This is a genomic window from Bacillus sp. AF62, from assembly GCF_050312695.1.
Classification (GTDB): domain Bacteria; phylum Bacillota; class Bacilli; order Bacillales; family Bacillaceae_G; genus Bacillus_A; species Bacillus_A cereus.
In genome coordinates this window covers 1-49,502 of sequence record NZ_JBNPJZ010000091.1, presented here as the reverse complement: position 1 = coordinate 49,502, position 49,502 = coordinate 1, and the positions used below count along the sequence as shown (strand labels likewise).

The following is a 49,502-nucleotide window of genomic DNA, read 5'->3' as shown; positions in this document are numbered from 1 at the left end:
TTGGTCGCTCATTTGCGACTTCCTTATGTTAACATCTTCGTTTTTCGATGTCAACTAAGTTTTTCAATTTCTTTTTTTTGTCGTTTTCTGCGTTTCCGCATCAGCGACGGTTATTAATATATCATGGTGAAAAATGAAATGCAACACCTTTTATAAACTTTTTTTAAAACTGCCCACATTTCTTTTTTAATATCATATACTTAAACGAAATATCTCTTTCATGTATGAGTAATTCCTACATATATTTTATATAAAGTTACTCTATCAAAAAACGTTTCTTTCTATACTAAGCGTTTTATTCATATACCATATCATACAAGGAGGAATATATATGGACTATACCGATTTATTAATCAAACTAGGTCTCTCGGCTATTTTAGGGTTTGCCATTGGTTTAGAACGCGAATTAAAACGGAAACCACTTGGTTTAAAAACGTGTTTAGTTATTTCTATTATTAGTTGCCTCCTAACGATTGTTTCTATTAAAGCAGCTTATAACTTACCACATACCGATCATATGAATATGGATCCACTTCGACTTGCCGCTCAAATTGTATCAGGAATTGGTTTTTTAGGTGCTGGCGTAATTTTAAGAAGAGGCAACGATAGCATTGCAGGACTCACGACTGCCGCTATGATCTGGGGTGCTTCTGGTATTGGTATTGCCGTTGGAGCTGGTTTCTATATCGAGGCGATTTTCGGAATGTGTTTCCTTATGATTAGTGTCGAACTTATACCACTCGCGATGAAATATGTAGGCCCTAGGTCATTTCGTCAACGTGATATCGCTGTGAAACTTGTTGTACGAAATATGGACAATATCCCAATCGTAATTGAAGAAATAAAGGAAATGGATATAAAAGTTAAGAATATGAAGCTTAAAACATTAGAAAACGGTTCTCACTATTTACATCTTAAACTGTCCATTGATCAAAAAAGACCTACTGCTGATGTTTACTATGCTCTTCAACATCTTGAAAGTGTCCAACAAACTGAAGTGGAAAGTATGTAGCATAAAACAAACTCTCTTTAATTAGAGAGTTTTTCTTTTTTCTATAATGGTAACAATGAATGTAGTCCTGCAAAACAAGGAGGAATTTACTATTGAAATCCCGTCCGAATTTAGTAGATACATTTCGTGATTCCATTATTTTTCGTTTAATTTGTTTTATTATTGTATTCACTGCTTTTTCTGGTTTTCTTATACATAGATTAGAACCCTCTCATTTCACTACATGGTTTGACGGAATTTGGTGGTCAATCGTTACCATTTTTACAGTTGGATATGGCGACTTTGCTCCCCATACAACGATAGGAAAACTAATAGGTATAAGTATTATTTTATTAGGAACTGGCTTTTGTTCTTATTATATGGTTCTATTCGCTACTGAGATGATCAGTAAACAATATATGAAAATTAAAGGTGAAGAAGCCGCTACCTCTAACGGTCATATGATTATCGTTGGCTGGAATGAGCGTGCAAAACATGTTGTAAAGCAAATGCATGTATTACAACCAAACCTTGATATCGTTTTAATTGATGAAACACTTTCTTTACTCCCAAAACCATTTCATCATTTAGAATTTATAAAAGGTTGTCCGCACCACGATCAAACTTTATTAAAAGCTAATATTAAAACGGCACACACCATATTAATAACAGCGGATAAAGAAAAGAACGAAAGCTTAGCAGATACACAATCCATTTTAAATATTTTAACTGCAAAAGGACTCAATCCAAACATTCACTGCATCGCAGAACTACTTACTACTGAACAAATTCAAAATGCAACGAGAGCTGGCGCGTCAGAAATTATAGAAGGAAATAAATTAACGAGTTATGTATTTACCGCTTCTCTTTTATTCCCTTCTATTTCAGGTGTACTATTCTCACTTTACGATGAAATCTCTGATAATAAATTACAACTGATGGAGCTTTCTCCGTCCTGCACCGGACAAACCTTTGCAAATTGTAGCTATACCCTTTTAAAACAAAACATTCTCTTACTAGGTATAAAGCGCGACGATCAATATATGATTAACCCAGTCCATACTTTCATTCTTATCGAAAGCGACGTACTCATTGTTATTCACCATTAAGAAAATGTTTTTCTAGTTCCCGCATGAGCACTTTTCCAATATTGATATATTTTCTTTTCACTTCTGCATCTGGATCTTTCGGTTCAGCAAATTGATCCATCCCACTCGTTCCCGCGGTTAAAGTATTCACATTATCATCTAGTTCGTCTTGATATACGTGCGAAAGAATATACGGCGTTTCAAGACGGACTACTACACCAGGTACATCTAGTTCACCATCTACTGCTGTAAACGGCACTCGTAAAAATTGATACCCATCTTCTTCATCGATTTTGTAATCGAAGCATCCTTTATCATAATCCCAATTACCACCAATACTATATCCAAGTGGTTTCATAACCTCTTCTAATTTATATAACGCATATGTACGTCCTTCTAAATTTGATTGAATCGGAATCAAGTCCATCCCTCCAAGACTTTTCCTTTAGCATACCCACTCTAGTTTGAATATACTGATGGACTTTTCGATAAAATAATAAAAAGCGACCGGAATCCGGTCGCTTTTTATTATTTTAAACGCTCTTCTAATTCTGCTTTTAATTCTTCAAATCCTGGTTTACCAAGTAAAGCAAACATGTTTTTCTTGTATGCTTCTACGCCAGGTTGGTCAAATGGATTTACGCCTAATAAGTAGCCGCTCATCGCACATGCTTTTTCGAAGAAGTATACAAGGTAACCGAATGTGTACTCATTTAATTCAGGAATATTTACGATTAAATTTGGTACTCCCCCGTCGCTATGTGCAAGTAATGTACCTTCGTATGCTTTTGTGTTTACGAAGTCTACAGTTTCACCAGCAAGGTAGTTTAATCCGTCTAAATCGTTGTCTTCTAATTCGATTGTTAGTTCATGTGTAGATTTACCTACTTTAAGAACTGTTTCAAATAAGTCACGACGACCTTCTTGAACGTATTGACCTAATGAGTGTAAGTCAGTTGAGAAGTTTGCTGAAGATGGGAAAATACCTTTTTGATCTTTTCCTTCACTTTCACCAAATAACTGTTTCCACCACTCAGCGAAGTATTGAAGTGCTGGCTCATAGTTAACAAGCATTTCAATTGTTTTTCCTTTATTGTATAAAGCGTTACGAACTACTGCGTATTGGTAAGCTGGGTTTTCTGCTAGTTCTGATGTTCCGAAGTCATCATGACCAGCAGCTGCACCTTTCATCATCTCTTCAATATTTAAGCCACTTACTGCGATTGGTAATAAACCAACTGGCGTTAATACAGAGAAACGTCCTCCAACATCATCTGGAATAACGAATGTTTCGTAACCTTCGTTATCAGCTAATGTTTTTAATGCACCACGTGCTTTATCTGTAGTTGCATAAATACGTTTGCGAGCTTCTTCTTTTCCATACTTCTCTTCTAATAACTTACGGAAAATACGGAATGCTAGTGCTGGCTCTGTTGTTGTACCTGATTTGGAAATAACGTTAATAGAGAAGTCTTTACCTTCTAATACGTCCATTAAATCTTTCATGTAAGTGGAGCTAATGTTTTGTCCAACAAATAGCACTTGTGGAGTTTTACGTTGTTCTTTAGATAGCGTGTTGTAGAAAGAATGGCTTAACATTTCGATTGCTGCGCGTGCTCCTAGGTAAGAACCACCAATACCTACAACAAGTAAAATGTCAGAGTCGTTTTTAATTTTTTCTGCGCATTTTTGAATGCGAGCGAATTCTTCTTTGTCATATTGAAGCGGAAGGTCTACCCACCCAAGGAAATCGTTCCCAGCTCCAGTTTTTTCGTGGATTGCATGATGTGTTACTTTCACTGCATCACGTAAATAAGTGATTTCATGTTCACCGATGAAGGATAACGCTTTAGAATAGTCGAACGTTACATGTGTACTCATCTTTTTCCCTCCAATTATGGATATGTATTTCTGTATTCACTTTAGCGAAACTGAAGTTGTAAATCAAGCGATTCAACCATTGTAAACGTAACCAATATATATTTTTTAGAAAAAGTTCATTTTTTGCATAAAAATTCTCATTTTTCGGTATAGATGTATATACATCCTCTTTCGAACATTTTTTATGTATAAAAACAATATAACTACCCCATTCTATAAAAGAGTTAATTAACTCATCGCTTGCTCATGCTTCACAATTAAGGGGGGCTTTTTCATGAGTACTTTGCAACGTATCGCATTAGTCTTTACTGTAATTGGCGCTGTGAACTGGGGACTAATCGGATTTTTCCAGTTTGACTTAGTAGCAGCCATTTTTGGTGGACAAAATTCAGCTCTTGCACGTATTATTTACGGCATCGTTGGTATATCTGGGCTTATCAATCTTGGTTTACTGTTTAAACCATCTGAAAATCTTGGTACGCACCCAGAAACAAACGAAATTCGATAATCAGTATGTCCTTTCACCTCCGACATACGAATATGATTGCATGCAATCATATTTGCAAATATATATCATAAGATAAAGTAAAAGAGGAACGCTCATATGCGTTCCTCTTTTACTTTGTTAACTCGGACTCTTCAATCCATTCTGCCAACTTTTCTCGCAGCGTATTAAATCCGTTTTCAGATGGGTTCGGTATAAGAATCCTTCCTTGTTTTCTTTTCGCCGCTTTTAACGATAAACTCATTTTTCTGTGCTCTTCATCAATTGAAAGTACCTTTACTTCTACTGTATCGCCGACTTTTAAAAAGTCATGAATATCCTTTACATATCCATTTGTAATTTCAGATATATGCACAAGTCCTTGTGTTTCTGCATCTAACGCTACAAATGCACCGTAATCTTGAATTCCAGTCACTTTCCCTGTTACAACCACTCCTGTTGTATATTGTTCTGACATATGAAACACTCCCATACGTTTACCATTCTCTCTACAATTATAGAGAGCAAAGCAGATATATTTATTTTAAATATCCGATTGGTTAGTACGCATTCTAGATAATGATATCTAGAATGCGTATACCTTATATTAGTAAATTATACCACTATGACAGAACTCATTCAAAATTCATGAAAAATTTCCCTTAAAGAAGTATAATTCTCCAATATTGGGATAGACTACTAACACATGGCTTTCTAGTATTCCCCCCCTTTTATGGACAAAACGTATTACGTTTTGTCCTTTTTTTATTTTCTACAAATCGTTCCATTCTCTTCATCGCTTCCATAAGTTGTTCAAGCGACGTCGCATATGAACAACGAATAAATCCTTCACCACTTTCGCCAAATACGCTACCAGGGACAACGGCCACTTTTTCTTCCAACAATAACTGTTCTGCAAATTCCGATGAAGATAATCCGGTTGAAGATATAGCAGGAAAAACATAAAATGCTCCGCCCGGCACATGACACGTTAAGCCCATTTCATTGAAAGATGTCGTCATGAAGTTACGACGCTTCTTATAGCTATCTCTCATTCGAATTACTTCATCGTTCCCTGCGCGTAACGCCTCAAGTGCTGCAAACTGAGACATCGTCGGTGCACACATCATTGAATACTGATGGATTTTGAGCATTAATTCTGAAAATTGAACAGGAGCTGCAATCATACCGAGGCGCCATCCTGTCATCGCAAATCCTTTTGAAAATCCTGAAATTAAAATCGTATGCTCACGCATATTTTTAATACTCGCGAAACTTGTATATACTTCGTCGTATACAAGTTCTGCATAAATTTCATCAGATAATACGATTAAATTGTACTTCTCAACAATCACTGCTATTTCTTCAAGCTCGGATTTATTTAGCATTGCACCTGTCGGGTTATTTGGTGAACAAAGCAAAATTGCCTTTGTTTTCGCTGTAATAGCTGCTTCAATTTGTTCTGGTTGTACTTTAAACTCGTTTTCTAACGTAGTCGCCACAGGAACCGGAACTCCTCCAGCTAATGTCACAAGTGGTGCATAAGAAACGAAGCTCGGTTCAATAATGAGCACTTCATCATCAGGATTTATAATGGCGCGCATCGCTACATCTAACGCCTGGCTCGCTCCAACTGTAACAATGATTTCATCACTTGGATCATAAGATACTGCAAATTGTTTTTTTAGATACTTTGCTATTTCTTGACGGAGCTCTAATAATCCTGCATTTGCTGTATATGACGTATACCCTTGTTCCAAAGAACGAATACATGCTTGCCTTACATTCCAAGGTGTAACAAAATCCGGCTCTCCTACCCCGAGGGAAATAACGCCTTTCATATTTGCTGCTAAATCAAAAAATTTTCGAATACCAGATGGTTTTAAAGATTCTGCTGATCTAGATAGTTCAAATTGCTTCATGGTGTCACCACAATTCGCTTATCATCATCGTCTTTTTCATAAATAACGCCCTCATGTTTATACTTCTTCAAAATGAAATGAGTAGTTGTAGAAACAACAGATTCAATTGTTGCTAATTTCTCAGAAACAAACATCGCTACTTCCCCCATCGTTTTCCCTTCTAATGTAATAGAAAGATCATATGTCCCTGACATTAAATAAACGGATTTCACTTCTGAATAACGATAAATTTGTTCAGCAACCGCATCAAACCCAACGCCATGCTTTGGCGTAACTTTCACATCGATCATTGCCGTTAAACCTGTATGTTCTTTCACCTTCGTCCAATCAATATGTGTTACATAATCCACAATAATCTTTTCATTTTCTAACCTCGCAACCATCTTCTTTACTTCTTCTACCTCTATATTTAACAGCTTCGCTAATGTATCTACAGATAATCTACTACTCTTTTCAAGACAAGCTAATAATTCTAATTCTTTTTCTGTCACCATATAAATCATCCTTCCTTTTCGTTTGTGTTTAAATTATACAAATACCCTTTCCAGTTTGAAAAGAAGATTTTTCTATTGAATTATGTCAAAATAAAGTGAAACTTTAATCAGCGGAAAAATGCGTGATAAAGCGAAAGGGGATGGAACCGTGAAACCAAAAGTTTATATTGCTGAACCAGTTCCAACATTTGTAGAAAACTATTTATCAGAACACTGTGATTATGAAAAATGGGATCAAAATGAGAAAGTACCTCGTGATGTTCTATTAGAGAAAATACAAGATAAAGATGGGTTATTAAATTTCGGATCTGCTATTAATGAAGAATTACTGACAGTGGCTCCTAACTTAAAAGTAGTGAGCAACATTTCTGTCGGTTACGATAATTTTGATTTACAAGCGATGAAAAACCGAAATGTTATCGGAACGAATACACCATATGTATTAGATGATACAGTAGCTGATCTCGTTTTCGCCCTTATGCTATCAGCTGGGCGCCGCGTTTGCGAACTCGATTCTTACGTGAAAAATGGTGAATGGAACGCTGAAATCGGAAAAGAACACTTCGGACTAGATGTACACCATAGCACAATTGGTATTATCGGTATGGGCCGAATTGGAGAAGCCGTTGCAAAACGAGCAAAATTCGGATTTGATATGAATGTTCTTTACTATAACCGCCGTCGTAAAGAAGAAGCTGAACAAAAATTCGATGCTACATATTGTGATTTACAGACGCTACTGAAGCAGTCTGACTTTATTGTTCTTCTTACTCCATTAACAGATGAAACATATCACCTTATCGGAGAAAAGGAATTTTCATTAATGAAAGAAACAGCAATCTTCATTAATGCTTCTCGCGGGAAAACAGTAGATGAAGAAGCGTTAATCCATGCTTTAACAGAAAAGAAAATCTTTGCAGCAGGTATCGATACATTTACACAAGAGCCGATTCAAAAAGATAATCCACTCTTATCATTACAAAATGTTGTGACTTTACCACACATCGGATCTGCAACATTAAAAACTAGGCAGCAAATGGCTATGACCGCCGCTGAAAATTTAGTTGCAGGATTACAAGGAAAAACACCGCCTAATATTGTTCGCGGGTAATACTGAATAAACGAAAGGCAAGATGACGTCGTCATCTTGCCTTTTTTTGTTAACATATTTTCTTCTTCCTTGGAGATGATATGAACAAAAATCAATGGAGTGACAAAAAATGAATCACGAATATACTTGTCCTTATTTCACTTTTTCCACTCGCGGCACTACTATTCATTACGAATTGTATGAACACGATAACAAAACAGAACGTCCTACTTTCGTACTCGTTCACGGCTTTTTATCTTCCTCATTCAGTTACCGTCGTCTCATTCCCTTACTATCGAAAGCAGGAACAGTGATTGCTCTTGATTTACCACCGTTCGGAAAAAGTGATAAGTCTCATCTGTTTAAGTATTCTTATCACAATTTAGCAACGATTATTATTGATTTAATTGAACATTTATCTCTCTCAAACATTGTATTAGTTGGGCACTCTATGGGTGGGCAAATTTCTCTCTATGTAAACCGTATACGTCCTGAACTCATTTCAAAAACGATTTTACTATGTAGCTCTAGCTATTTAGCACGCGCAACCTTACCTTTACTATACTCTTCTTATTTACCGTTCTTTCATTTATATGTAAAGAACTGGATTATTAGACGCGGTATCGTTCATAACTTAATGAATGTCGTTCATGATCACTCATTAATTGACGATGAAATGAAAAAAGGTTACTCCGCTCCTTTTTATGACGACCGTATATTTCCCGCTTTAACTCGCATGATACGAGACCGTGAAGGTGACTTATCTTCAACTGAATTACAAAAAATCGAAACACCTACACTACTCATTTGGGGTGAAAAAGACCGCGTCGTCCCTGTACATGTAGGTCATCGTCTACACAAAGATTTACCGAATTCAAAATTTATTTCTTACGAAAATACAGGACATTTACTACCTGAAGAAAAGCCTGAACATGTTTATGAAGAAATTATCGCTTTTTCTGCGCAATAAAGTGAAACTTTAATTAGCCCCCACCTAACTTCTTTGCTTCTGCTGAATTTTGAGGTGGGGGTCTTACTCCCCGGCAAATAGTGGGATAATATAAAAAAGGCCGTCGGAAATTCCGACAGCCTATAATGAACAGCTTCCGCCTTCTTTTATTACAAGTAATTCCACAGCTAATTTCTCACATTTTTCAAGCGCAGGTACTTCCTCAAAAGACATAAAGTATATATGTTGAATCTTCTTTGCGATGTATTTTGGATCATCAAACACACTTATGACGTTCACAACATCGCTCGCTTCTGTTTCATAAAACTCCGGTCCCATTTGAAACGGATCCCAATTCTTCACAACCTCTATCATCTTTTCATATGTACCCATTCGCTTCCCGCCTTTTCACTTTTTAATACTTTTCTTTATCCTATCACATCAGCTATTCTATAAGAAGAGAGAGAACTTTCATAACTTATTGGTTTTACAGAAGAAGGGGGCAAACGTATGCAACTATTTCATAAAGCAATCAATCGACGTGGAACGCATAGTATAAAATGGGATACATATAAAAACGAAGAACTTATCCATGCTTGGATTGCTGATATGGATTTTGAAGTACCAACACAAATTCAAACTGCTTTAAAGAAACGTATTGAGCATCCTATTTTCGGCTATACACTTCCTCCCGAAAATATTGGAGATATTATTTGTAACTGGACAAAAAAACAATATAACTGGGACATTCAAAAAGAATGGATTGTTTTTAGCGCGGGAATCGTTCCAGCTCTTAGTACGAGCATACAGGCTTTCACAAAAGAAAACGAATCCGTTCTCGTACAACCACCTATTTATCCTCCATTTTTCGAAATGGTCACAACAAACAACAGGCAGTTATGCGTGAGTCCATTACAGAAACAAAATGATACATATGTGATAGACTTCGAGCATTTAGAAAAGCAGTTTCAGCAAGGTGTCAAACTCATGCTTCTTTGTAGCCCTCATAACCCAATCGGACGCGTTTGGACGAAAGAGGAACTTGTGCAGCTCGGATTGTTATGTACTAAATATGACGTTATCGTTGTCGCGGATGAAATTCATTCCGATATCATTTATGCAGACCATACACATACGCCGTTCGCTTCCTTATCTGAAGAATTAGCAGAGCGCACTATCACTTGTATGGCTCCAAGTAAAACATTTAATATCGCTGGATTACAAGCTTCGATTATTATCATTCCAAACGAAAAACTCCGTCACGCCTTTACAGCTATCCAATATAGACAAGGCTTCCACGGGTTAAATATCTTTGCCTACACAGCGATGCAAAGTGCCTATACAGAATGTAATGATTGGTTAAACGAAATTCGATTATATATAGAAGATAATGCTCAATTTGCTTGTGAATATATTAAAACTCACATACCTGCTCTTTCCGTAACGAAGCCAGAAGGTAGCTTTTTATTATGGATTGATTGTTCTCGTCTAAAGCTTTCTCAAAACGAGCGTACTGCATTACTTGAGGAAAAAGGAAAAATCATCGTTGAACCTGGTGAGAAATACGGGTTAGGTGGCGAAGAACATATTCGAATTAACATCGGCTGTCCACGATCTGTTTTAGAAGAAATTTTGAACAGACTGCGTCATACGTTTTCATAATAATAGAGGAGTCTGTCCCCTAATCATTCTTGGACAGACTCCTTTGTCATATTTTGTCGGTAAGTCGATATATTTCAAGTTACGGTCGATATATTCCAATAATCGCTGATATATTTTCACTTATACTACACAAAAAAAGCTACCAGCACGGTAGCTTTTACTTTTTCTTCATATCCGCTGCTTTTTTTACAATTACACCACAAGCAATTCGATCGCCTGATTTACCTGTCGGTTGTGTCATACCATCATCAGGGTTTTCTGTAATAATAATAGACGCTCCATCTTTTCTATGAATCGTCGTTTTTCCTTCTTCAAGTGTGATGTGAGGTGCATCGATTTCCGCTTTAATCTTCCCAGAACCATCTGCAACTACGTTCGGTAAATCACCGTTTTCTGCACCCTTCGGATTAAGAAGACCATGTTTTTTATCATCAGGATTAAAATGATTCCCGGATGATTCAAAACGAGGTGCCTTACACTCTCCGATTTCATGTACATGTAGTCCGTGTGGTCCTGGCGTGAAACCTTCTCCTTTAATCGTAATTTTCACGCCACTTGTTTGCTGCACTACTTTCGCAGTCCCTACTTCATCTCCTGAAGCATTATGTAATTTCACTTCAATTTCTTTCGGCTTTCCTTGGTCACAACCTGCCATCAGAAATAATAAACAACAACTGAAAAAAAGCCGTTTCTTCATTCCATTCCCTCCAAAATATATTCTGCCCTTAGATTGTCCGAGCATAGAGGGAAACATACAAAAATGCGTTACTGTTTCTTTTCAGCTAATAGTTTTTCTTCAACTTTCTGTAATCGCTCCGCTTCGCGTTTTGATACACGAATGAACATACGCCACGTAGCAACGGCACCAATTATAAATAGCACGCAAACAATCCCTGGAATAATATATTCTGTTTTATCTTCCGGAAAATATAAAGGCATCATATAGAACACTCCTTATTATAGGATTTGTAAAACATCAGAATTTTCTGTTATATAACTTTAAATTATAGTGGAACCTATCCATATTCTCAAGGGGGCGTTCCGAAAGTGAATGATTTCTTTGACTCCTTCTCCTACTTTCCTTACTATAAACTTGAGGTGAAAAATATGAGAGAAACATTTGAAATTGGTGAAATCGTTACTGGTATTTATAAAACTGGCAAATACATCGGCGAAGTTACAAATAGCCGCCCTGGCAGTTACGTCGTAAAAGTATTAGCTGTTTTAAAACATCCGGTGCAAGGTGACTTACATAACGTAAAACAAGCTGACGTACCATTTTTCCATGAAAGACGCGCTTTAGCTTTCCGTGAACAGACGAACATTCCAGAGCAAATGGTGAAAAAATATGAAGGAGAAATTCCGGATTATACCGAGTCACTAAAATTAGCATTAGAAACCCAAATGAATTCATTTTCTGAAGATGATTCACCTTTTGCAGAGCGTAGTCTAGAAACATTAGAACAGTTAAAGAAAGACTACAAACTTTAAAAAACAAAACGACCAAATTACATAATGTGCAATTTGGTCGTTACTGTGTGCTCACTTTCTTTAACACTTTTGAAAAATCAACGAGTTCTCCTAATGTTGGAGGTGCTGGTTTTACTAAATACTCTTTATCTTTTTCTACTAGTTTAAAAATATTGTACGTCGTCATCGCATCATCAAGCGCACAATGATGCTTCCCTGTCCCTACTTTTCCGTACGCCTCAATTGCTTTCCATAATCCTGTTTGATTTCTTTCTCCAAAAAACTTCTTATACTCAAGCGATAAATCACGACACTGTCCGAAGAATGGAAAAGCTATCCCTGCCATTTCACAATTATGCTTCAGCACTTTCATATCCATATTTCCCCACGTTACAATTGTCGGTTTACATTTCGTTTCGTATTCCGCAAGCTTCTTAACGAGTTCAGGAAATGAAATCCCTTTATCCACGACTTCTTGTTTTATTCCTAAAAACTTCTTACATCGATCCGTTAAAGAGGGAAATGTTTTCGGCCTGACATGTGATGAATACGTATCTTCCACCTTACGGCCAGCAACTGAAACGAGTCCTACCTCAATAATTTCCGGAAAAAATCCTTTCGGTTTCTTTCTATGCTGGGGCATCGTAAACTCAAAGTCTAAAAATAAAAATCGTTGTTCATCCATACGATCCCTTCCTTATCATTTTTATCATTCCTTTCTATTTGACACTCCTACACGAACAAGCTCGAATGCTAATTCCATTTTAAATATTCAGATTGGATGTATCTTATATATATGTCAAATGCCCACAAATATTTTAAAAAATAAGAAAAAATGACCTATGCAGAAAATATGACAAAATCCCTCCTTTCATTTACATCCGCAGTTTTTCTACTTTATAATGACGTTATGTGTGTTTCATCTAGTTAATATTTGACACACTAAGAAAAATGAATGAAAGGAGATGAGATTTTTGCACGAAACAACGCAAGAACTCGCTAACTGGCAGTATTATTTTGCTATCGCAGTCTTTTTAATTACATATGCCATTATTATTTCTGAAAAAATTAATCGCGCTGTCATCGCACTTCTTGGTGCAGCATTCATGGTAATTGTGGGGGTCGTCGATTTACATAACGCCTTTACGAAACATATTGAATGGGGAACGATTACGCTACTCATCGGTATGATGATTTTGGTGAACATTACGAGTAAATCAGGTGTTTTCCAATACGTTGCCATTAAAGCAGCAAAAGGGGCACAAGGAAATCCAATTAAAATTTTAATTTCCCTTTCCCTACTTACCGCGCTTGGCTCCGCATTTTTAGATAACGTTACAACTGTACTTCTTGTTGTTCCAGTTACTTTATCTATTACGCGCATACTGCAAGTAAATCCTGTTCCATATTTACTTTCTGAAATTATTTTTTCAAACATTGGGGGAACGGCAACATTAATTGGTGATCCACCTAACATTATGATTGGTTCTGCCAATAAGCATTTAGACTTCAATGCTTTCCTATTGAATCTAGCACCAATCGTAATTATTATTATTGGCGTTACAGCAACCATACTTTACTTCATGTACCGTAAACAATTAATTGCCGATCCTGTACAGGTTAAAAAATTAATGAGCTTAGATGAAAAACAATACATTAAAGATCCAGTATTAATGAAAAAATCTTTAACGGTGCTTGGACTTACGATTGTAGGTTTCATGACTCATTCTATTTTCCATATTGATGCGGCTATCATTGCCTTAACTGGTGCTACTGTACTTATGTTAATTGGTGTGAAAGAGCATGAAATTGAAGAAGTATTTGCAAGCGTAGAGTGGGTAACAATCTTCTTCTTCGCAGGGCTATTCGTACTTGTTGGAGGACTTATCGATATCGGTCTTATTAAAATGTTAGCTCAAAAAGTAATTGGTATAACAGGCGGAGATATTTCTTACGCATCCATCCTTATTTTATGGGTATCTGGTATCGCCTCTGCAACAATTGATAACATCCCATTCGTCGCAACAATGATTCCACTTATTAACGATATGGCTGTCGGGCTAGGCTTATCACCATCTGACGCACAAATCGATGTATTATGGTGGGCATTAGCACTAGGTGCTTGTCTCGGTGGAAACGGAACATTAATCGGAGCTTCTGCTAACGTAATCGTTGCAGGTATTGCGAGCCGCGAAGGACATAAATTTAGTTACATGGAATTCCTAAAAGTCGGTTTCCCAATTATGATCGTTTCATTAATCATTTCTCACATTTATATTTATTTACGCTACCTTATGTAGTAAAAAGAGCGCTCTGATAATCAGGGCGCTTTTTTACTTATATCTAAAATATATCGACTTATCAACAAAAACGAAAAATCTACTCTTTATATCTCACCGGTTCATTTCGAATAATAAATAAATGAATCGGTAAGAACACCGAAAATGTGATTACATGAATAATCGTAAATAATATAGAGTTCGTTCCATATCTGTCTAAAATAGCGTAGATAAGATAAATAGATAATACAATCGATACAGCTGTTGCTAGTAAACTTATAATTGGTACGAAATTAAAAATGAAACATGCAACATATATACCGAATACTTTCCACCCTGCTTCTTCTTTCAAAAAATCTGGTAATTTATCTTTCGCTAAGTCACCCCACGTCTTACTATTCAAAAACGGAATAAACGCAAGCACCCCGTCCGTTGCACCATCATTTTTCGCCATCGAATAAAGTGCAAAAGCCGTTAACAAATATGAAATAATTGCCCAAATCAATATAACAAGAATAAACGCAAAACTAAGAGCAAAGAAACCTGCTAGTACGCCTTGATCCTCCATCTTATCCTCTCCTCTCTACTTTCAACATATTTCATTACATTGCAAGTTATGTTTTAAAATTTATCCAAACTCTTTGTATAATAAGAGAAGAAAGAGAATAAGAGAGGAGAAACACTTATGCATCCATTTGTAAAAGCATTACAAGAGCATTTCACAGCTCATAAAAATCCTGAAAAAGCAGAACCTATGGCTCGTTATATGAAAAATCACTTCCCATTTCTAGGTATTCAAACACCGGAAAGACGCCAATTATTAAAAGACGTCATTCAAATACATACTCTCCCAGATAAAAAAGACTTCCAAATTATCGTACGTGAGCTTTGGGACTTACCAGAACGTGAATTCCAAGCGGCCGCACTTGATATTATGCAAAAATATAAAAAGCATATAAACGAAACTCATATCCCCTTCTTAGAAGAACTTATTGTCACAAAATCTTGGTGGGACTCTGTCGATAGCATCGTCCCTACATTCTTAGGTACTATCTTTTTAAAACACCCAGAATTGATTTCTGCTTATATTCCAAAATGGATTGCATCAGATAACATATGGTTACAACGCGCCGCTATTTTATTCCAACTGAAATATAAACAAAAGATGGATGAGGAACTTCTTTTCTGGATTATTGGACAACTACATTCTTCAAAAGAATTTTTCATTCAAAAAGCGATTGGCTGGGTCCTTCGTGAATATGCAAAAACAAATCCGGATGTAGTTTGGGAATACGTGCAAAACAACGAGCTCGCTCCATTAAGTAAGCGTGAAGCAATTAAGCATATTAAAGAAAATTACGGAATAAATAATGAAAAAATAGGCGAGACTCTATCATAGATAGACGCGTTCCTCTATTGAGATTTAAAAAAGAACGTGTTAGAATATGTTCATTATTACTAATATAAGTAGCGATGACGGACTTATAAGTACTTGCATAAAAAGCGATTCAGGGATAGTGAAAGCCTGAAGCCGCAAGGAAACGGCAGTCCCGAGCAATACATGATAAAGTGGATGCACCTTTTGTGTATCAACTAGGGTGGAACCGCGGGCAAACGCTCGTCCCTAGGCAAATAGCCTTGGGATGAGCGTTTTTTTATGTTCTTTTTAGCTATACTGCTCGTTTCCAAAGTATCAGAGTATGTCATCGCCAATACGTTAACTTTCAAAAGGAGGATTTTCTTATGTATTCAATGGAACAAGTTGTAAACTTAGCGAAACATCGCGGTTTTGTTTTCCCTGGTTCTGAAATTTACGGTGGTCTTGCAAACACTTGGGATTACGGTCCACTTGGAATCGAATTAAAAAATAACGTTAAAAAAGCTTGGTGGAAAAAATTCATTCAAGAATCTCCATACAACGTTGGTTTAGACGCAGCTATTTTAATGAACCCTAAAACTTGGATCGCTTCTGGTCACGTTGGTAACTTCAACGATCCAATGATCGACTGTAAAAAATGTAAAGCTCGTCACCGTGCTGACAAATTAATTGAGGATGCTTTAGATGCAAAAGGCATCGAAATGGTTGTTGATGGTCTTACTTTCGACCAAATGGCTGACTTAATGAAAGAACATGAAGTAAAATGTCCTGATTGCGGTAGTGAAGAATTCACTGAAATCCGTCAGTTCAACTTAATGTTCAAAACATTCCAAGGTGTTACAGAGTCTAGCACAAACGAAATCTTCCTTCGTCCTGAAACAGCACAAGGTATTTTCGTAAACTTCAAAAACGTTCAACGCTCTATGCGTAAAAAGCTTCCATTTGGTATTGGCCAAATCGGTAAGAGTTTCCGTAACGAAATCACGCCTGGTAACTTCACATTCCGTACACGTGAATTCGAACAAATGGAACTTGAATTCTTCTGTAAGCCTGGTGAAGATTTAGAGTGGTTCGCATTCTGGCGTGAAACTTGTAAAAACTGGTTACTTTCACTTGGTATGACTGAAGAGAGCATGCGTCTTCGTGACCACGGTGAAGAAGAGTTATCTCACTATAGTAATGCAACAACTGACATTGAATTCAAATTCCCATTCGGTTGGGGCGAACTTTGGGGCGTTGCATCTCGTACAGACTTCGACTTAAAACGTCACATGGAACACTCAAACGAAGACTTTAACTATATCGATCCACAAACGAATGAGCGTTACGTACCATACTGCATCGAGCCATCTTTAGGCGCAGACCGTGTAACATTAGCATTCTTATGTGATGCATATGAAGAAGAGCAATTAGAAAACGATTCTCGTACAGTTCTTCGTTTCCACCCTGCTTTAGCACCATACAAAGCAGCTATCTTACCATTATCTAAAAAGCTATCTGAAGGTGCTACTGAAGTATTCGCAGAATTAGCTAAAGACTTCATGGTAGACTTTGATGAAACTGGTTCTATCGGTAAACGTTACCGTCGTCAAGACGAAATCGGTACACCATTCTGTATCACATACGACTTCGACTCAGTTGAAGACAAAGCTGTTACAGTACGTGACCGTGATACAATGGAACAAGTTCGTATGCCAATTAGCGAACTAAAAGGTTTCTTAGAGAAGAAAATCCAGTTCTAATTATAAGAAAAAGAGGCTGCTCATAAGAGCGCCTCTTTTTTACTTTTCACGTTTTTCTTTCATTGCTACTGTACATCTTGATATACATAGTAAATCATCATTTTCATCAATAATACGAACATCCCAAACCATTGTCGATTGTCCTCTATGTATCGGTGTTCCGATCGCTGTTACAATTCCATCTTTCTTTGAGCGAATGTGGTTTGCATTAATTTCTAATCCGAAACAAATACATTTTTCTTGATCAATTAAATTGTATGAACCAACACTTGCCACTGTTTCTGCTAATGCAACCGATGCACCGCCGTGTAAAAATCCAAATGGCTGATGCGTACGCTCATCAACAGGCATCGTAGCAACCACCTTATCTTCTGTCATCTCTAACAACTCAATTCCAAGTGAATCCATTAAAGTTTTTGCCATATCGCTTCCTCCTTCTCTTGCTTTAATTAAATGTATAATTTTACCTATTTATTTTCAAACTACTTATAACACTTATATAAGGAGGCTTCACCTAAATGAAACAGAAATTTTGTATATTACTGCTTATGTTCTCCTTGCTGACTATTGTACCAAATTGTGCAATAACAGCCAAAGCATCTAACCTGACAATCGATGTTAAGACTGTAACGCAAAAAGGTAAGAAACCTTATATAGAATATCAAATAAATAGGCCTTCTTTTCACAACTTTTCTGACTCTACATTTCAAAATAAGCTCAATTTATACTACAAAAAATCCACTGACAAATTTAAAAACAAATTAGAAAAAGAAGCAAAAAAATACTATAAAGAGACAGAAGGATCTAGTACACCATTTCATCCGTACGTAGCAAATGTTGATTATAAAGTCTCTTTAAACAAACCACCTTTTCTTAGCCTATATGTGAATTACTATCAATATACTGGCGGAGCACACGGTCTTTATACGTGGAAGGCAAATACATTTGATTTAAAAGAAAAAAAGCTACTGCACTTAGACGATTTATTTCAACAAAAAGATAAATATAAAGATGTAATTCGTGCAGAGATTGTAAGACAAATTAAACAAAATGAAAGTATTTATTTTCCTGATGCAACTGAAAAGGTAATGAGTATGAAAAAGTTTCACTTCTTTTTAGAGCCAGACAATCTCGTCATTTATTTCCCTTTATATGAGATTGCTCCGTATTCAAGTGGAATTCCGCAATTTCGTATTCCATATACGTTGTTAAGAGACTATTTAAAGCCTTCTTATCAAAATATTTTGATTGACAACAAGTAAATATTTTAGCTACGATAATGTTAACCTAAAAACAACAGGAGGTTAACATTATGAGAAGATTACATGTTTTAGATTTAGCATTAGCTGCCATGTTCGTTGCTCTTATGGCCATCGGTGCAAATATTGTATCTTGGGCACCTTTCTTACAAGTAGCAGGCATCCCATTATCTATGCAACCATTTTTCGCAATTTTAGCAGGTCTTCTTCTTGGAAGTAGACTTGCTGCCTTATCCATGACTGTATATATGCTCGTTGGCTTAGCCGGCGCACCAATCTTTGCTAACTTCAAAGCTGGATTTGGAGCACTTTTAGATCCTACTGGTGGTTTTATTATCGCATTTATTATCGTTGCTTACGTATCAGGAAAATTAGTAGAACAAAAAGAAAGACCAACATTCATTACATTTGCGATTGCCTCTTTCACAGGAATTATTTTAACTTATATAATCGGTACTACTTACATGTACGGGGCAGTCAATCTCTTTATGGGCGGTAATATGAGCTATAAAGCTGCTTGGATGATTATGATGTGGTTTGCAGTAAAAGATATTGCATTTACAATTATCGGTGCTATTATCGCCCCTCGCATATACTATGCTGTGCGTCGTTCTGCTTATCAGCATTCTCATTCGACGATTTCATAATAAAAAAGAGTTATTGCAGCTTGCTGCAATAACTCTTTTTTTATATTAAGACTCTTGATTCGCTTGTTCTTCTAAAATTTTCTTCATCATCGCAACCATGTCATCACGTAATTCTGGGTGTTGTAGGGCCATTTCAATTGTCGTTTGAACAAATCCTAGCTTTTCACCTACGTCGTAGCGCTTTCCTTCGAAATCGTAAGCAAATACACGTTGAATTTCATTTAAGCTTTGGATTGCATCTGTTAATTGAATTTCACCACCAGCACCGACATGTTGCTGTTCTAAGAACATAAAGATTTCAGGCGTTAAAATGTAACGTCCCATAATTGCTAAGTTTGAAGGTGCTGTACCTTGTGCTGGTTTCTCAACGAAATTGCGAACTTGGTAACGACGACCTTCTTGTTCTAATGGATCGATAATTCCGTAACGGTGTGTTTCATTTTCTGGAACAGTTTGTACACCAATAACAGAAGAAAGTGTTTTTTCATACTCATCCATTAATTGACGTAAACATGGTTTCTCAGCTTGGACAATATCATCACCTAGTAACACTGCAAACGGCTCATCACCAATGAATTTACGCGCGCACCAAACAGCATGCCCTAGCCCCTTCGGCTCTTTTTGACGGATGTAATGAATATCTACCATTTTTGAAGAAGCTTGTACTTTTTCAAGTAACTCATATTTTTTCTTCTCTAATAAGTTTTGCTCTAGTTCAAATGCGTTATCGAAATGATCTTCGATAGAACGCTTTGTTTTACCAGTAACGATAATAATATCTTCGATGCCCGATTTCACTGCTTCTTCTACAATGTACTGGATCGTTGGTTTATCTACTATCGGTAACATTTCTTTCGGCATTGCTTTCGTTGCTGGTAAAAAACGTGTTCCTAATCCAGCTGCTGGGATTATCGCTTTTCTTACTTTTTTCATCACAAAATACCCTCTCTCCTGTCGGAATTAATAGCAATTATTTCCTACATAAAACAAAAGGGAGATTTCGCTCCCTTTTGTTCCTTACTACTTAAAATTACTTTGTATTATAAACGATTCATAATGTCTTCTTTAATAGTAAGTAACTTTTGTTCACTATTTTGTAAAGAACTATCTTGTACACCGAAGTAGAACTTAATCTTCGGTTCAGTTCCAGATGGACGTAGGCAGAACCATGAACCATCCTCTAATTGATATTTTAACACATTTGATTTCGGTAAGTGAATCTCTTCTTTATTTCCATCTTGTAAAGACGTAACAATGCTTGCTTTATAGTCTTCCACTGCTACGACTGTTAAGCCCGCTACTTCTTTCGGAGGATTCTCACGGAACGTTGCCATCATCTCTTGGATTTTTTCAGCTCCATCTTTTCCTTTTAACGTTAACGATACAAGGTCTTCACGGAAGAAACCGTACTTCTCAAATACTTCTAATAGACCGTCATATAACGTTTTCCCTTGTGATTTGTAGTATGCAGCTACTTCACATGCAAATAGGACAGATTGTACTGCATCTTTATCACGGCAGAATGGGCGGATTAAATAACCATAGCTTTCCTCATAACCGAATTGGAATTCATATTGTCCGCTTTCTTCATACTGCCTAATTTTCTCACCGATAAATTTAAATCCAGTTAACGTATCAACTGTATCTAAACCGTATGCTTTCGCAATTGTACGACCAATCTCAGACGTTACGATTGTTTTTAATACGACACCGTTCTCCGGAAGCGTTCCGTTTTCTTTCTTTTGAGATAGTAAGTAATCAAGCATTAATGCACCTGTTTGGTTTCCTGTTAATACTTGGAACTCACCATTATGATTACGCACTGCTACACCTAGACGATCTGCGTCAGGATCAGTTGCGATTAATACATCTGCGCCTACCTTTTCACCATCACGAATGGCATACTCAAACGCTGCGTGCTCTTCTGGGTTCGGTGATTTTACTGTAGAGAAGTTAGGATCTGGTAACTCTTGCTCTTTTACAACTGTTACATCTGTAAATCCAACTTCTTTTAAACCACGGCGTACAGAAATATTTGATGTTCCGTGTAATGGTGTAAAGACGATTTTTAAGTCTTTGCCGACCTTTTGCACCATTTCTTTATTAATGATGACATTGTTCAATTCTGCAGCATATGCATCATCTACTTCTTGTCCAATAATATGTAATAAACCGTCAGCTTTTAATTGCTCTACATCAGCGACTTCAACTGTTAATTCATCTTCTACTGCATTTACGTAGCTAATTAACTCATCTGCTTCTTTTGGAGGTAACTGTCCACCATCTTCACCGTATACTTTGTATCCGTTATATTCAGGTGGATTATGGCTTGCCGTAAGAACGATTCCACTTACTGTATATAAATGACGAACTGCGAAAGAAAGTACTGGCGTTGGACGTAAGCTTTCAAACACATATGTTGTAATACCGCGTGCCCCAAGTGTAGCAGCAACTTCCATTGCGAACTCAGGTGATTTATGACGAGAATCATAGGCTACAACAACACCGCGTTTTTTCGCTTCCTCACCTAATTTTTCAATAAAGCTTGCTAATCCTTTTGTTGCTTTACGAACTGTATATACGTTTAAACGGTTCGTACCAGCACCAAGTTCACCACGCATACCACCTGTGCCAAACTCTAGATTTTTATAAAAGCTATCCTCGATTTTCTTCTCATCTTGCTTCATATTTTCTAGCTGTTCTTTTAATTCTGCATCTAATTGTGCGTAAGAAAGCCAGCGACTAAATTCTTGTTTCCAATTCATTCTTCTCTCTCCTCTCGCTCGTCATACCTTTATTATATGAAAAAAACATGCTGTATCTCAATATTTTATAAAATCTAGCAGGATTTTACTAGGAATATTTGTATACACTATGGTTAAATACTCCACTAAAGGGAATGAGGATTATGCACGAATGGGGCTTGTCAGAAGAGCTCAAAATACAAACAAAGCAAATGATTGAAATTGCTGAAAAAGAACTATCGATTATGAGAAACGCAATCGATAAAGAAGACGAATGTATTTTATGCAAAATGGAAGATATTCATCATATGTTAGCAAATGTACAAACATTGGCAGCTACATACTATATTCAGGCATATTTATCACCTTATACGGAAAGTTCATCTTTTATTACGACAGCTATCCAACATTTAAGCGCTAGAAAACATGGTGCTCTTATCGTTGTGGAACGAAATGAGACGCTTGAAGCTTTCATTCAAACTGGAACGACATTAAACGCTCATTTAACTGCGCCATTACTCGAATCAATATTTTACCCAGGTAACCCTCTTCATGACGGTGCCGTTCTCGTAAAAAATAATCATATAGTCTCAGCTGCTAATATTCTTCCTTTAACGAAAAGTACAGAAGTTGATCCTGAGCTAGGAACACGTCACAGAGCTGCAATAGGCTTATCAGAAAAGAGTGATGCACTTATATTAGTTGTCTCTGAAGAAACGGGCCGTACTTCTTTTGCTTTAAATGGGATTTTGTATACGATTTCTTTATAAACACTTTTTAGCACTTTTTTGAACAGCGCGGTAGTAAATGAAGTTATATCGAATTACCAACAAATACGTCTACAATATTAATAAAAAAGGTTATCTCCAAAATTTGAGCCAGCCTTTTATTCAAAAAAATTATTCTTCTACAAAATGCTCGAAAAGTATACCAATTACCTACCCATTGCTGGAACTGACCCATAAATTATGTGCTCACAGCGATATCTAAGTACAATAATTATCACTTCATGTCTTGCTAACTCTTTTTGTACTCAAAACATGTTTAGAGTTCTTTCATAACAACTATATTTTTCTAAAATGCCACACTTCCGGCTATTATTTTGTATCTATTTTTAAGAAATAGGAAAAAGGGTACTTTAGATATCCTATCTAAAGTACCCTTTTATTAAAAATAAACCTTATTATAAAGAGTAGTTCGAGACTGCAAAATGATAGAAATATAACATACTATCAAAATTATTTATTAATAGTAATAGTAATACTATACATAAACCGACTACTTTTATACGTCTCATCACTTTAAAGCCATATGCTAATAACAAAGGGATTGTAAATACCATATGTGCGCCATAAATAAATGCTTCAGATGCCCCAAAACCAACAATTCCATGTAAGACAATATTAAATAGTAAACAGAAACTTAAAAACCTTACGAAAGGTTCTTTTCTAAAGTTTTTCCATACAGCTACTATTATAAAAGCATACACAGATACAATCACAATCCATCCGATCATAGTATGTGATGGAAGCATATTTAATTGTGCGAATTGCTCACCTTGTCTTAAAGTAACTTCCGAGAATGGTCCAAAGATGAATGAAGATCCTAATACCAAATGAAATGCTAGTATATACTTAGACCCTACATATTCCTCTGAAAAACCTTGTTTCTCTGTAAATTTAATATTAGTATTGATCACATCAATAAGTGATATGTTATTTTCTATAATCACTAATGCGAAAAGAAGAACGACCACAATGATAGAAATACCAGTCCAAATGATTCTTTTCTTTAATGTTTTATAACTCATTACACTACCTAAAAACCACATAAACGAATTTGTTAATGTAACTCCCGTTATTCCTATTGCCAATAACATATTAGCAACGCTGAATCCTGCTTTCGCTTCTTTTTCTCCTGTAATAAACGGATAACATACAAAGCACATCAGTACCAATGTGAAATTGGCATAAACAAAAGATTCCGGTGTCCACGTAATAACTAACAGAGTAGCTGAAAATCCGTACATAACCGCTAATAGAAAAGAAACAATTACATTCTTACAAATTTTACAACATAATATGTAAATCATGACTACACTTAACGTACTTAAGAACGCTTGGAAAAATATAATACCTTGCACTACATTTTTTACACCTAGTGATGATACTACTGTTGCTATTTCCTCAGTTAAAAAATTTAAAAATGGATGTCGAAACAACACTTCATCTGCAATTGGTATTTTAGCCAAGAAAAAACTTAAAATGTAATAACCCTGATCAAAAGAAAAATACATGTCATACCAGGAAGCTGTTAAAACCTTAGAGTCGTTTTCCATTTTCCAACCGATAAAAAAATAAAGTGACCAATAAAAAATGAAAAGGACAAGGGCTAATATTCCCCTTCCTTTATAACCATTCCAAATACTCAATACTTCTTCTCCTCTCTAAGGTAGAAATACCATAATTAGATGTGCCACGTACCCAATAACTGTTCCTAACACAAGTCCACCAAAAATCTCATGCCAATGATGTCCTTGGCGCTCTCTTAATTTTTCTTCTTCCGAACTTATATGTTTATTCAACATTCTTGCATGTTTACCAACTGTACGGCGAAGTCCTGTGGCATCAATGATAACAATTGTTAAAATTGCCATCCCGATTCCAAACATTGGTGTATTAAAACCTTCATGAAACCCTATTGTCATGACCATACTTGATAAAATCGTTGTATGCGTACTAGGAAATCCACCGTTTCCAACTAAACGAAAAGCATCTTTTCCAGACTGAAGATAATTCACTAGAAATTTCAATACTCCCGAAGCTACCCAAGCTATAAATGGAAGTACACAATATAAATATGTTCCCATTGCTTTACCTCCTATGATTTTGCAATAAATAAAATACCAGCCACTATACATACCATTCCAGCAATTTTCATAAAATTGATTGTTTCACCAAATAATAATGCTGACGCAATAATAACAAATACATATCCGAAACTCACCATTGGGTATGCATAACTTAAATCAACCTTTCTCAGCACAATCATCCATAATAATGCACTTAAACCGTAAAAAGCGAGTCCGAAAAAGTTCGGTACGTTAATGAAATTCATAATACCTACAGCCGCTGAACTTTGTGATTTCATTGCGCCAAACTTTAATAAAATTTGCCCTACGACTCCCATACCAACTGATAAAATAATCATCAAAAATTGTTGCATCTCTACACTCCTTAACTGTTTATATTCAAAAAATGTTTTATTCCAAATAAAAAACGTTTAAGACACTCCTCTTAAACGTTTTAACAAACCCGAATAGAGTAATTAAAAGTTCAATAGTATAATAATAACTGTTATCGCATATAACAACACCGTTATTAAAATATGCTGATCCTCTAATAAAACTTTATCTGGTTCTCCACCTTTATCTTCCATGTGAACTAAATACAAATAACGAAAGATCCCGTAAATTACAAATGGGATTGTCCACATTAAATAGATGCTTTTCCCTGCATTAAAAGTAAAGATAGCATAAGTTACAATAGTTGCCGATGTAACAATTGTACTTAATTGGTCTAACAAAGCAGGAGAATAACTTTCTAATACTTTTCTATGAGAACCTTTATTATTCTGTAACAATACTAATTCATGTCGTCTTTTATTAATGGCCAAGAATAGTGACAGTAATAATGTACATAATAAAAACCACGGTGTAAATGGCACTTGAATAACTAATCCACCGGCCAATGCTCGTAAAACAAATCCAGATGCAATAATTAAAATATCAATGATTACAACATGCTTTAAACGAATTGAATACGCTACATTTAAAATAAAATAGACTGCTAATACTAAGCACAATAACGGATTTAGTATATATGAAACTACTAAAGACGCTACTAAAATAACACAACCTGCCGTAATAGCAAAATACGGATTTAATGCACCTGATGCCATCGGTCGATAGCGCTTAACAGGGTGCTGTCGATCTGCCTCAATATCCATAAAATCATTTAAAATATAGACACAGCCAGATATTGCACAAAATAGCGCAAAACAAATTGCAGCTTGTGCCACCATAGTTAAAGATACTTGTTTTATTGAAAAGACTAACGCTGCAAATACAAGCAAGTTTTTAGTCCATTGTTTCGGGCGTAACTGTTTAAAAAACAATACAACTATATTTTGTTGAGATAAAGTTCCTTCCCTCATAATAATAAGAGTGCCTCTATTTTTTGCACTCTCTTCTTTCCCTCCCTATTCAATTGTTATTTCCTTCTAATACAGGAAAGATTATATCACATAAGTGTAACATTGAAAATCAGCTATTAAATACCAATAAAGAGGTCTCTCATCCATATTGGCATTTCTAATAAAAAAAGCTAAAACAACATTAAACGCTCATTACTCAAATCAATATTTTTAACGAGAACGCATCTTCATGATGATGCGTTCTCGTTAAAAATAATCGTATCGTCTCCATCACTAATATTCTTCCATTAACAAAATTACAGAAGTTAATCTTGAGCTCGGGACACACCTCAAAGTTACGATTGGCTTACCCCAAAAAAGTGATGCACTTGGTTCTGTAAAGAAACAGACCGTACTTCCTTTTTCAAATGGAATCTTATACACAATTTCTTTATAAACACTTTTTTCAATAGCGTAGTAGCAAACGAAGTTATATCGAATTACCAATAAATAGGTCTACTATATCAATAAAAAAGGCTGCCTCAAAAATTTGAGACAGCCTTTTCTTCAAAAAATTATTCTTCTCCAAAACGCTCCACAAGTGTTGCAAGTGTACGTACCATTGCACCAGTTGCTCCAGCTGGACCTAAGTCGTGCGCGCCTTTTGTTTCTGATGTTCCAGCGATATCTAAGTGTACCCACGGTGTATCTTCAGCGAATTCGCCTAGGAATGTACCTGCCATAACCGCATGTCCTTCACGGCCTGGTGAGTTATTTAAATCAGCAAACTTACTGTTTCTCACACGTTCTTTATCACGATCAAAAATCGGTAGTTGCCAAATTGGTTCATCTGTTTCCATAGAGGCCTCTAGTACTTGCTCAAACAACTCTTCATTATTTGTCATTGCGCCTGTCGTATGGTTTCCAAGTGCAACAATTACACCGCCTGTTAATGTCGCAACATCAACAAGGTAGTTTGCGCCAAGTTTTTTCGCATACGTAATACCATCAGCTAAAGCTAGACGACCTTCTGCATCCGTATTTAATACTTCAATTGTTTTTCCACTCATAGATGTGATTACATCGTCTGGCTTAAATGCCGTACCACTTACAACGTTATCAGTTGAAGGAATAACAGCGATCACATTTTGTTCTGGGCGCAGTTCTCCGATAATTTCCATCGCACCTAATACAGCAGCTGCACCGCCCATATCACCTTTCATACCAACCATGCCTTCACGTGGTTTTAAAGAATAACCACCTGTATCGTATGTAATACCTTTTCCAACGAATCCAATGACATCTGTCCACTCTTCTTTTCCTTTATAAATAAGAGCAATCATTTTGGGTGGCTCTGTACTACCTTGGTTTACTGCAAGTAACGCACCCATACCAAGATCTTCCATCTCTTCTTTTTCAAGAACTTTATAGTCCATATCATACTTCTCCGCTAACTCAACAGCATACTCAGCAAGCTTTGTCGCTGTTAATACGTTTGGCGGCATATTTACAAGTGTACGAGCTGAATTTGTTGCACGTCCATGTACGTAGCCAACTGTTAATGCGGCTTCAATTTCTTGTGCATCTTCCGCTGTAATAGCCGTGAACTTCTCTAACTCTACACGATCCTTTTTATCTGATTTATACGTTTTTAATTCATATGTACCAACGCCTTGTACCTCTGCTGCAATATGAGCGACATCAATCGCGTCTAATTTCTCTGTTACGAAAGAATCAAGTAAGATTGCTGCATCTTGTACTTTTGCTGCTTGTAGTGTTTTAAACGTTTTTCCAAGAGCCACACGTAACGTTTCTGTCGTATAAGACTCTTTCTTGCCTAAACCAACAAAGTAATACCGTTTCACATTTGTTTTTCCTAAGCTATGTACTTTCGAAATGGCCTTTTTCTTCGTAGATAATTCTTTCTCTTCTAGTAAAACTTGTAATTGTCCTTCAAACGCTTTGTCCAGTTCTTGTACAAAACTACTCATTTTCTCTTCTTCAAATAAAGCGACAATTACTGCTTCGTGACCTGCTAATTCTTTTTGTACTTGAAACATGTTCAGCCCCCCTAAATTTCTCTACCACCATTATAACTTTATTTTCGATAAAATGCGACAATTCTAACTACAGTTATATGACCTGTAAAATCTCCTCTATTATGAAATAAGCCAAGAAAAAAAGTCTAGCGTAATTACGACTAGACTATCTTTGCTTTAAATATTGACCACGAAACACTTGCATCGTTTCGTCTTGATTTAACATCGTTAACTCTTCTTCTGTAAACTTACCTTTTCCTACTTTTACTACATACACATTTACTTTTTTCTTACCCCATTGGCTATAAACATCTTTCACCGTATCATAATATAAATCAAGACGGTTTCCTTTTATTGCTCCGCCCTTATCAGCTACTACACCATACCCGTAACCTGGCACGAAGAGAATCGTTCCAATCGGGAATACGCGTAAGTCCGCAGCAATTGTGGAATATAAATCCCTTTTCACTTTAACACCTGAATATGTAATACCATACTCTGGATGCCCTGGCCTCTTACCTGTTGACTCAATCCCCGATGTATAACCTGTTGCAGTCATTTCAATTGAACGATATTTAGACCAGTCGTTTGCCTGCTCTAAAGCATTTATCACTTCTTTACTCGGAGCAACATTTCTCTTAACTTCTGCTGCATGTACTTCTTTTGCACTCATTCCTTCATATGTCTTTACAATCTCTAATAAAGAAACTCCAGTGAAAGCCTTCCATGTTACGCATAATGCAAATGCAAGTAAACAAGTCATCATAATGCGAATACAATATCGTTTTAACATTTTTATATTCCACACTCCTTCATCGTTAATCATTCCCTATACGATGAAGGAATATGCAAAAAATAATCTCCAACTTAGTTGGAGATTAAAACATTTGATATCCGCTTTTCCGAAGTTTCTTGATCACGACTCCTGCTAAAGCAGCCCCTACTAATCCAGTAGATAGAATAAACACGTCTGCTTGTCCTAAGTGCGATACACTTGTCCCAAATGAAGAAAATGTTTCTTTCGGTTTTGAAAAATAATCCCACATACTCGCTTTATTAATAATAAGCATACAAACAATCGGATACACAATAACCATTACCCAAGTAGCTCGCAAAATCATGTTGAGTAAAAATCCAATTCCAAAGAACAAAATAAAAAATAGCATCATTGAAATAAGTAGTACCGGTATACTCACTCTTTCTCCCTCTCCTTCGCACGTGCCGTAAATACGTGATAGGCTGTATAACCAAATGGTTCTCCTGGATTTAATGTTTTGTCCACTTCAAGATGTAGTTCTGATCTTCCTTCTAACAAATATTTAATAAGTACAGACGTATTCGGATCGTCCGCAATCTTATCTGGATGTAAGAACGCCACTTCAGACAATTCTTTCTCCTGTACAATAATATTTTCTCCTTCAGGCTCCAAAAGGAAAATAATCATATTATCACTAATTTCATCACAAATAACACCCGATCGAACACCAATGATCCCCTTCACATGAGCGACAATGCCTGTCTCTTCTAACACTTCGCGTTTCACAGCTTCATCAACTGTCTCACCTTCATTTACAAAACCAGCCGGTAAAGACCATTTCCCTTTTAATCCACTGTATTTCTTCTTAACGAATAGCCACCTGCCATCTTTTGTAGCTACTAAGCCACTAACAGCTAACCATACTTTCCCGCGCTTCCCCATGATGCATCCTCCTCCATCCGAACGGACAGAATATTCTTTCTTTTCTATATATTATACTATACTTTTTAATTCGCTGTGAAATTTCCTTTTTTCAAAAAGTGAAAAAACCCATTTTGTCGATATACTGTTAACAAAAAATATCAAGATGCAGAAATGTAATTATGCAGAAAATAAAACATTGGATTCATCCATTTCATGATAAGGCAATGTTCAAATAAAACATTTCTCCCATCTTTCTATTGTTATATCGAAAACATGTATTATATGAAAAAAAAGCAGAAACGGCGCTTAGCCGTTTCTGCTTTTTCTACTATATATTAAAAGAACTTTAATTTACCTTTTTTAAGAACTAATAAAGGTCCACCTAATAAGAATAAGTAGCGGTTATCGATTACTTTCTTCATGAAGGAAGCTTTCCAACCTGTTAACTTTTTACCCATAACAACGCCCATTGCATCGTCATGACCTAAAGAACATACAGATCCTTTATTATCGAATGCGAATTTTTTCATTTCGCCCTTGCCACGAACTAATACAGTTAAGTTGTGTGCAATATTGTAACCTTGTTGAATTGCAATTTGTGCTGTTGGTGGGTAAGGACGGTTAATTTCTTCGTTAATGATTAACGCTGCATCACCAACCATGAATACCTCTTCGTATCCTGGAGCGTGCATGTACTCATCAACTTTTACACGTCCGCGCATTGCTTCAAAGCCAGACTCTTCCACAATACCATTACCACGAACACCTGCAGCCCAAACTACTGTTTCAGACTTAATTAATTCAGTATCATCACCATTTGCAACAATAATACCTTCTTCAGTTGCTTCTTTAATTGCTGTACCGATGCGGAATTCTACGCCTTTTTTCTCAAGTTGTTTTACAGCATATTCTACTAATGCTGGATCGAAACCTGGAAGTGCTGTTGGAGCAGCTTCTACACAGATGATACGTGCTTTTTCACGTGGTACATTGTACTGTTTGCAAAGTTCAGGAACACGGTTTGCAAGCTCACCTACGTACTCGATACCAGTAAATCCAGCACCACCAACAACGATTGTTACTAACTCATCGCGCTTTTCATCTGCATATTTAGCGAAACTAGCTTCCATATGCTCACGAATTTCACGAGTTGCATTAATGTTAGCGATTGAGAATGCATGCTCTTTTAATCCTGTAATTCCGAATGTTTCTGATTCGAAACCAAGACCGATTACTAAGTAGTCATACTCTAACTCGCCGTCTTTTAAGATAATACGTTTTTCAGCAGCTTTAATTTCTACTACTGTGTCTTGTACAAAGTTCACTTTATTTGTATCAATAACGTCTTGAATATCTAGACAGATTTTTTCATCTTGTAATGTACCAGCTGCGCTCTCGTGTAACCAAGTCGCTTGGTAGTGATAGCTGTTGTTGTTTACTAACGTAATTTCAGCTTCATTTACAGATAATGCTTTTTGCAGACGAACAGTCGTAATCATCCCGCCATAACCTGCACCTAAAACTACGATTTTTGGAGTCTTCACCAAATCACAACCCTTTTCTTTATATAATAGTAATGAGAAATAATACCAAGTACTAAAAACTCTATTTGTCAAGAATGTGGAATTTATCACATTCTATATCATAACAAAACGCAGTCAAAAAATCGTACGAATTTTGTCATAGAAATTTAACATAATACTTCCCTATATTAGTCGGTTTTATTCCAGAATTCAAGCTTCTGGAGAATTATCAATATTTTAAAATAACATAGCGTTTTCAAGGGTTTTTCAGCCTTTTTTTCATGTATTTTCCTTTCTGTATATTTTATACAATACAAAAAGCATCTACGCGAAAACTTACACACAATTCAGTCGTTTTCAGAAGTATTATGAACTCAAATATGCTATCATTTATTTGAAAGTGTCATCATTTGCAGGATTTTCGTGTACATATGAACAATATATGAAATCAATATCAAAATTCCATCTATAGGGGGAATGAAAGTGGCAGAAAATCAAAAAGTTTACGACATAACAATTATTGGTGGTGGTCCAACAGGACTATTCACAGCATTTTATGGCGGGATGAGACAATCAAGTGTAAAAATCATTGAAAGCTTACCTCAACTTGGAGGACAATTATCCGCACTCTACCCTGAAAAATACATTTATGATGTAGCTGGATTTCCAAAAGTGCGCGCACAAGAATTAGTTGATAACTTAAAAAAGCAAATGAAGAAATTTGATCCAACCATTTTCTTAGAAGAAGCTGTTGATACGCTTGAAAAACAAGCTGATGGTATATTTAAACTTGTTACGAATAAACAAACTCACTATTCTAAATCAGTCATTATTACTGCCGGCAATGGTGCTTTCCAACCACGCCGCTTAGAATTAGAAGGTACAGCAAAATACGAAAAGAAAAACTTACATTATTTCGTTGATGATATGAATAAATTTGCTGGCAAACGCGTCGTAGTATTTGGCGGTGGCGACTCAGCAGTAGACTGGACGATGATGTTAGAACCGATTGCTGACAAAGTTACAATCGTTCATCGCCGTGATAAATTCCGCGCACATGAACATAGCGTCGAAAACTTAATGAATTCTCGTGCAGAAGTAAGTACACCGTATGTTCCAGTTGAACTCATTGGTGATGACAAAATTGAACAAGTCGTTCTTCAGCACGTAAAAACTGAAGAAAAAGTTATCATCGATGTTGATGATGTAATTGTAAACTACGGCTTCGTTTCCTCTCTTGGCCCAATTAAAAACTGGGGCTTAGATATACAAAAAAATAGCATCCTTGTGAATTCAAAAATGGAAACAAATATTCCTGGCATTTACGCTGCTGGTGACATTTGTACATATGAAGGAAAAGTAAAACTTATCGCTTGTGGATTTGGCGAAGCACCGACAGCAGTAAACAATGCAAAAGCTTACTTCGATCCAAATGCAAAACTTCAACCGATGCATAGCTCAAGCATGTTTTAATATATAAAATAAAAGCTCCTTCCATACGCGGAAGGAGCTTTTATTTTATATACCACGAAAGCACACTAAATTCGATAAACTATCGAACTCAGTGTGCTTTTCGTCTAAAAAAATTATTGTTTTCTTCTTCTACCTAATACGAATAATACTCCGCCAACTAAGAATGAAATTCCCGCACCAACTGACATCATCCATGGAGACGCTGCCCCTGTTTTCGGTAATTCTCTTTCTGTTTTTACTTGTGGTTCTTTAATTAACTTTTCAAGTCTTACTTCCGGTTTCTTCAGATCTTTCGGGTCTTCCGGTTTCACTTCTGGCTCCTTCGGTTCTTTCGGTTCTTTCGGTTCTTTCGGATCTTCCGGTTTCACTTCTGGTTCTTTCGGTTCTTTCGGATCTTTCGGTTCTTTCGGATCTTTCGGATCTTCCGGCTTCACTTCTGGTTCTTTCGGATCTTCTGGTATCTTAAAATCTTCTTTTGTTTTCGGTAAAATTGTAACTGTAGGCTCAAGTGGTGGATTTATTCTATCGTCCACTATCGCTCTATTTGTTATCCCTTTACTTGGTGCTGCTTTTACCTTCGCTTTAAAAATAATACTACGTTCTTTTGTATCTGTAATTTCTAGATACTTCGCTATTACTTTTCCAAACTCCATTTTTAACTCTACTGGATTTGGTTCAGCCCCTTCAAATCGAATACTATCTTGCACGTACTCTAAACCGGCTGGAATTTCATCTTCTATCTTTACCTCTGCTATTTTTCCGTTTTCTACCGTATTTTCAAAGCTAATTCGGTATTCGATTTCTTCTCCTAGCTTCGGTTCTTTATTACTTACTGTCTTCGTTGCTTTTACCTTACCATCTTTATATTGTGGCTTTATTGTCGCTGTCGGTTCCATAACTGGATGATTTGGATCATCTACGTGAATAATCGCTTTATTTGTTATTTCCTCTCCAACTTTTACTGATTCTTTTACCTTTACTTTAAAGATGATACTTCTTTCTTTCGTATCCGTAATTTCTGGATACTTCACTGTTACTTTTCCATTCTCAACTTTAAGTTCTGTTGGTACAGGCTTATCACCTACAACCTTCAGACTATCTTTCACATACTCTAAACCAGACGGAATTTCATCTTCAATCTTTACATCAACTAACTTCCCGCCATCTACTATGCCGTTAAAAGTAATTCGATATTCGATTTCTTCCCCTAGCTTTGGTTCATGATTACTTACTTCTTTCCTTGCCTCTAGTTTCCCATCTTTATATTGCGGTGTAATTGGTACAAGTGACTCAATCAGTGGATTTGTCGGATTATTATCATCCACAACCGCCTTGTTTATAATTTCTTTTCCTACTTGTACCGTTTCTTGTACTTTCGCTTTAAAGATGATACTTCTTTTTTTCGTATCCGTAATTTCTGGATACTTTGCTGTTACTTTTCCATTCTCTACTTTAAGTTCCACCGGATGTGGTTCCGGCCCATCAGACTTTATACTATCTTGTACGTATTCTAAACCGGCTGGAATTTCATCTTCTACCTTTACCTCAGTTAGTTTTCCGTTCTCTACCGTATTTTCAAAGCTAATTCGATATTCTACTTCTTCTCCTAACTTTGGTTCATGATTACTTACTGTTTTTTCTACTTGTAATGCACCATCTTTATATTGAGGCTGAATAGAGATATTCGGTTGCTCTGGTGGATTTATTGTATCTTCCACAATCGCCTTGTTCACAATCTCTTCGCCTACTTTAGCTTTTTCTTTCACTTTCACTTTAAAGACGATACTTCTTTCTTTCATATCCGTAATTTCTGGATATTCCGCAAGGACGATTCCGTTTTTCACTTTCACATACAACGGTTTCGGATTCTCTCCCTCGGCTCTTTCACTACCTTCTACAAACTCTAAGCCAGTTGGTAATTCATCCTTAATCTTCACCTTCGCTACTTTTCCATGCTCTACTACGTTACGGAAAGTAATTCGATACTCTACTTCTTCTCCTAATTTTGGAGCTGGATTATTTACTGTTTTCTCAGCTTTTAGTTTTCCGTCCTTATACTCCGACGTAATAATCGCTTCTGGTTTTTGCGGAGGATTCTTCGGATTGTCATCATCCACAATTGCCGTATTCACGATTTTCTTACCGACTTTTGCTACTTCCGTTACTTTCACTTTAAAGCTAATACTACGCTCAGCTGTATCAGTAATATTTTCATACTTCGCTGTAATTTTCCCAGCTTCTTCTTTTAACTCTACTGGCGCTGGCTCATTACCTTCTGATTTTAAACTATCCTTCACATACTCTAAACCAGACGGAATTTCATCCTCAATTTTCACTTCTGCTAGTTTTCCGTTTTCTACCGTATTTTTAAAACTAATTCGGTACTCTACTTCTTCTCCTAGCTTTGGATCTTTTTTATTTACCTTTTTATCAGCTTTAATTTTACCGTCTTTATGCTGCGGTGTAATATCTACTTCCGGTCGCTCTGGTGGATTTTTTGTATCATCAACAATTGCTTTATTTACAATTACTTTGTCCACTTCAACAGAATCTTTCACCTTCACTTTAAAGATAATACTTCTTTCTTTCACGTCAGTGATATTTTCATACTTCGCACTAACCTTACCAGCTTCTTCTTTCAACTCTACTGGGGCTGGCTTATCACCTTCTGCTTTTAGACTATTTTTCACATATTCTAAACCAGACGGAATTTCATCCTCAATTTTTACCTCTGCCAGCTTTCCATCTTTCACCGTATTATTAAATGAAATTCGGTATTCGATTTCCTCACCTAGCTTCGGTTTATGATTATTCACCTTTTTATGAGCAGCAATTTTACCGTCTTTATATTGCGGTGTAATTTTTGCTGTCGGATCAATTACTGGATGGTTCGGATCATCAACATGGATAATCGCTTTATTTGTAATGTCTTTACCTATTGCAACTGAATCTTTCACCTTCACTTTAAAGACGATACTTCTTTCTTTCGTATCCATAATCTCTGAATACTTTGCCATTACCTTACCATTTTCTACTTTCAACTCCACTGGTTTTGGCTCTTCACCTTCAGCCTTTTCGCTTCCTTCTACAAACTCTAATCCAGCTGGAATTTCATCCTCAATTTTTACCTCTGCTAGTTTTCCATCTTTCACCGTATTATTAAAAATAATTCGATATTCGATTTCCTCACCTAACTTCGGTTCATGATTACTTACTTCTTTTCTTGCCTCAATTTTCCCATCTTTATATTGTGGTGTAATCGGTACATAAGGCTCTTCTGGCAGATTCTTTGTATCATCTATAATTGCCTTATTTACGATTTCTTCTCCCACTTTTACGCTTTCTTTTACCTTCGCTTTAAAGACAATGCTTCTTTCCTCTGTATCTGTAATTTCTGGATACTTTGCCATTACCTTATTATTTTTCACCTGTAGCTCTACTGGATTCGGTTTAGAACCTTCTGCTGTGATGCTTCCTTCTACATACTCTAAACCATTTGGTAATGTATCCTTTATATTTACCTCTGCTAGTTTTCCGTTTTCTACCGTGTTTTTAAAACTAATCCGGTATTCTACTTCTTCTCCTAGTTTCGGTTTATGATTATTTGCTACTTTCTGCGCAACAATTTTACCATCTTTATATTGCGGAGTAATTTCCACATGAGGCTCTTCTGGCTCATTTTTTGTATCTACTACGATTGCTTTATTAACAATCTCCTTGCCTATTTCTGCCTCTTCTTTTACTTTCACTTTAAAAATAATACTTCTTTCTTTTGTATCCGCAATTTCTAGATACTTTGCCATTACCTTGCCGTTTTCAAATTTCAATTCTACTGGACTAGGCTTAGATCCTTCTGCTTGTAAACTGTTCTCTACATACTCTAATCCAGCTGGAATTTCATCTTCTACTGTAACCTCTACTAGTTTTCCGTTTTCTACCGTGTTTTTAAAACTAATTCGGTATTCTACTTCTTCTCCTAATTTCGGTTTTTTATTGTTTACAAATTTCTCCGCTTTAAGCTTACCGTCTTTATATTCTGGCGTAATTGTTACTTCTGAAGTTGTTGGATCTTTTGTATCATCAACAACTACTTTATTGACAATGCCTTCACCAACCTTAAATTCTTCTTTTACTTTTGCTTTAAAGACGATACTTCTTTCTTCTAGATCCGTAATTTCTGGATATTTTGCGATTACTTTTCCATCTTTCACTTTCAGTTCTACCGGATTTGGCTTAGAACCTTCTGCTCGTAAACTATCTTTTACATACTCTAATCCATTTGGTAAATCATCTTCTATTGTTACCTCTGCTAGCTTTCCGTTTTCTACCGTGTTTTTAAAACTGATTCGGTATTCCACTTCTTCTCCTAACTTCGGCGTTTCATTATTTACCGTCTTCTTCGCTTCCACTTTTCCGTATTTATGCTGTGGAGTAATTTCTGCCGTCGGTGTTTCTGGCTCATTTTTCGTATCATCAATAATTGCTTTATTGACGATTTTTTTACCGACTTTCACTTCATCTTTTACTTTCACTTTAAAAGTGATACTTCTTTCTTCTGTATCCGTAATCTCTGGATACTTCGCCATTACCTTACCATTTTCCACTTTCAATTCTACTGGATCCGGCTTAGAACCTTCTGCTTTCACACTGTTTTCTACGTACTCTAAACCTTCGGGTAAAGTATCTTCTATTTTCACCTCTGCTAGTTTTCCGTCTTCTACCGTGTTTTTAAAACTAATTCGGTATTCTACTTCTTCTCCTAACTTCGGCGTTTCATTATTTACCGTCTTCTTCGCTTTCACTTTTCCGTCTTTATGTTGCGGAATAATTTCTGCTGTCGGTGTTTCTGGCGGATGTTTCGTATCGCTCACAATCGCTTCATTAACAATCGAATCGCTCACTTTACCTTTTACTTTCACTTTAAAGGTAATACTTCTCTCTTTTGTATCTGTAATCTCAGGATACTTCGCCATTACCTTACCGTTTTCAAATTTCAATTCCACTGGAGCTGGCTTAGCACCTACTGCTTTTACACTATCTTTCACATACTCTAATCCATTTGGTAAATCATCTTCTATCTTTACCTCTGTTAGCTTTCCATGTTCTACCGTATTTTTAAAGCTGATTCGGTATTCCACTTCTTCTCCTAACTTCGGCGTTTCATTATTTACCATCTTTTTCGCTTCAAGTTTTCCATCTTTATACTGAGGAATAATTTCCGCAGTCGGATTAACTGGCTTATTTTGCGAATCATCAATAGTTGCTTTATTAATGATTTTTTTACCGACTGTTACTCCTTCTTTTACTTTCACTTTAAAAACGATACTTCTTTCTTCTATATCCGTAATTTCTGGATATTTTGCCATTACCTTACCGTTTTCAAATTTCAGCTCTACTAAATCTGTTCCGGCACCTTCTGCTTTCAAACTATTTTCTACATACTCTAAACCTTCTGGTAAAGTATCCTCTATTGTCACGTCTGTTAGCTTTCCGTTCTTTACCGTATTTTTCATACTAATTCGGTATTCTACTTCTTCTCCTAACTTCGGTGTTTCATTATTTACGCTTTTCTTCGCTTTAATTTTTCCATCTTTGTGTAATGGTGTAATTTTTGCTTCTGGTTCTTTCGGATGCTTCATATCATCAACAATTGCCTTATTAATGATTTCCTTACCTACTTCCGCTTCTTCCTTCACCTTTACCTTAAAGACAATACTTCTTTCTTTCATATCCGTAATATTTTCGTATTCAGCAATGACTTTTCCATCTTTCACACTTAACTTTAATGGAGCTGGTTTATCACCTTCAGCCTTTTCACTGCCTTTTACATACTCTAAACCGTTAGGAATTGTATCCTCTATCGTTACCTTTTCTAGTTTTCCGTTTTCTACCGTATTTTTAAAGCTAATTCGGTATTCTACTTCTTCTCCTAGTTTTGGTGATGGATTATCTACTGTCTTCTTCGAATCAATTATTCCATCCTTATATTGCGGAGTAATTCTTTCTTCCGGCTCAATCGGTGGATTTTTCGTATCATCAACAATTGCTTTATTGACAATCTCTTTATCTACTTTTGCTTCTTCCTTCACCTTTACTTTAAAGACGATACTTCTTTCTTCCATATCCATAATATCGATATACTTAGCTTTGACTATTCCATTTTCAACAGCTAATTCTACTGGTCCAGGTGCTTCTCCTTCGGCCTTGATACTATTTTCTACATATTCAAGACCTTTTGGAATTGTATCTTCCACTCGCACCTCTTCTAGTTTTCCGTTCTCAACCGTATTATGAAAACTAATGCGGTACTCGATTTCTTCGCCTAGCTTCGGTTTCTTATTATTAACTACCTTTGTATCAGCAACTTCACCTTTTTTACTTTGCGGTGTAATAACAACCTTCGATTCAACAGGCTCATTTTTCGGATCTTTTGCAATTGCTTTATTTACGATTGCCTCCCCTACTTTTGCCGAATCTTTTACTTTCACTTTAAAAACAATACTTCTTTTTTCTGTATCCGTAATTTCTGGGTACTTTGCCATTACTTTGCCGTCTTCCACTTTTAGTTCTACTGGCTCTGGTTTTATACCTTCAGCTTTCAAACTATCTTTCACGTATTCAACACCTTTAGGTAGTGTATCTTCTACTAGCACCTTTTCTAGTTTTCCGTTTTCTACCGTATTATAAAATGTAATTCGGTATTCCACTTCTTCTCCCAGTTTTGGTGTTTGATTCGTTACGCTTTTTTCAACATCCACTTTACCGTATTTATAATCCGGCGTAATCTTTTCTTCTGGATGCTCAGACTGTCCATTTGGCTCACTCACAACCGCTTTATTAACAATCGTTTCTCCGGCTTTTGCCTCTTCTTTTACTTTCACTTTAAAGGAAATGCTTCGCTCTTTTGTATCCGTAATCTCTGGATATTTTGCGATTACCTTACCATTTTCTACTTTTAACTCTACTGGATTTGGTTCAGCACCTTCAGCTCTCTCACTACCTTGAACAAATTCTAAGTTAGCTGGAATTTCATCTTCTATTGTAACTGCATCTAGTTTTCCGTTTTCCACCGTATTTTTGAAGCTAATTTGATATTCAATTTCTTCTCCTAGCTTCGGCTTTTTATTTGTTGCTTTTTTCTTTGCAGCAATTTTACCGGCCTTATGCTGTGGTGTAATCTTCTCTTCTAAATCCTTTGGTGGATTTGTTTTATCACTAACGGTTGCTTTATTAACAATTTCTTCACCAATTTTTGCAGTTTCTTTTACTTTTGTTTTAAAGACGATACTTCTTTCTTCCATATCCATAATTTCTGGATACTTTGCAATTACTTTACCATTTTCAAACTTCAGCTCTACTGGCTCTGGTTTTGCACCTTCTACTTTCAAGCTATCTTTCACGTATTCAAGACTACTTGGTAATTCGTCTTCAATTGTCAATACATCTAGACGTCCATCTTTTACCGTATTTTTAAATGTAATACGATACTCTACTTCATCACCTAACTTCGGTGTTTTATTAGAAGCTATTTTTCTCGCCTCTATTTCTCCCGGAACTTCTTTTGGAAGCGTAACCGTAACATTTGCATCATCTGCAGTTTCATAATTTACCTCGGTACTATCTTTTCCCTTTACCGCAACGATATTTTTTATTGTTGTATCTGATTGTACAGAAGCTTTCACTTTTACTTTAAATGTAATAATAGCACTCTCACCAGGTTTTAAAACACCGCCGTCTTTAGCATCTGCCCCTTCACCCATACGGAAATCAATTTGATTATTTACAAACTCTGCTTCATCATCGCTTGCATTATCTGTTTTATTTCCTTTATTACTTCCAGAAATATATTGTATAGATTCCGGAACATACTCTAAACGATCATCTAATTTATCAAAACCTTTTACATTAGATACAGGTGCTTGGTTATTTTTCGTATCATTTTTCACTTCAATTTGATACGTAAACTCTTCACCAGCTTTAATGTCCTTAATTTCTTTTCCGGCACTATCTAACGCCTTTTTATCAACTTGTAAGTTTGGAGCATTATGTTCTGTAACAAATGTAGCGTTATTTAATACGTAAATATCACCATAGCCACTATTTGCTCTAAAACGCATTTTTGCTTCTTTTAAATCATTTTTTACTTGATTCGGTCCTTCAAGATGATACGTATGAATGTCAGTACTGAATGAATTCGTCCAATCCGGATTATATCCTGGATATTTTTTCGTAACAAACTCGTTAGTACCGTCTACTTGTACTTCTGTCATAGACGAATCATTCGCATCATTATCTTTACCGTTAATATTTTTTATCTTTATATATCCAGCACCAAAATCATATTCTCCATAATCATATGCATATCCATCTTTCTCAGCTGGATCACCTTGCGATGAAAAATAACTAAGTTTCGCCTTAAAAGTACCTTCTTTGGGTGTATTTATTTTATTAACACTAATATCTGTCCAGGCTGTACTTTTTTGAGAGACTAGCCCTTCCCAAATCTTCATGTCTTTTACTGTTTCTTTATAGTTTTCATAAACTAATATAAGATTCCAGTTACCCCAGTAATAGCCGCCACCTGTTACATCTTTAATTTGTGGCACATTTGCAACTGTCAAAGTTTGAGAAATCCCTTGCTGCGCAATTACATTTGTTACATCCGCATATGCAACATAACCAGCACCAGCACCTGAGTAATTAGAAATAAAAGGTAAGCTATCCGCTTTTCGTATGCTATCAGCAGTTACATCTGCATATTCTTTATTTCCCATTTTCATTTTGACTGGTTGTCGTACATCATTATCACTAACTCTTTGATTAACATTTGTACTAGTTACAGTTCCCATTGCAGCTGTCCAAAACAAATACGCCTTTTTTACTTTACTTCCAGCAGGAATGTTAGGAAATGCACCTGTTGACGAATTAAAAGTACTATCATCGTTATCAACGTCCACAATCATTTTGTTCGTTTTATAACCCATACTTTGTCTACCGTAATGGTCAGTTGTCAAACCAAGCGTCACATTACCAGTCTGTACTAAATTTCCAGGAGCAATTGTAGAATACAGTGGATCTCCAAACCCTTGTTTATCTCCTGTTTGGATTTGAACCTTCGAAGCATTTTCTGATGCAGCTTGTACTTCTTCATCACTCTGCTTTACTGCTAAAGGTGATTGCTTTTTCTCTTTTTCTAGTTGCTTCTCAGCTTCAGATTGTTTTATCTTCTCTATTTCTGTTTTTCGTGCAAGTTTATTTTTATCCTCTGCAGAAACTTTTGCATCCACTTCTTTAACTTTTGAATCAGTTGTTGATCCGATAGCTTTCTTACTACTGTCAGCCTCATCATCGGTATTAGCTTCTAACTTCTCTTCAGAAGGAAGCCCTTCAACATCTACAGACATGTTTCCTATTTGTAGTTGATCCTTTTGCACACTAATTTTTTGCTTATACTCTTTATTAAAATGTTGTGCACGACGAGCTTTTATTAACACAGTCATTTTTTCATGTGATTTTAAATCTTGAATTTTAAGATTAGAAGAAAGAACCTTTCCTCCCTTATCTTTTTCCTCTACATAGAAATCCACTACCTTATTTTCAGGTAACTTCTCTCCGTTTACTTTCACAGATTGCGAAGGGAACGTAATTTCATTTTCATTATTTTGTTTAAGCACCAATTCTTGAATTGGTGTAGCTCCCGTATTTTCAATCGTATATTGAAATACGTGCTCCCTCTCCGCTACTTCTCCCTTATATATTTCAGCATTTACTTGCTCTGCCTTAATTTTCACATCATTTCCTTGTAACTCATCCCAGCTTTTTTTATTTATCTCTGTAGCAAAAGCGCTAGGTGAAGGCAATATGATGGATAGGAGAAGTGTGATCATCGTTACGACATTAAAACACTTCAATACTTGCTTCATATTTTCTACCTTTCTCCTTTCTATATACTTGCTATCCGTCTACTTAATTTCAGTAACCCTTTCATTTAGTAGCCGGAGGCATAGCAATATATATCCACTCGCAACAATCCGCCCTACGAAAATGTATCGTTGAAATCCCAATTTCAACAATATAAATCTCATAGAATATTACTATTTTAATTTATCAAAAATAGCATATATATCGGACACTTATACAAACCTTTACCATTTTTTAATATAGTAAAAACACTCTACTGTATAGGCTTATATAACAGTTAAAGGATACATAAAAATCTTAACATACTCCCTAACCTATTCATACATACAATAGAATTTTTACCATTTTTTAGTTATTTCAGTTTGTTGTTTATGATTAAAATTTTCAAAAAATAATAACCGGTACATGTAAAATATGTTACATTATCAAAGAACGTATGTTCTTAATTTAGAGGAGGAATTGTTAATGATAAACGAACCCATTATCGTAAAAAAAGAAGCTTTCCAAGCAATCGGCGTTTCGATTACGACGACTAACGAAAAAGAGGCATCTACTGAAGGAAACATTCCCGAGCTTTGGAACCGATACTTTCAAGAACAAATGATGCATCACATCCCAAATCAACAAACGAAAGAAACATTCGCTTTCTACTCAAACTACGAATCAGATGAAACCGGTACATATACATTTACAATCGGTATGCCCGTTTCTTCATTAGAAGATGTTCCTGAAAATATGACAAATTTAACAATACCTGCCGCTACGTATGCGGTATTTACAACGAGAAAGGGACCAGTTGCTGAAGTCGTTTGCGAAGCTTGGGAATATATTTGGCAATGGTCGAAAGAAAATAAACGTGCCTTCACAACAGACTTCGAGCTTTACGACGAAAGAGCATTAGACCCAAATCATGCACAATTGGATATTTATATTGCGTTAACCTAAAAAAACATGCCCATTCGGCATCTTTTTTTGTCGTTAAATAGCTACTGGGCAAATTCATTATTATTGTCTACAATGAGAAAGTGCAGTATAGAAATATTAGAAACTGTATAAAGTGAAACTATAATCAGTGAGGGACATCTCCCATTGAGTATTAGCCCTCACCAATCGGGCGTTTACTGTTTTTTTAGTTTAAATTTGTCACATAGAAAGGAAGCAATATGGAGGAACTACAACAAAATAAAACTGCTTTAGAAGGAAGCGGAAAACCGTTATTAAAAAATACGAATTTCCTTTTTCTTTGGGCAGCTACTCTTTTTTCAAGCTTTGCTTTAGCCTTTTTTACTTTTTCACAAACGTGGTACATAGCAAAAACATTAAACCTTGAAGCTTCACTCGGTGTTGTTTTCGTAGCCCTTAGTGTTCCAAGGCTTATTTTTATGATTATCGGCGGCGCTGTAGCTGATAAATTCCCGAAAAAAAACATTATGTTTTACTCCAATATTATTCGAGCGATTCTTGTCGCAACCATTCTCACATGGTTTATCGTTGGTGATGTAACACTATATACATTTGCTTTATTCGCTTTATTCTTTGGACTTGCTGATGCTTTCTTCTGGTCAGCAGATGGATCTATCTTACCTGAATTGGTAGAAAAAAGCCGGTTAACACAAGCGAATTCACTTACACAAATGACGAACCAAGCATCGGTCATCTTAGGCCCTGTACTTGGCGGAATTCTGATCAAATTTACAAACTACGAGACAATATTTTCTATTACAATTTTATTACTGATTGTCGCAGCAATACTCGTTCAAAAAATACAATTTACGATGCCAGAACTAAAAGATACAGATAAAGGTATGTTCACTTCCATTAAAGAAGGAATCTTATATGTAAAGGAATCGCCATTCCTTTCAACTTTCCTTCTTTGTAGCGCCTTTTTAAATTTATTTTTAATTGGTCCGATGCAAGTCGGTTTCCCGCTTTTCGTTAAAAATGTTCTGCACGGTGACTCGCTCCATTTCAGTTACTTAGAAGCATCTGTAGGCGGCGGAATGGCAATAGGCGCTGTCATTGTCGGTTTAAAAAATATTAATCGTAGACGCGGACTATTTTGCATTATCATGATGCTACTGTCTGGTGTATTCTTCTTATCCATCAACTTTAGCACCGTACTTTGGCAAGCATTATTAGCCGGCATGTTTTACGGTATTACAATCGCAATGGCTATCGTTCCGCTTATGGCGATGATTCAATCGACAGTAAAAGAGGAAATGATGGGACGCGTAATGAGCTTACTTATGCTATCATCAATGGGCTTTATCCCGCTCTCTTATGCATTCACATCAATCGCACTTGCAATGGGAATTCCAATCGTAACCGTTATGAAAAGCGGTGCAATTGCTGTTATCGTCTTCGTACTATTTGTAGCGATTCGTGTTCCAGTTGTAAGAAAGTTCGACTAGCTACTTGGAGTCATGTATTATACGCATGGCTCTTTTTTAAATGGGTCAAACAGCACTATCCCCTTACTTCTCCTTAATGCAGCTCCCCACTCTAATCCAACCTCTAAAAATAGATCTCGCACTGTACTATATAAAAGTGCCTTCACATTTTTACGGATTTCCCCATATTTATAAGCTCTCACAACACTCTTCACTCGCCAAATGAAATTTCCATACACTTCTTCATCAGCTAATATTTGCTCTAGTAAAACACCTTGTTCTAGTAACCCGCTCTTTTTATACGCAAGCTCGACCTTACTCCAAAATATATTAATTTTCTGCGGATTACTCGTCATCGGTACCAGTGCGTATATAAAAGGCTTCGGTATATCATGACGGCAATATGTATCATCAAGCTCGTACGTTATTTTTCTTTTCTCTTTTATTTGTGGAATGTTTTTAGAAAGAATTGTTTCCCTTTCGCTTTTTTGCTCCTTTCCGCTACAGCCAGCTGTATAATCCTCACTTTCACATGCGGACATTTTCATACGGTCATCCATGCGGTCAATTGCAGATATAAGAAAAATATATAAGTTCGCACTATACCCGCCGCGCTTATGTCTTTCTTTTGTTGCAACACGCTTTATAATTCCTAGTTCCTCTAACTTTGCAATTGAACGGCGTACTGTACGAATACTCTTTCCAACATTCTTCGCAATCGTCTCCATTAACGGACAGGCGACTCCTACTGTTTTTTGTTTCTCATTCACCGCATACTTTCCTAAAAAATGAATAATGGTAGCATCCGTTTTATTCAATTGAAATCGATAGCACTTCAAAACTTGTTTTTGATATGTATTAAACTCTTCTTTACTTCGAAATTCACTGTATGGTTTCATTAAATTATATAAGCTTCCCATTTATATCACCTCATTTATAAGTAAGAGGCAGGAAGAGAATTTGGCGTGGAATTTAATATTTTTTTAATGGAGATGAAAATATGATCGTAATTAGCGCTTGTTTAGGTGGTATAGCTTGTCGATATGACGGAAATGACAATCTCGTTTCAAAAATAGAGGAGCTACTACAAAAAGAAGATACAGTCCTCATTTGTCCTGAAGTATTAGGAGGACTGCCAACACCTCGTCCTTCTGCTGAAATTATTGGCGGGAATGGCGATGACGTTTTGGACGGAAAAGCGAAAGTGATGACAAAAGATGGTGAAGATGTCACAGAAGCTTTCGTAAATGGTGCTTATAAAGCATTAGAACAAATTAAAAATTTACACCCAGAATATATTATTTTAAAGGAACGTAGTCCATCTTGTGGCAGTTCTACGATTTACACTGGTGAATTTAATGGCAATAAGCAAACTGGTTACGGGGTAACTACTGCTTTATTTAAAAGACACGGATTTAAAGTCATTTCAGAAGAAGAATTTGAAAGCAAAAAAAGGAATTGACCCTGTTCGTCAATGATGTAAGAAATGATACATTTTAAAAATCACCTTAAACACTTATACATCAACGGTTTGTGTGCACTTATAACGAATGAATAATTCAATAAATTTATTCATTCGTTGCCAAATTGTGACCACTAAAAACGAAAGAGCACAGCGTGTATACAAGGTGTTCGAAGCACCTGATATACCGTCCACCTGTTTGCGCCAGGTAAACACTTGCTATACTCTCATGAGTTATTTTACCTCATATAGGGTTTATTAAGCAACGTTTACCAATAAATTGGTGACGTTGCTTTTTTTGTTTCTCAAAAGGAGACACACCGTTATGAAAAAACTGACTGCCTATAATGCAGATGTTCAAAAATATATGCAACAAAATCGTTTAAGCACACAAAAGAAAAATGAGATTATTGATGCTTTGAGAAAACGTGTCGATGATGCGAATCAAAGCTTTGAAAGTTTATTTCCTTCTCGATCTAAACGAAAAGATGTCATGGATCATATTATTTACATGCTCTCAGGCAACGGCATATGCAAAATTGCTGCTGAGACATTAGCCAGTAAAGCTAACTGTTCTGTAAGAACTGTAAATGCAGCTGTTCGTGTATTAAAACAAACAAATGAAATCCTGGTCGCTGGATTAGCTGATGGGAAGAATAAATATGTATTTGTATTAAAGATGCACTCTAATTTTACAACAATCATGAACGAAGTATTTTTCATAAATACAGAACACATTGCAGAACGAAATGCAGGACAGGTTGCAGAACAGAAAAATGATGAAACCGTTGAAGCTGTAGGGATAGAAACCGAAAAAACGAGTTCTAACTATACTAACTCTATTAACTCTTTTAATTCTTTAAAACAAGAAAAAAATAATGATAAAGTATCCCTAATGGAATCCATTGAAATTGAACTAAAAGAAGCACAAAACGATGTCCAAAAAGAATTCGAAAGAATCCATACATATTTTGTGAATGAATACCAAGAAATGATGTACCACACAATCAAAGCTGGAACATATCACCCTACTTTAAAAGCGAATGCATCAATTATTGGCCTACGTGTGGGTAGTAATTGTGATAAAAGCTTATTTCACCTTGCATTCAACGCGCTAAGTAAAATTGATAGGTCCTTAAAAAACAATGGTATTCTTACGGACAATGTACAAGCTTTATTTACGAAGATTTACAGCGATAATATCAAGTTATCTAGAATGCGAAAAAAGTCTGATACACTCTCTTCTGATGTACATAACAAAAAAACACCCATTATTTTTTACAATTGGTTAGAAGATACTGGAACAAAAAATCCACCTACGAAGACAATAGACAGCTCTTTTATGCCAGGTGCATATTATAAAATATCTAAAAAAGAAGCTGATGGAATGAGGTTATATTAATCACAATTCAAGTCTAACATCATACATTGAAATTTTCTCTAATCTTAAAAGAATTCATTCAGCGAATGGCTACCTATCACTGACAAAAAAAGACTGGATGTACAAATGAAGGTTGCATAACGGAAAATATCTGTGTCTATTATATTGACTTAATATCACTCGAACTTGTTTATTTGTTTTTAGTATGAACTCTCTGTTTGATGTTTCTATCATTTAGACTAACATCAGAGTCTCAGTATACAAGCGGTAATTTTCAAACCACACTCCAAAAGTATGGTGCTGTTTCGAGTGTCAGTAGAAAAGGAAACCCTTATGATAATGCATTAATGGAATCCTTTTACAAGGCTAAAAAAAGAGAACTTATTCAAAGTGCTAAATTGAAAACACCTGAACAAGCTCGTAAAGAAATATTTAAATATATAGAGTTATATTACAATACAAAAAGAATGCATTCTGCTTTAGATTATTTTTCTCCTATCGAATTTGAGAAAGCCTATTCATAATATTCACCTAACTTAGTGTCTAGAAAATGTTGACAAGTCCAACTATAAGGGGATCCTATCATTCCAGATTTCTCTTTTTCGACGTACAAGGCATTACAAAAATTATTAGGAGCTGACTAAATGCTTCCCCACATTTATCAGTACCTGTCTCTACTTTTGTAAACTTTACGACACAAACCTGTCATTAAAACTGCAGAGTACTATTCTACTGTTATTGGGTATTTTATATTTATCTGACATTTGAATTCAACCAATTTCCACCAGCATTTTATTCAAAAGATACTGAAGGCAATATATACTTCCCACTACCTATTGTCCTATGGTAACAATCGTCACTGCACAACTTGGTCCTAGTAAAGCCGATGTTATCGCTTTGTTATTTTTCACCGAAAGAGTAGCAGCTGGTTTTGTACGAAGATCAATAATAGCTGCTGTAGTAAGGTCCGCACTAGAATTATTAGATGTTGAGGTTTGGGTCCCTCTAATTGGAGTGTCTGGAAGAGTTGGAGCATTCGCTGTGTACATCTGAAACCCTGAATTAGTGGTATTAGTTCCTATAGAATATATAACTTGATATATATGGCCAGCTCCTAAGGTGAATATCCCAGTCGTAGTATCGAGTGATATATTACTAGTTCCTCCCGCTAGTTCAATAGTATCGAACAATATGTTTGTATTTTGGCCGGCATTTAAAGTAGATTGTGATATGGTAGCAAAAGCATAGTCAGTGGTCACCGGTCCGGTTGCTCCCGTTGGACCCGTTACTCCATCTGTTCCTGGAGTTCCTGTCGCCCCTGTTGGACCCGTTACTCCATCTGTTCCTGGAGTTCCTGT

The 49,502-nt window shown here is 36.1% G+C and carries 43 protein-coding genes and 1 pseudogene; 19 read left to right on the top strand and 25 right to left on the bottom strand.

Annotation, left to right across the window (positions count from 1 at the left end; genetic code table 11):
* Window positions 1–331 precede the first annotated feature (331 nt).
* Window positions 332–1,012: an MgtC/SapB family protein gene (locus tag ACQRBL_RS24655; RefSeq protein ID WP_000386677.1), complete on the top strand. Its 681-nt coding sequence runs from the start codon at window positions 332–334 to the stop codon at window positions 1,010–1,012.
* A gap of 92 nt (window positions 1,013–1,104) precedes the next feature.
* Window positions 1,105–2,100 (top strand): potassium channel family protein, encoded by a 996-nt coding sequence (locus tag ACQRBL_RS24650; RefSeq protein WP_000842316.1) that lies wholly within the window; start codon window positions 1,105–1,107, stop codon window positions 2,098–2,100.
* Here ACQRBL_RS24650 and ACQRBL_RS24645 read toward each other — a convergent pair.
* Together ACQRBL_RS24645 and ACQRBL_RS24640 are read right to left on the bottom strand one after the other, a co-directional pair.
* Complete coding sequence (locus ACQRBL_RS24645; RefSeq protein ID WP_000612347.1) at window positions 2,087–2,500, bottom strand: YugN-like family protein; 414 nt, start codon at window positions 2,498–2,500, stop codon at window positions 2,087–2,089. The two genes, ACQRBL_RS24650 and ACQRBL_RS24645, sit on opposite strands and share 14 nt — an antisense overlap.
* A gap of 107 nt (window positions 2,501–2,607) precedes the next feature.
* Window positions 2,608–3,960, bottom strand: a complete 1,353-nt coding sequence (locus tag ACQRBL_RS24640; protein WP_000103663.1) for a glucose-6-phosphate isomerase — start codon at window positions 3,958–3,960, stop codon at window positions 2,608–2,610.
* Window positions 3,961–4,234: 274 nt separating this feature from the next.
* Between ACQRBL_RS24640 and ACQRBL_RS24635 the strand changes: the two genes are divergently transcribed.
* Window positions 4,235–4,468, top strand: coding sequence for a DUF378 domain-containing protein (locus ACQRBL_RS24635; protein WP_000105788.1), 234 nt, complete (start codon window positions 4,235–4,237; stop codon window positions 4,466–4,468).
* A gap of 109 nt (window positions 4,469–4,577) precedes the next feature.
* Here the strand turns inward: ACQRBL_RS24635 and yugI are convergent, their stop codons facing one another.
* The 3 genes from yugI to ACQRBL_RS24620 all read right to left on the bottom strand — a co-directional run bounded on the left by yugI (window position 4,578) and on the right by ACQRBL_RS24620 (window position 6,860).
* Window positions 4,578–4,922 carry a S1 domain-containing post-transcriptional regulator GSP13 gene (gene yugI / locus ACQRBL_RS24630; RefSeq protein ID WP_000003764.1) on the bottom strand — a complete coding sequence of 115 codons (345 nt, stop codon included), beginning with the start codon at window positions 4,920–4,922 and terminating at the stop codon, window positions 4,578–4,580.
* A gap of 253 nt (window positions 4,923–5,175) precedes the next feature.
* Window positions 5,176–6,366, bottom strand: coding sequence for an aminotransferase (locus tag ACQRBL_RS24625; RefSeq protein ID WP_411996393.1), 1,191 nt, complete (start codon window positions 6,364–6,366; stop codon window positions 5,176–5,178).
* Window positions 6,363–6,860 carry an Lrp/AsnC family transcriptional regulator gene (locus ACQRBL_RS24620; RefSeq protein ID WP_000255696.1) on the bottom strand — a complete coding sequence of 166 codons (498 nt, stop codon included), beginning with the start codon at window positions 6,858–6,860 and terminating at the stop codon, window positions 6,363–6,365. Before ACQRBL_RS24620 ends, ACQRBL_RS24625 begins: the two co-directional genes overlap by 4 nt.
* Window positions 6,861–6,978: 118 nt before the next feature.
* Between ACQRBL_RS24620 and ACQRBL_RS24615 the strand changes: the two genes are divergently transcribed.
* Both ACQRBL_RS24615 and ACQRBL_RS24610 read left to right on the top strand, forming a co-directional pair.
* Window positions 6,979–7,971, top strand: coding sequence for a 2-hydroxyacid dehydrogenase (locus tag ACQRBL_RS24615; protein WP_002094180.1), 993 nt, complete (start codon window positions 6,979–6,981; stop codon window positions 7,969–7,971).
* Between the two features lie 109 nt (window positions 7,972–8,080).
* Window positions 8,081–8,920: an alpha/beta fold hydrolase gene (locus ACQRBL_RS24610; protein WP_001015204.1), complete on the top strand. Its 840-nt coding sequence runs from the start codon at window positions 8,081–8,083 to the stop codon at window positions 8,918–8,920.
* Between the two features lie 120 nt (window positions 8,921–9,040).
* Here ACQRBL_RS24610 and ACQRBL_RS24605 read toward each other — a convergent pair whose 3' ends face one another.
* Window positions 9,041–9,292 (bottom strand): YugE family protein, encoded by a 252-nt coding sequence (locus tag ACQRBL_RS24605; RefSeq protein ID WP_000537641.1) that lies wholly within the window; start codon window positions 9,290–9,292, stop codon window positions 9,041–9,043.
* Window positions 9,293–9,409: 117 nt separating this feature from the next.
* Between ACQRBL_RS24605 and ACQRBL_RS24600 the strand changes: the two genes are divergently transcribed.
* Complete coding sequence (locus ACQRBL_RS24600; protein WP_001175830.1) at window positions 9,410–10,561, top strand: MalY/PatB family protein; 1,152 nt, start codon at window positions 9,410–9,412, stop codon at window positions 10,559–10,561.
* Between the two features lie 157 nt (window positions 10,562–10,718).
* Here ACQRBL_RS24600 and sodC read toward each other — a convergent pair whose 3' ends face one another.
* Both sodC and ACQRBL_RS24590 read right to left on the bottom strand, forming a co-directional pair.
* Window positions 10,719–11,258, bottom strand: coding sequence for a superoxide dismutase [Cu-Zn] (gene sodC, locus ACQRBL_RS24595; protein WP_023523265.1), 540 nt, complete (start codon window positions 11,256–11,258; stop codon window positions 10,719–10,721).
* Between the two features lie 68 nt (window positions 11,259–11,326).
* Window positions 11,327–11,503, bottom strand: a complete 177-nt coding sequence (locus tag ACQRBL_RS24590; protein ID WP_000982763.1) for a hypothetical protein — start codon at window positions 11,501–11,503, stop codon at window positions 11,327–11,329.
* 165 nt (window positions 11,504–11,668) lie between these two features.
* Between ACQRBL_RS24590 and ACQRBL_RS24585 the strand changes: the two genes are divergently transcribed.
* Complete coding sequence (locus ACQRBL_RS24585; RefSeq protein ID WP_001209343.1) at window positions 11,669–12,052, top strand: kinase-associated lipoprotein B; 384 nt, start codon at window positions 11,669–11,671, stop codon at window positions 12,050–12,052.
* A gap of 40 nt (window positions 12,053–12,092) precedes the next feature.
* Here ACQRBL_RS24585 and kapD read toward each other — a convergent pair whose 3' ends face one another.
* Window positions 12,093–12,716 (bottom strand): 3'-5' exonuclease KapD, encoded by a 624-nt coding sequence (gene kapD / locus ACQRBL_RS24580; RefSeq protein ID WP_000344360.1) that lies wholly within the window; start codon window positions 12,714–12,716, stop codon window positions 12,093–12,095.
* Window positions 12,717–13,005: 289 nt separating this feature from the next.
* Here kapD and ACQRBL_RS24575 point away from each other — a divergent pair, with 289 nt between their 5' ends.
* A complete protein-coding gene (locus ACQRBL_RS24575; protein WP_000545210.1) occupies window positions 13,006–14,331 on the top strand; it encodes an ArsB/NhaD family transporter in 1,326 nt (441 codons plus the stop codon).
* A 79-nt stretch (window positions 14,332–14,410) separates the two neighbouring features.
* On the opposite strand, the gene ACQRBL_RS24570 is transcribed toward ACQRBL_RS24575, so the two are convergent.
* Window positions 14,411–14,878, bottom strand: coding sequence for a hypothetical protein (locus tag ACQRBL_RS24570; RefSeq protein WP_000390061.1), 468 nt, complete (start codon window positions 14,876–14,878; stop codon window positions 14,411–14,413).
* 117 nt (window positions 14,879–14,995) lie between these two features.
* Here ACQRBL_RS24570 and ACQRBL_RS24565 point away from each other — a divergent pair, with 117 nt between their 5' ends.
* Together ACQRBL_RS24565 and ACQRBL_RS24560 are read left to right on the top strand one after the other, a co-directional pair.
* A complete protein-coding gene (locus tag ACQRBL_RS24565) occupies window positions 14,996–15,709 on the top strand; it encodes a DNA alkylation repair protein (RefSeq protein WP_023523268.1) in 714 nt (237 codons plus the stop codon).
* Window positions 15,710–16,053: 344 nt separating this feature from the next.
* A complete protein-coding gene (locus tag ACQRBL_RS24560) occupies window positions 16,054–17,430 on the top strand; it encodes a glycine--tRNA ligase (protein WP_000287154.1) in 1,377 nt (458 codons plus the stop codon).
* 39 nt (window positions 17,431–17,469) lie between these two features.
* Here ACQRBL_RS24560 and ACQRBL_RS24555 read toward each other — a convergent pair whose 3' ends face one another.
* Window positions 17,470–17,853, bottom strand: coding sequence for a hotdog fold thioesterase (locus ACQRBL_RS24555; RefSeq protein ID WP_411996392.1), 384 nt, complete (start codon window positions 17,851–17,853; stop codon window positions 17,470–17,472).
* A gap of 95 nt (window positions 17,854–17,948) precedes the next feature.
* On the opposite strand from ACQRBL_RS24555, the gene ACQRBL_RS24550 reads away from it, so the two are divergent.
* Both ACQRBL_RS24550 and ACQRBL_RS24545 read left to right on the top strand, forming a co-directional pair.
* Window positions 17,949–18,692, top strand: coding sequence for a DUF3298 and DUF4163 domain-containing protein (locus tag ACQRBL_RS24550; RefSeq protein ID WP_000810334.1), 744 nt, complete (start codon window positions 17,949–17,951; stop codon window positions 18,690–18,692).
* Window positions 18,693–18,742: 50 nt separating this feature from the next.
* The gene (locus ACQRBL_RS24545; RefSeq protein ID WP_097920885.1) at window positions 18,743–19,336 is read left to right on the top strand and encodes a biotin transporter BioY; all 594 of its coding nucleotides are present in this window, start codon (window positions 18,743–18,745) and stop codon (window positions 19,334–19,336) included.
* Between the two features lie 45 nt (window positions 19,337–19,381).
* On the opposite strand, the gene galU is transcribed toward ACQRBL_RS24545, so the two are convergent.
* The gene (gene galU / locus ACQRBL_RS24540) at window positions 19,382–20,269 is read right to left on the bottom strand and encodes a UTP--glucose-1-phosphate uridylyltransferase GalU (protein WP_030029053.1); all 888 of its coding nucleotides are present in this window, start codon (window positions 20,267–20,269) and stop codon (window positions 19,382–19,384) included.
* A 107-nt stretch (window positions 20,270–20,376) separates the two neighbouring features.
* Complete coding sequence (locus tag ACQRBL_RS24535) at window positions 20,377–22,101, bottom strand: phospho-sugar mutase (RefSeq protein ID WP_023523269.1); 1,725 nt, start codon at window positions 22,099–22,101, stop codon at window positions 20,377–20,379.
* Between the two features lie 143 nt (window positions 22,102–22,244).
* Here ACQRBL_RS24535 and cdaS point away from each other — a divergent pair, with 143 nt between their 5' ends.
* On the top strand, window positions 22,245–22,850 hold the full coding sequence (gene cdaS, locus ACQRBL_RS24530; RefSeq protein ID WP_000545250.1) for a sporulation-specific diadenylate cyclase CdaS: 606 nt from the start codon (window positions 22,245–22,247) through the stop codon (window positions 22,848–22,850).
* Between the two features lie 413 nt (window positions 22,851–23,263).
* Here the strand turns inward: cdaS and ACQRBL_RS24525 are convergent, their stop codons facing one another.
* From ACQRBL_RS24525 to ACQRBL_RS24485, 9 genes are all read right to left on the bottom strand, one after another.
* Window positions 23,264–24,511: a DUF6080 domain-containing protein gene (locus ACQRBL_RS24525; protein ID WP_411996391.1), complete on the bottom strand. Its 1,248-nt coding sequence runs from the start codon at window positions 24,509–24,511 to the stop codon at window positions 23,264–23,266.
* Window positions 24,512–24,526: 15 nt separating this feature from the next.
* The gene (locus tag ACQRBL_RS24520; RefSeq protein ID WP_023523272.1) at window positions 24,527–24,949 is read right to left on the bottom strand and encodes a divergent PAP2 family protein; all 423 of its coding nucleotides are present in this window, start codon (window positions 24,947–24,949) and stop codon (window positions 24,527–24,529) included.
* An 11-nt stretch (window positions 24,950–24,960) separates the two neighbouring features.
* Window positions 24,961–25,305, bottom strand: coding sequence for an EamA family transporter (locus ACQRBL_RS24515; RefSeq protein WP_001183889.1), 345 nt, complete (start codon window positions 25,303–25,305; stop codon window positions 24,961–24,963).
* A 102-nt stretch (window positions 25,306–25,407) separates the two neighbouring features.
* Window positions 25,408–26,295 carry a decaprenyl-phosphate phosphoribosyltransferase gene (locus ACQRBL_RS24510; RefSeq protein ID WP_001206694.1) on the bottom strand — a complete coding sequence of 296 codons (888 nt, stop codon included), beginning with the start codon at window positions 26,293–26,295 and terminating at the stop codon, window positions 25,408–25,410.
* 554 nt (window positions 26,296–26,849) lie between these two features.
* Complete coding sequence (gene pepA / locus ACQRBL_RS24505; protein ID WP_411996390.1) at window positions 26,850–28,334, bottom strand: cytosol aminopeptidase; 1,485 nt, start codon at window positions 28,332–28,334, stop codon at window positions 26,850–26,852.
* A 145-nt stretch (window positions 28,335–28,479) separates the two neighbouring features.
* The gene (locus ACQRBL_RS24500) at window positions 28,480–29,106 is read right to left on the bottom strand and encodes a 3D domain-containing protein (protein WP_002094181.1); all 627 of its coding nucleotides are present in this window, start codon (window positions 29,104–29,106) and stop codon (window positions 28,480–28,482) included.
* A gap of 85 nt (window positions 29,107–29,191) precedes the next feature.
* Window positions 29,192–29,509 carry a YuiB family protein gene (locus ACQRBL_RS24495; RefSeq protein ID WP_000027016.1) on the bottom strand — a complete coding sequence of 106 codons (318 nt, stop codon included), beginning with the start codon at window positions 29,507–29,509 and terminating at the stop codon, window positions 29,192–29,194.
* The gene (locus ACQRBL_RS24490; protein WP_411996389.1) at window positions 29,506–30,012 is read right to left on the bottom strand and encodes an NUDIX hydrolase; all 507 of its coding nucleotides are present in this window, start codon (window positions 30,010–30,012) and stop codon (window positions 29,506–29,508) included. The genes ACQRBL_RS24495 and ACQRBL_RS24490 overlap by 4 nt, the downstream gene beginning before the upstream one ends.
* A 317-nt stretch (window positions 30,013–30,329) precedes the next feature.
* The gene (locus ACQRBL_RS24485; RefSeq protein WP_000856602.1) at window positions 30,330–31,538 is read right to left on the bottom strand and encodes an NAD(P)/FAD-dependent oxidoreductase; all 1,209 of its coding nucleotides are present in this window, start codon (window positions 31,536–31,538) and stop codon (window positions 30,330–30,332) included.
* 462 nt (window positions 31,539–32,000) lie between these two features.
* Here ACQRBL_RS24485 and ACQRBL_RS24480 point away from each other — a divergent pair, with 462 nt between their 5' ends.
* Window positions 32,001–32,990 (top strand): NAD(P)/FAD-dependent oxidoreductase, encoded by a 990-nt coding sequence (locus ACQRBL_RS24480; protein ID WP_411996388.1) that lies wholly within the window; start codon window positions 32,001–32,003, stop codon window positions 32,988–32,990.
* A 113-nt stretch (window positions 32,991–33,103) separates the two neighbouring features.
* Here ACQRBL_RS24480 and ACQRBL_RS24475 read toward each other — a convergent pair whose 3' ends face one another.
* Window positions 33,104–42,913 (bottom strand): isopeptide-forming domain-containing fimbrial protein, encoded by a 9,810-nt coding sequence (locus tag ACQRBL_RS24475; RefSeq protein ID WP_411996387.1) that lies wholly within the window; start codon window positions 42,911–42,913, stop codon window positions 33,104–33,106.
* Between the two features lie 463 nt (window positions 42,914–43,376).
* Between ACQRBL_RS24475 and ACQRBL_RS24470 the strand changes: the two genes are divergently transcribed.
* Complete coding sequence (locus ACQRBL_RS24470; protein WP_023523278.1) at window positions 43,377–43,856, top strand: GyrI-like domain-containing protein; 480 nt, start codon at window positions 43,377–43,379, stop codon at window positions 43,854–43,856.
* 218 nt (window positions 43,857–44,074) lie between these two features.
* Entirely contained in the window at window positions 44,075–45,322 is a 1,248-nt protein-coding gene (locus ACQRBL_RS24465; protein ID WP_000391931.1) for an MFS transporter, read from the top strand.
* 17 nt (window positions 45,323–45,339) lie between these two features.
* Here the strand turns inward: ACQRBL_RS24465 and ACQRBL_RS24460 are convergent, their stop codons facing one another.
* Window positions 45,340–46,221: a helix-turn-helix domain-containing protein gene (locus tag ACQRBL_RS24460; protein ID WP_023523279.1), complete on the bottom strand. Its 882-nt coding sequence runs from the start codon at window positions 46,219–46,221 to the stop codon at window positions 45,340–45,342.
* Between the two features lie 80 nt (window positions 46,222–46,301).
* On the opposite strand from ACQRBL_RS24460, the gene ACQRBL_RS24455 reads away from it, so the two are divergent.
* The 3 genes and pseudogenes from ACQRBL_RS24455 to ACQRBL_RS24445 form a co-directional block, all read left to right on the top strand.
* Window positions 46,302–46,763, top strand: coding sequence for a DUF523 domain-containing protein (locus ACQRBL_RS24455; RefSeq protein WP_000635489.1), 462 nt, complete (start codon window positions 46,302–46,304; stop codon window positions 46,761–46,763).
* Between the two features lie 325 nt (window positions 46,764–47,088).
* Complete coding sequence (locus tag ACQRBL_RS24450) at window positions 47,089–48,165, top strand: cytosolic protein (protein WP_427735724.1); 1,077 nt, start codon at window positions 47,089–47,091, stop codon at window positions 48,163–48,165.
* A 230-nt stretch (window positions 48,166–48,395) separates the two neighbouring features.
* Window positions 48,396–48,668, top strand: a pseudogene (locus ACQRBL_RS24445) (integrase core domain-containing protein); the annotation flags it as partial.
* 309 nt (window positions 48,669–48,977) lie between these two features.
* Here the strand turns inward: ACQRBL_RS24445 and ACQRBL_RS24440 are convergent.
* Window positions 48,978–49,502: collagen-like triple helix repeat-containing protein (locus ACQRBL_RS24440; protein ID WP_427735722.1), on the bottom strand; the 525-nt coding region annotated here is incomplete at its 5' end.

Excerpts from the sequence above, each read along its gene's own strand:
- yugI (WP_000003764.1), bottom strand. The coding sequence starts at position 4,922 with ATGTCAGAACAATATACAACAGGAGTGGTTGTAACAGGGAAAGTGACT.
- ACQRBL_RS24615 (WP_002094180.1), top strand. The coding sequence starts at position 6,979 with ATGCGTGATAAAGCGAAAGGGGATGGAACCGTGAAACCAAAAGTTTAT.
- ACQRBL_RS24475 (WP_411996387.1), bottom strand. The coding sequence starts at position 42,913 with ATGAAGCAAGTATTGAAGTGTTTTAATGTCGTAACGATGATCACACTT.
- ACQRBL_RS24465 (WP_000391931.1), top strand. The coding sequence starts at position 44,075 with ATGGAGGAACTACAACAAAATAAAACTGCTTTAGAAGGAAGCGGAAAA.
- ACQRBL_RS24550 (WP_000810334.1), top strand. The coding sequence starts at position 17,949 with ATGAAACAGAAATTTTGTATATTACTGCTTATGTTCTCCTTGCTGACT.
- ACQRBL_RS24490 (WP_411996389.1), bottom strand. The coding sequence starts at position 30,012 with ATGGGGAAGCGCGGGAAAGTATGGTTAGCTGTTAGTGGCTTAGTAGCT.
- ACQRBL_RS24635 (WP_000105788.1), top strand. The coding sequence starts at position 4,235 with ATGAGTACTTTGCAACGTATCGCATTAGTCTTTACTGTAATTGGCGCT.
- ACQRBL_RS24460 (WP_023523279.1), bottom strand. The coding sequence starts at position 46,221 with ATGGGAAGCTTATATAATTTAATGAAACCATACAGTGAATTTCGAAGT.
- ACQRBL_RS24450 (WP_427735724.1), top strand. The coding sequence starts at position 47,089 with ATGAAAAAACTGACTGCCTATAATGCAGATGTTCAAAAATATATGCAA.
- ACQRBL_RS24560 (WP_000287154.1), top strand. The coding sequence starts at position 16,054 with ATGTATTCAATGGAACAAGTTGTAAACTTAGCGAAACATCGCGGTTTT.
- ACQRBL_RS24625 (WP_411996393.1), bottom strand. The coding sequence starts at position 6,366 with ATGAAGCAATTTGAACTATCTAGATCAGCAGAATCTTTAAAACCATCT.
- ACQRBL_RS24515 (WP_001183889.1), bottom strand. The coding sequence starts at position 25,305 with ATGCAACAATTTTTGATGATTATTTTATCAGTTGGTATGGGAGTCGTA.
- ACQRBL_RS24470 (WP_023523278.1), top strand. The coding sequence starts at position 43,377 with ATGATAAACGAACCCATTATCGTAAAAAAAGAAGCTTTCCAAGCAATC.
- sodC (WP_023523265.1), bottom strand. The coding sequence starts at position 11,258 with ATGAAGAAACGGCTTTTTTTCAGTTGTTGTTTATTATTTCTGATGGCA.
- galU (WP_030029053.1), bottom strand. The coding sequence starts at position 20,269 with ATGAAAAAAGTAAGAAAAGCGATAATCCCAGCAGCTGGATTAGGAACA.
- ACQRBL_RS24500 (WP_002094181.1), bottom strand. The coding sequence starts at position 29,106 with ATGTTAAAACGATATTGTATTCGCATTATGATGACTTGTTTACTTGCA.
- ACQRBL_RS24600 (WP_001175830.1), top strand. The coding sequence starts at position 9,410 with ATGCAACTATTTCATAAAGCAATCAATCGACGTGGAACGCATAGTATA.
- ACQRBL_RS24655 (WP_000386677.1), top strand. The coding sequence starts at position 332 with ATGGACTATACCGATTTATTAATCAAACTAGGTCTCTCGGCTATTTTA.
- ACQRBL_RS24545 (WP_097920885.1), top strand. The coding sequence starts at position 18,743 with ATGAGAAGATTACATGTTTTAGATTTAGCATTAGCTGCCATGTTCGTT.
- ACQRBL_RS24590 (WP_000982763.1), bottom strand. The coding sequence starts at position 11,503 with ATGATGCCTTTATATTTTCCGGAAGATAAAACAGAATATATTATTCCA.
- ACQRBL_RS24535 (WP_023523269.1), bottom strand. The coding sequence starts at position 22,101 with ATGAATTGGAAACAAGAATTTAGTCGCTGGCTTTCTTACGCACAATTA.
- kapD (WP_000344360.1), bottom strand. The coding sequence starts at position 12,716 with ATGGATGAACAACGATTTTTATTTTTAGACTTTGAGTTTACGATGCCC.
- pepA (WP_411996390.1), bottom strand. The coding sequence starts at position 28,334 with ATGTTTCAAGTACAAAAAGAATTAGCAGGTCACGAAGCAGTAATTGTC.
- ACQRBL_RS24455 (WP_000635489.1), top strand. The coding sequence starts at position 46,302 with ATGATCGTAATTAGCGCTTGTTTAGGTGGTATAGCTTGTCGATATGAC.
- ACQRBL_RS24570 (WP_000390061.1), bottom strand. The coding sequence starts at position 14,878 with ATGGAGGATCAAGGCGTACTAGCAGGTTTCTTTGCTCTTAGTTTTGCG.
- ACQRBL_RS24520 (WP_023523272.1), bottom strand. The coding sequence starts at position 24,949 with ATGGGAACATATTTATATTGTGTACTTCCATTTATAGCTTGGGTAGCT.
- ACQRBL_RS24555 (WP_411996392.1), bottom strand. The coding sequence starts at position 17,853 with ATGGCAAAAACTTTAATGGATTCACTTGGAATTGAGTTGTTAGAGATG.
- ACQRBL_RS24610 (WP_001015204.1), top strand. The coding sequence starts at position 8,081 with ATGAATCACGAATATACTTGTCCTTATTTCACTTTTTCCACTCGCGGC.
- ACQRBL_RS24585 (WP_001209343.1), top strand. The coding sequence starts at position 11,669 with ATGAGAGAAACATTTGAAATTGGTGAAATCGTTACTGGTATTTATAAA.
- ACQRBL_RS24510 (WP_001206694.1), bottom strand. The coding sequence starts at position 26,295 with ATGAGGGAAGGAACTTTATCTCAACAAAATATAGTTGTATTGTTTTTT.
- ACQRBL_RS24605 (WP_000537641.1), bottom strand. The coding sequence starts at position 9,292 with ATGGGTACATATGAAAAGATGATAGAGGTTGTGAAGAATTGGGATCCG.
- cdaS (WP_000545250.1), top strand. The coding sequence starts at position 22,245 with ATGCACGAATGGGGCTTGTCAGAAGAGCTCAAAATACAAACAAAGCAA.
- ACQRBL_RS24565 (WP_023523268.1), top strand. The coding sequence starts at position 14,996 with ATGCATCCATTTGTAAAAGCATTACAAGAGCATTTCACAGCTCATAAA.
- ACQRBL_RS24640 (WP_000103663.1), bottom strand. The coding sequence starts at position 3,960 with ATGAGTACACATGTAACGTTCGACTATTCTAAAGCGTTATCCTTCATC.
- ACQRBL_RS24620 (WP_000255696.1), bottom strand. The coding sequence starts at position 6,860 with ATGGTGACAGAAAAAGAATTAGAATTATTAGCTTGTCTTGAAAAGAGT.